Source organism: Alteromonas sp. KUL106, from assembly GCF_009811415.1.
Lineage (GTDB): Bacteria > Pseudomonadota > Gammaproteobacteria > Enterobacterales > Alteromonadaceae > Alteromonas.
In genome coordinates this window covers 1-57,671 of record NZ_BLIG01000001.1, presented here as the reverse complement: position 1 = coordinate 57,671, position 57,671 = coordinate 1, and the positions used below count along the sequence as shown (strand labels likewise).

Below are 57,671 nucleotides of genomic sequence, written 5' to 3'. Positions count from 1 at the left end.
AAGGGCCGTCGCTAAGTGCACTTTCTACGCCATTTTCAATGAGGGACACATTGGCGCCTTCTCGAGAAAAAAGTGGCTTCTTAATCCATTTTCCCGCTAGGTTTTTTGCCGCTATTTCATCTGAAAAATAAGCGGGAAGCAGGTTAGGGTGGCCTTTAAATTTCTTCCAAAGCAGAGGCAGTAAGGCTTTGTTGGAAATGACTGATTTCCATGCTGGCTCTATCCAATTGACCTGGGCGTCTTCTAATACGTCGCCAAACTCTTCGCGCAGCATAAATTCCCAAGGATAAAGCTTGAAGCAATCTGTAATGGGGGCATCGTCAAGATCGGTAAAAACCCCCGTGTCCGCCAATCCAATATCTTCAATAAAAACAAAGTCGGCCAAAAGCTCGGCTTCTTTGGCGCAGTCTTGAAGGTATTGCACCGTGCCGCGGTCCTCCACGGTATCTTTACAACACGCCATATGCAGTTGGTTAATATTGTAGTGCAACGCTATTTCGCGAAAGCGATGAACTAACTTCTCTTGCAAGCTATTGAACTGATCGGCGTGCAGGGGAAGCTTGCCGGCGTCTACGTTTTGCGAAAGCCAGAGCCATTGCCAAAATCCCGATTCGTATAAGCTGGTGGGCGTATCTGCATTGTTCTCCAATAACTTAGCAGGGCCTTTGCCGCTATACACAAGATCCAGTCGCGAGTATAAGCTGGGCGCTCGTTCAAGCCAGCTGTTCCTTACCATGTCCCAGTGACGCTCAGGAATACTGAAACGAGTAAGTAACGCCTCACTATTCACCACATCCTCGGTAACCGCCAAACACATCTGATGTAGCTCGGCGGTAGGATCTTCAATGTCGTTTTCAATTTGCGCTAGGGTAAACTGATAGTAGGCCGTTTCATCCCAATAGGGTTTACCGTACATGGTATGAAAATGAAAACCGAACTCATTGGCCAGCTGCTGCCATCCCTTGCGAGGCTGGCATGGCATTCTAAACATAGTTATCCGCCCCAGCCGCCTTTTCGGCTGCTGCTACCCCATGAAGATTTAGCGCGCACGCTGCTGCCGAAACCGCCACGTTTCATCGTGCGATTGACGGTGGGCCTTGGCTTGTAGATATCTTTATTGACGCGATACTGCCTTTTTCGAATATCGCCATCGAACACATAGCCATCTGCCGTTATCCAGCGAGAGCGGAACGGTGAATTGTAAGAATAAGACGTATATAAGGGTTGTGAATAGTAGCGGCTTGGTGAGAGCAGAGAACTTACCATGTAGCCTGCCATGAAAGGCATAAAAAAGCTGCCGCTGCTATTGTTCACATATTGGCATTGATTTGGACCAAATTCATGTTCACAGTCATACTCAGAGCTAAAGCGTGGGCTGGTGCGCATGGCTTCATCCACCGCTGTTTGATAGGCAGCTTCGCAGCGCTCTACCGCATCGGGGTAGTCTTGCTTACAATCTTCTAGTGATGTGTAAATAGTGGCGTCTTCTTTTTCTCCGCCACAACCGCTCAAGATAACGCTGGCAACGCCCAATGCGAGAGGCTTAACACTGAAACCCTTACGCATGCTACTAAGGTTAATATGCTTAGTACGTTTTAGCGTTGACTCTTCGCCTTGCATGCTTTCATGAACATCACGCTGTGTATTTCGTTTATCAGTCATCGCTGCCCCCTTAATAGGTCATGCAAGCGGCATTGAGTAAGCCAACGGCAATAGACATGCTGGCAAGCATAACACCTGCTGAGACTTCATTATTGTTGATGCGTTCAGCGATTTTTGGCATAAAGCTGAAACGCAAAATGGCAAACGCAAGAGATTGGGCTACAACCGCAACTAGCGCCCATATAGCAAAGTCTACGACAGCGACAGAGTTTGATGCTGCACTGCCAAGGGCAATAGCAAAACCAATAATAGCGCCACCAAAGCCAATAGCGGCAGCCACATTCTTCTCTTCTTTTACTAGCTTCCATTCATCGTGAGGTGTTACCAATGCGTACACCAACTTGAAGATAAACAAAAAGACAATCGACAAGCCGAAGTAGAGTGCAAAATTATCTAGGCCTGCAAGAGATTGCATGATCGTGTCCATAACTGTTCCTTTTTTATTAACCATTTATAGTGATATCGGCGGGTTCAACATCAAACCCAGTCGAAATAACCAAACATCTGTCTAAATTATTGCCTACTTGTTTTTCTTCACCCACAACAAGTAACGTCTCTACTCTGTTGTTACTAATTGGCCGTTCGTACAGCATCATAAACTGGTCAGTGGTACTTACATCACCATCTTCTTCATAGGTCGTTTCAGTGACGGCAACGGGCGGCGACTCGTCGCCTACCGCTCCCCATACTCGGGTAAACACTTTACCGTCAAGCTCATAAGAAGGTTGGCTGATAACGTTTTTCAAGCACTCATTCCACTGTGCCGTGTTGCCAATGGTTTTGGTTTCATAGAAATGCCACAGCTTCACATCCGTAATGTGGTTCTCTGACAGACCACCGTCGGTCACCACTTGTAAAAAACCATCATCGTCGGTGTAAAATCGCAGCAGGGTACCGCCAGTATCAAGGGGAGCTTGACCTACAGCTTGAATTAACTGGGAACGAGCCGCCCCTTCAATGGTCAACTCCGGTTCCAGTAATGAAAGCTTCAAGTTGTCTAACTCGAAAGAGCCACCCAAATACAGCCCCATTATTTCTGGCGACTTAGGTTTTTTCGGTTCCGATTTTTTAAATAGTTTACTAAACATGTTTACGCCTCTTAATCAGCGTCCAATGAAGACCAGTTGATCTCGTTAATGCGGCGCTCAGCAATATAAAACAAGGTGTCGCCGGGGTTTAATGTCGCGTCTAGCGGCGGGTTCACCACCATTTCTTTAACAAGGCCATTTGGCGCATAGCCAATGAAGATGGCGTCGTGTTTACGTTTTAAATTGATAAACAACTTGGCAACGGAAATGGTTGAACAGCTTGTTGGAATTTGTACAGAAAATTGGGCTTGTCCCTCATCAATACTCAACAAGTCGTGATGAAGCATGCTCGAGCCAGGGTCAAATGCAGCTTTAACAAGCATTTCAATGGCAACACTCGGTGTACACTCTACTTTCGGACAGTGATCTTGAAGTAGGCCGACCAAACTATCATCATGGAAATAGGCCACTTGATGTGCATCAGGATTGCGTTTAGAACAATATAGCGCAGTGGTCATGGTGACATCATCTTGCGGGTTGTCGATAAGAATGGTTCTAGCTGTAGACACGCAGGCGCGGTCCATATCTTCGTCTTTGTTAAAGGAATCTACCTTCACAAACTCAATCACGCCAGGCATTGGGTTGGTAATGTCGGCTTTTACACACAACACAATGTCTGGGCGCTCAGCCATGTCATTGCGTTCTTTTAGAATTAAATCGAGCAGCAGCATGGTCCGCTGCTCATTCCATCCAATTACTAAGATATGCTTATCTAGCATTAAGCTATTCATACCCAACAATCCTTTCTTCCACGTTAATGAAACCCAAGCTGCAATCCGGCCAATTACCATGGCGAAAATACTTAAACCAAGCGGTATGACGTATAGCGCTACAACCAGTTTTCCCGCTGGCGTGACGGGAGATAAATCACCATAGCCCACTGTAGAGGCGGTGACCGCCAACCAGTAAATAAAGTTGGCGTTGGTAATTAAATCATGCTCGTTTGCAGCATAAAGCAGCCAATAACTCGTCACAGCGTAAAATGCAGTCGCACCGACAATGGTGTACCAGCGTGATTCTGCAAAATATTGCAGCATGATCTTTCGCAGTTTTATCCATGGAGACATTAAAGAAACAGCCCTTGTTATGCGTGCCCTTACTCTGCCTTGAAGTGCCTGATTTGTCTAGGTTAGGTTACCACCATACGGCGCGTTTAACGGTATGATTTTGTAACAAGAATTGAAAATGGGAGCTAAAAAACTCCCATTAATTTACTTACTTGCCAAGAATTCTGGCTAGCTCGTCGTCAGCCGATGTTTTACTGCCTTTTATACCTGCTTCGGCAAGACGCTTTTCTAGATCGCTGCTCGATTCTTCACTGGCCAACTCTTCCGCCGCTTGTAGTTCAGCGTTGCGCATCTTTTGCTTTTCCTGAATACGAGACAAAGATTCTGTCGCCGTTTTCATTTTGCTATTTGCGCCCATGTGACGTGAAGATACAGCAACCTGCGCCTTTTGAACGCTTTCGGTCGCTTTTACCATATCCACTTGTTGTTCTAATCGGCGTAAGTTTGCTTTAGCTTGCTGAATATTATGCGCTAGCTGTTTTTCCGATTGCTTAAACTGATCGAGATAGGCTTGTTCCTGTTCGCGTTCTTCTTTCAGTTCAGATACTTTCTGAGCGCAGTCAAGCGCGAGTTGACGATCGGTATCAATAGCCTTGCGAGCATGTTCTTCGTATTCGGCAATTGACGAGTTAAAGCTATCGACTTTCTGCTGAGAAAGCTTACACTTCGCCAAAATTTGCGTGCGTGCATGGTCTGACTTGCGCAGTTCCTCTTTAGCTTCTCTGATTTCTTGCTCCAGAATTCGAATAGCCTGGCTGTCTGCAACAGACTGAGCAGCTTCGGTAGCACCACCTTTTACTGCAGTAATCAATTTTTTCCACACTGACATTCGCTTCTCCTTAAGAAGTAAATTTTAGTTAAGGTGTGTTTCGTAGGCATCTAGGAAAGATGCAACATTCTGAAACAGGGTTTCAACTTCAATAACAATACTTTCGGCTTTTGACTGGGCACTTAGTGCACCAAAAGCGGTGTAGTATTCCTCACCACCAATATTAGAAATGCCTACGGTGGTAAGAGGAAATACCATATGGGTAGACAGAATCTCATGGTCTAACGCAGATTTATCTTTCACATCAGATGCAGCAAACAAGAGGCTTTCCACTAAAATCTGTTCTCCGCTGATAGCAAGCCATGCATCAATGCCGTCTTGATTGGCGATAAGTAAACAGTTTTCCTCACGCGTTACTACAAAGTCATCGTGCTCTTTTAATAAGCTCTCGATGCTCTCCAGTTCCCAGCTCATACCTTTCTCCTTTGATTATTGAAGCGATAATATTGAAAACGAATGTCGTGTCGGTGGTGCTTGCCTTGCAACGCCCATTTATTAGGTTATGCAGAGCGATACGAGGTGACAACACCCGCTGTACTGTAACGACTATTTTCATTTTCGCCAATATCTTGACTTGCAGTGTAGACGTGTTGTGCCATAATCGTCAACATTAAATGTGTGCTTTAAGTGTAAAAAAGTGTGTTTTTGTAAAATATATATCACAAATGTGTGGTTTTGGAGGTCGTCTTGACGACGATAAAAGCTAAAAACGCTTGGCGACAAACGGTGGCTAGAGTCGTGAAGTCTGAAATGTCTGTACGCGGCGTAAAATATCAGGCTTTAAGCCAAAGGCTTGAGGAGATTGGGGTTGAGCAAAGCGCAGACAATCTCAGAAACAAGGTGAATAAAGGTATAATGGGTGCGGATTTGCTTTTACAAATTTTGTACGTGTTGAAAGCTCGTCCATTAGATGCTGCACTTTTAGAAGAAATCTTAACTGATCTTCAGCAATAAACATCGTAAAATATAATCGCTGAAGGTTGCCGCAAGTGTGAAGAGGCTTGTTCGCCTAAATAACTGCCAATATAACGGTCTATATAGAGCGGCCTGTATATAGGGGCCAATATAGCGAAAGAGTCGTGGGATAAATGCGCAGATAAAAAAATACCCAGCAAATGCCGGGTATAAATAATAAGGAATGTTATTGGGAGAACATCATCACTATCTGCGTTTATCTTAAGCGTTTAAGAAAAATAGTGCTATCAGAGAATGCTGTTCGCACGTATCTCTTTTGATGCTTAGTTATTTGAAATTATACGAAACGGTGTATCTATCTGAAAAGTATAAGTTTTGATTTTTGCTTTGGCTTTCTTTTTTGTAAGCTTTAGCCAATTCTTTAGCCTTTAGTCTTAACTTAAAAGATACTTAACATTGCACTTTGGTCTAACATTAACACCTCAATATTGTTGTATTTATGAAACTATCAGATTTTAGCTTTGAGCTACCCGAAAAACTTATAGCCAAATACCCAACGCAACAGCGTACTGCCAGTCGTTTATTACATCTAGATGGTAAGAGCGGCAATGTAGAACACACCATGTTCGCTGATATGCTCAAATTCGTAGAGCCAGGCGATTTGTTGGTTTTCAACAACACCCGGGTGATCCCTGCGCGCCTGTTAGGTAAAAAAGAAACGGGCGGCCAAGTAGAGGTGCTGATCGAGCGTATTACCTCAGACAACACCGCCCTTGCACATGTTCGCGCAAGTAAAGCGCCTAAACCGGGGTCAAAGCTTGTCCTAGAAGAAAAGGTCAATGTTACAGTTACCGGTAGAGACGATGCGTTGTTCATATTGCAGTTTGACCATGATGAAACCGTATTAACACTGCTGGAAGCCCATGGCCATATGCCGCTTCCACCTTACATTGACCGCCCCGATGAAAGCGCAGATAAAGAGCGGTATCAGACGGTCTACAGTGAAAAACCAGGTGCTGTGGCAGCCCCTACAGCAGGGCTTCATTTCGATGACGCTATATTAAGCGCGCTAAAAGAAAAAGGCGTAAACCTGGCATTTGTTACGTTGCATGTGGGAGCGGGGACGTTCCAGCCAGTTCGTGTTGACAACATTCAAGAGCACAAAATGCATGCAGAATTTGCAGAGGTGCCGCAAGACGTCGTTGATGCTGTTTTGCAAACGAAAGCGAATGGCAAACGTGTTATTGCAGTGGGCACTACGTCCGTTCGATCCCTCGAATCAGCGGCCAAAGCAAGCGCAGAACGTGGTGACAAAGAGGTTATCGCACCATTTAATGAAGATACCGAGATCTTCATATACCCGGGTTTTGAATTTAAAGTGGTTGATGCCATGTTCACCAACTTTCACCTTCCCGAATCAACGCTAATGATGCTAATTAGCGCGTTTGCGGGCAAGGATAACGTCATGAATGCCTACCAAGAAGCCATAAACGAAGAGTATCGATTCTTTAGCTATGGTGATTCTATGTTTATTGAACGCGCCTAAAAATAAGTGCGTTTACATGCCTCGTACTAGTTTAGTTACAGATAAACATAGATACGGGGCATGATCTCAGCCGAATTACTGGTATAATCGCCGCCAATTTATTTTTATACCCAGCGCAAACGCGCATCAAAGTGGGAATGTTTTTACATGCAATTTGAGTTGTTAAAAACCGAAGGCCGTGCCAGACGCGGTCGTTTGGTGTTTGAGCGCGGTGTTGTTGAAACCCCAGCGTTTATGCCTGTAGGTACCTACGGTACCGTGAAGGGAATGACCCCTGAAGAATTAAAAGACAGCGGTGCACACATCTGTCTTGGAAACACGTTTCACTTAATGCTACGTCCTGGAACTGGCATTATTCGTCAGCACGGTGATCTGCACGATTTTATGAATTGGGATAAACCCATTCTTACTGACTCAGGTGGTTTCCAAGTGTTTAGTCTTGGTGATTTACGTAAGATTACTGAGGAAGGGGTAACGTTCCGCTCTCCAATCAATGGAGAAAAGATCCTTCTTACGCCCGAGAAATCTATGGAAGTCCAGCGCGACCTTGGCTCAGACATCGTGATGATTTTTGACGAGTGCACGCCATATCCTGCTACCGAGCAGGAAGCACGGGTTTCAATGGAAATGTCGCTTCGTTGGGCAAAGCGCAGTAAAGACGCCCACGGCGATAACCCAGCAGCATTGTTTGGTATCATTCAAGGTGGCATGTACGAAGGGTTGCGTGATGTATCACTTGCAGGCCTTGAAGCCATCGGCTTTGATGGATATGCCATCGGTGGCCTTTCAGTGGGTGAGCCTAAAGAGGATATGATCCGCATCATAGACCACACAGCACCAAAAATTCCTGAAGATAAGCCGCGCTACTTAATGGGTGTGGGCAAGCCTGAAGATTTGGTTGAATCTGTGCGTCGTGGTATTGATATGTTCGACTGTGTAATGCCAACGCGGAATGCCCGAAACGGTCACTTGTTCGTGACCGAAGGGGTGGTGAAGATTCGTAATGCAAAGCACAGAAACGATACGTCACCGTTAGACGAGAATTGTGATTGTTACACTTGTAAAAATTATTCTCGTTCATATCTACATCACTTGGACAAGTGTAACGAAATCTTGGGCGCGCGCCTAAACACGATTCACAATCTTCGCTACTATCAGCGTGTTATGCAGGGTCTTCGCGATGCGATTGACGCGGGTACGCTTGACGAGTTTGTACAAGAATTTTATGAACAAAAAGGGTTGCCGGTTCCGGCACTATAACAACGATAATACTTGGGGAATTTTATGAGCCTATTTATCTCAAACGCTTACGCGCAATCAGCTGGCGGTGCTCAGCAAGGTGGTGGTATGGAAATGATCATCATGTTAGCTGTATTTGGTCTTATTTTTTACTTTTTACTATACCGCCCACAGGCTAAGCGTGTTAAAGAGCACAAAAACCTTGTGTCTTCACTAAGCAAAGGTGATGAAGTGCTTACGCAAGGCGGTTTGGTAGGAAAAATCACAAAAGTGTCAGAAGAAAAAGATTTCATCGAAGTGGCACTTAATGAGTCAAACAACATCGTTGTTCAGAAGTCTTCGGTAACTGCTGTGCTGCCAAAAGGCACAATGAAGTCGCTGTAAGTAACAACCGCCGGGGCCGGGTTGCTTCCCGGTTTTGGCACGAAAGGATTATCCAGTGCTAAACAAGAACTCCATATGGAAGGTATTGAGTGTACTCATTGTCGTTGCAATGTGTGCACTCTATGCGCTTCCTAATATTTACGGCGAAGACCACGCTGTACAAATCTCAGCAGGTCGAGACGCTGTGGTGACCGAGGCCACAGTAGAGCAAGTTAAAGCGGCCCTTGCCGAGAAGAACATCTCACCCAAACGCGTCGAATTTGAAAATGAGCAAATTTTGGTTCGTGTTTCTGATTCTGATACACAACTAGTGACTCGCGAAACACTTGAAAAAGTGCTCGGGGATGACTACTTCGTGGCAATGAATTTGGCGCCAGATACACCAGAGTGGCTTGAGGGTTTAGGCGGTACGCCGATGAAGCTTGGTCTTGATCTTCGCGGTGGCGTCCACTTCTTGATGGAGGTGGATATGTCAGAAGTGATCACTAAGTCTCTGGAAGACGCGGAAAGTGGTTTCCGCACTTCATTGCGAGAAGAAGGTATTCGCTACCGTGGTGTTAAACAAGTAGACGATCACATCGACATTACTTTCCGTGATGAAGAAACGCTCGACAAAGCCGAGTTTTTCCTACGCAATCAAAGCCGTGATCTTACCTTCAATCAAATTGATGATTTAACGCTTCGCGCAGTTTTCGCTGAAAGCAAACTTCAAGAAATCCGCGATAATGCGGTTAAGCAAAACATCACTATTATTCGTAACCGTGTCAACCAGCTTGGCGTGGCCGAACCACTTGTTCAGAAACAAGGCGCAGAGCGCATAGTTGTTCAGTTACCAGGTATTCAAGATACTGCGCGTGCAAAAGAAATTCTAAACGCAACGGCGACGCTAGAATTTCGTATGGTTGATCAGAAAAACGATATTCGAGACGCACTGAATGGCCGCGTACCTCCTGGCTCACAGGTGATTGAAGATCAGCAGGGCATTCCACAGCTACTTGAAAAACGCATTATGCTTACCGGTAGCCACATTATCGATGCGAACAGCGGGGTAGACGAATACGGTCTTCCAAACGTCAACATCTCACTAGACTCTGAAGGTGGCAATAAGATGTCTCGCTCAACACGAGGCAATATTGGCAAACCAATGGCAACGGTGTTCATTGAGTACAAGTCGACGGGTGAGCGCAACAAAGACGGCAAGCTTATTTTTGAAAAAGAAGAGCAAGTTATCTCGGTTGCCACTATTCGTGCGCAGCTTGGTAGTAAGTTCCAAATTACGGGTCTTGATTCTCCCAAAGAAGCCCGTGATTTAGCCTTATTACTTCGCGCGGGTGCGCTGATTGCGCCAATTCAAATCGTCGAAGAGCGTACCGTTGGTCCAAGCTTGGGTAAAGAAAATATCGAGCTAGGTATGCAGGCCATCGTCTATGGATTAGCAGCAGTGCTCTTGTTCATGTTGATTTACTACAAAGCATTTGGCGTTGTAGCTAACATAGCCCTTATTACCAACCTTGTTATGATTGTTGGCATTATGTCGATGATCCCTGGTGCAACGCTTACGTTACCGGGAATGGCAGGTATCGTACTGACCGTGGGTATGGCGGTTGACGCTAACGTACTTATTTTCGAACGTATCCGAGAAGAGCTTCGCGATGGGCGCAGTCCACAGCAAGCTATCCACCACGGCTACGACAGTGCATTCTCAACCATTTTGGATGCGAATATCACCACTTTCATCGCTGGTCTGATCTTGTTCGCAGTCGGCACCGGCCCAATTAAAGGCTTCTCTATTACGCTAATGATTGGTATCGCAACTTCGATGTTTACCGCTATTTTAGTTACTCGCGTTATTGTTAACGCAGTATGGGGCGGCAAACGCGTAGAGAAATTAGCGATTTAAGGAGCGTAAAATGCAATTATTAAAATTATCCGAAACCGTTAATTTCATGCGCCTTCGCTTTCCTGCGATGGTGTTATCGACAATTCTCATTATTGGCTCTTTTGTTTCTCTTGGGGTGAATAGCCTTAATTGGGGCTTAGACTTTACTGGCGGTACGTTAATCGAGGTGGGCTACGAAGATTCAGCCAATTTAGAGGCTATTCGCGTTCAGCTAAACGAGGCTAATTTTGAAGATGCCATTGTGCAAAACTTCGGAAGCAGCCAAGACGTACTTATTCGTATTTCACCGAGAGATGGTGTCAAGGCAGTGACTATTGGCGAGCAAGTGCTAGAGGCACTGCGTGCTGACGGTACGGCTGTCGATATGCGTCGTATCGAGTTCGTAGGTCCAAATGTTGGTGAAGAGCTAACTGAGCAGGGCGGTTTAGCCATGCTGGTGGCACTGCTATGTATTTTGGTTTATGTGGCTATGCGCTTCGAATGGCGCTTTGCTTTGGGGTCAGTATCGGCGCTAATGCACGACGTTATCCTGACATTAGGTCTGTTTTCAGTACTTCAAATTGAATTTGACCTAACAGTACTTGCGGCGGTGCTTGCGGTAATTGGTTATTCACTTAACGATACCATTGTTGTGTGTGACCGTATTCGTGAGAACTTCCGCAAAATTCGTAAAGGTGAACCTGTTGAGATTATCAACATCTCGCTAACGCAGACCCTAAACCGTACTATTATCACCTCATTAACGACAGTGTTAGTTTTGGTTGCGCTATTTTACAAAGGTGGGGCACTTATTCATGGGTTCGCCACTGCATTATTATTTGGTGTAGTGGTAGGTACTTACTCATCGGTGTACATAGCAAGTTCAGTGGCACTTGCATTAGGTATCAGTAAAGAAGACCTAATGCCACCGCAAGTGGATAAAGAAGGTGCAGATTTAGATCCAATGCCTTAGTGTTATCCGCTTTAAACTAACAAAAAACCGCATCATTATTGATTATTGATGCGGTTTTTTTATGCGTTGAGGTATCAGGCCAATACTGAAATAAGTGTCACCAAATTTAGACAAAAAAGGCGCTATATATCATAGCGCCTGTGTATTCTAACCGTGCTTGAGAGCGGTTTATTTTAGGTGCTTAACCAAACCTTGAACAACTTTCGCGCTGCCCGCAACGATTTCGCCTTTATGTAAAGGGTCATTGTTGCCTTTAAAGTCTGTGACTAGGCCGCCGGCTTCACGAACAATCAGTTCACCCGCTGCAATATCCCAAGATTTGATGCCGCGCTCCCAATATCCGTCGTGACGGCCGGCAGCAACGTAAGCGAGATCAAGTGCTGCACTGCCTGCACGGCGAATGTCACCCACCTCATGGAAAATCTTGTTTAGGCTTAATGCGTACTCACCAAATGCAGCTTTGTTCTTAAACGGAAGTCCGGTAGCGATAATGGTTTCGCTTAAATCACGAGGCTTTGACGCCCGAATACGGTAACCGTTGAGCTGTGCGCCTTGACCACGGCTAGCGGTAAATAGTTCGCTGCGGATAGGGTCAAACACAACTGCTTGGTCTAGACGTCCCTTGTGAAGGAGTGCAATTGAAACGGCAAAGTGAGGAATGCCTTTCACAAAATTGGTGGTTCCGTCCAGCGGATCAATAATCCACTGATAATCTGTTTCTTTGCCATGAACTTCACCAGACTCTTCACCTAGGAAACAGTGCTCTGGATATGACTGCTGAATTTTATAAATAATTGCTTGTTCTGCTTCTTTATCAACTTGTGTAACGAAGTCATTTAAGCCTTTTGACTCAGTTGCTACTTCGTTATGTTTTTCAAAACCGCGAACAATAACTGTTCCAGCCGCACGCGCAGCGCGCACAGCAATATTCAGCATAGGATGCATAGATAAACCACCAATTGTAAAAGACCAATGAAACAATCTAGCTGTACAAAAAATAGCTAGTTGTTTTCGAAAACGGGCGGAGTCTACCAGAAACAGTGAGCGATGCAAATGAAATCCCATAATAGAAAAGTCTAATTCGACGTAACAACGACATTTGTATAAAGGGCAAAAGAGGTCATGGGGTGAGGCAAGTTATAAATAGGTAAAACACACGCCTTTGCAAAAAGATGTTCATCTTTTAGAACGCTAGTCTGGGGGCACCTGTGAATAGCCATCTATACTGCCAATGTGTTAAACTCAGCGCCATTGAAGTTAGTTAGGTGATACGCAGCGAGTGAGTGTCATCTTAAGAAGAATGTACGTAGGTATCACAGGCATGCTCGAAAATATTCGCATCATTTTAGTTAACACCTCTCACACGGGAAATATCGGCTCGACAGCCCGCGCCATGAAAACCATGGGGTTAAGTAGTTTGTATCTCGTCGACCCAGTGAATGAGCCCGATGGCCAAGCAAGTGCCCTTGCCGCAGGGGCTGGTGATGTGCTGGCCAACGCTAAAATCGTTGATACGCTAGAAGAAGCCGTTAAAGATTGCGGTTTAGTCGTCGGGACATCGGCACGCTCGCGAACTCACTCTTGGCCTATGCTTGGTCCACGCGACTGTGGCGAAAAACTCATCCAAGAAGTAGAAAAATACCCCGTTGCCTTGGTTTTTGGCCGTGAAAATAGCGGCTTAACTAACGAAGAATTGCAGCAGTGTCACTTCCATATGTGCATTCCAGCAAACCCTGAATATAGTTCGCTCAATTTAGCCGCAGCGGTTCAAACACTTTGCTACGAAATTCGTATGGCGTATTTAAATCGAGAGACGTACCCAAGTGTAGAAGAGGAATACCCGCTCAATGATGACCTAGAGCGTTTCTATGCACACCTAGAGACAACGCTAGAAGGTACGTCATTCATTCGTAAAAGTCATCCTGGTGTTGTAATGACCAAGCTGCGTAGGTTGTTTAACCGCGCGCGACCGGAATCTCAAGAGCTCAATATTTTACGCGGTATTTTGGCTTCGATTGACAAGTCAGTAAAGCAGGCTGGCTCACAGGAAATCCACACTACTGAAACAAAAGAAGAGAAAGAGTAAGCAATCATGTTTACCCGTATCAAAGACGATATTCAGGGGGTTTTCCACCGCGACCCTGCCGCTAGAAATACGTTTGAAGTACTCACCAACTATCCCGGCCTTCATGCGGTGTGGCTTCACCGCATAAGTCATAGGCTCTGGAAGGCAGAATGGAAATGGTTAGCACGCACCTTATCTACCTTTAGTCGCTGGCTCACGGGTATTGAAATTCATCCGGGAGCTACCTTAGGGCGTCGCGTGTTTATCGACCATGGTATGGGAGTTGTAATAGGTGAAACTGCAGAAATTGGCGATGATGTCACGCTATATCACGGTGTTACGCTAGGCGGTACTAGCTGGAAAGCGGGTAAACGTCACCCAACGCTGAAAAAAGGCGCGGTAGTTGGCGCAGGCGCCAAAGTGTTGGGGCCTATCATTATTGGTGAAAACGCCAAAGTTGGGTCTAACTCTGTAGTGGTAAAAGACATTCCTGATGGTGCAACCGCAGTGGGGATCCCAGGGCGTATCATTATTTCCAAGCAAAAAGAGTCGAGTGCGACGGTAAACCCCCAGCGCGATAAAATTGCACAAAAGTATGGTTTTGATGCCTACGCTGTCGCGCCTGACAATCCTGACCCTGTCGCTAACGCGATGGGCATTATGCTTGAGCATATGCACCAAATGGATACCAAGGTTGAGGAGATGTGCAAGGTTATTCAGTCGCTGGGTGGTGAGGTCTGCACAGATAATCTGCATAACATCAGCGCAGAGGATTTTGCTGAAACGGGCATTGAGTTTACCGAGTCAAAGCAAAAAGACGGTGAACATGCTTCATTTGACCCGGCGATATAGCGCCTAAGCCTTCTGTTTACACATTATTCACAATCGAATTGACTACAGTGTGTCGAAATCTTACATTGCAATAACAGTTTGAATTACCTAGTTAGGCAAACATGCAGAACGCAGTGCCATTTGTAGATGTATTAATTGTTGGTGCGGGGATTTCCGGAATTGGCTGTGCTTACCACATTCAAAAAAAGTGTCCGGACTTCACTTACACAGTAATAGAGACACGAGCCGAATTAGGCGGAACGTGGGACTTATTTAAATACCCAGGCATTCGTTCTGACTCTGACTTGTTTACCTTCGGTTACGACTTCAAACCGTGGAAAGAGAAAAAGGCCATTGCTGATGGCCGTTCAATAAAAGCTTATATAGAAGAAACGGCCGTCGAAAACGGAATAAAAAAGCACATACGCTTTTTAACCCGTGTTGTGGATATAGATTGGCAAAGCGATAAGCAATATTGGCTGGTAACGCTCAAGTCCGAAGACGGTGGGCAAACGGAACACATTGCGGCGAGGTGGGTGTTCAATGCATCTGGCTATTATCGCTACGACAAGGGATATACACCGGAATTTAAGGGACAGTCTCGTTTCAAAGGTCAACTTGTTCACCCTCAGCATTGGCCGGAAGACTTGGCATATGAAGATAAGCGCATCGTCGTTATAGGCAGCGGAGCAACAGCTGTTACTTTAGTGCCAGCGCTGGCTAAAGCAGCTGCGCACGTGACTATGCTGCAAAGAACGCCGTCTTACGTGCTGCCTGTCCCCGTTCAAGACCCAGTCGCAAAGTATTTTCGCAAGTGGTTTAATGACGATATTGCCTTCAATGCTGCCAGACGATTCAATATTGCGAAACAGCGCTGGGTTTATGCGTTTTGTCAGCGTTTCCCGAAACAAGCTCGAAAAATTATTCGCAGTCTTAATGCTAAAATGCTGCCCGAGGGATACCCCGTCGATACGCACTTCAACCCTCCGTATAATCCCTGGGAGCAGCGACTTTGTGCCGTGCCAGGCGGAGACTTATTCGAATCAATTTCTGAAGGAAAGGCGTCTGTTGCTACCGATACGATTGATAGTTTTACCGAAATGGGCATCAAGCTCAGTTCCGGTCAACAAATAGATGCAGATATTATTGTCACGGCAACGGGGTTAAACCTTTTGCCGTTAGGTGGGCTTATCCCTAAAATAGACGGCAAGGCCGTCTCACTGCCGCAATGTATTACCTACAAAGGCATGCTGTTAAGTGATGTACCTAACTTCGCTATCGCTGTTGGGTACACATCCTCTTCATGGACGCTCAAGATAGGTCTTTTGTGCGAGCACTTTACACGCCTTTTGAACTATATGCAGTGCCAAGACTATGTTCAATGCACACCAATTGCCGATCCGAACATGAAAACACAGCCGCTACTTAATTTTGGCGCCGGCTATATTCAACGTTCACTGGACAAGCTGCCACGGCAAGGCATGCACTTTCCATGGTCTATGTCGTTCAATTATGCCGAAGATGTGAAGATTTTTCGAAAAGGTCGCGTGGATGATCCTGCGCTGAAATTTGAAAAAAGAACAGAACAAGACAGATAACCTTGTCGAGTAACTCAAGAGAACAAACATGAGCCTAGCGCAGCATAATGAACAGTATTTAACGCTTAAAAGTGGCGACAAATTTTGCTACGCAGAGCACGGGGCGGGCAATGCTGACACGCTTGTTTTAATTGCTGGGTTAGGTTTACAACTAGTATATTGGCCAAAAGCCCTGATTGATCGGTTAGTTGAAAGTGGTTTACGCGTAATTTGCTTTGACAATCGCGATGCAGGCCGTTCCGTTCGCAGTAACACTCCTCACCCTAATTTACTTCAGCAATTGCGCGGTAAAGCGCCCAAAGACGCCTATGGTATAGACAAAATGGCTGAGGATACCGTGCTGCTAATGTCGGCATTGAACGTTGGCAGTGCACATATTGTAGGCATGTCTATGGGCGGGATGATAGCCCAAACGATAGCCAGTGAATACCCTGAAAATGTTAAGTCTTTAACGTCGATTTTTTCTACCACAGGGAGTCGGAGAGTGGGGCAGCCCTCTTATTCAACGCTTTGGCGAATGGCTAGAGCAAAAGCACCGATGAATGAAAAAGAGGCAATTAAGAACTATCACGCCATGATGGCACATATTGGGGATGATGTGGCTGAAGGTGCTGTTAATCAGTGGCATCAATATGCGCGACTAGCATGGCAAAGAAATGGCGCAAAAAGTGATGCTAAAGCTATGTTTAGACAAATTGGGGCCATTATGAAGTCTGGTGACCGCACTGCATTGCTTAAGAAGATCACTGCCCCCACGTTAGTCATACACGGTGATGTGGATCGCATGGTTCACCCAAGTGGTGGTGCTGCGACAGCGAAAGCAATATCAGGGGCAAAACATCAGGTGCTGCGCGGGTTACGACATCAAATAGATACCGTTCAGTCGCACCGCATAGCTGACAGTATTCTTGCCCATATTCATCTGCATACTGAGTAAAGCAATACGTTTTATAAAAGTAAATCCAAGCTATGAAGGATAATTAGCGAGGTTTACTCTCATTTAAAAATACGACTGCATGCATCAATAATATGTCGTTTTCAGCCCAAAGCTAGAATTTTGAGTTTGGTAATAAATTAGGACAGTTTTGAGCGAGTTCCCACCCCGAAGCAGTAATCTCTGTTTCAGACAAGGAGCAGACCCTTAGGGACAAGGTTTTCAAACTTCCGAGTTGTGCCAAAAGCTGCCGTTGATGAGCAGGTATCACAATGGCACGTTTGTACGTGAAACAGACAATTTTCCTTTCCCATGGAAACGCAGAATATGGTTTTTTCATGGGAAATGGGTGTTACTATGAAGTCTCAGTAATAAGCTGTTAGGCATCTTTTAAAGTGAGCACATTTATTAAGGTATCAATTAAACCCAACGCTCTTCACCAAGTAAAAACAGAGCTTGGGCTTTATATAGTAAGAGCTAAAGAATTAATTGATAACTTCGAAGATATTCAAAATGACGGATTTAGCTTCCATGGTGGTCATAATTTTTATAGAAATGAAGGAGGCTTTGTTACGGGTGGCAACCTCAATATAAACCGTCATAGACTGAAAGGTCTATTTCTTGATTTTAGATTTTTTATAGCAAATGATGAGCCTACTAGTTTCCTTAAGTTTACTGGCATACTGGGAAAGTTATCAGAAGAACCATTGTTCAGACAATGCTTAAAATCTGAAAAGAAGATATGGAAAGATGAAGGAATTCTGAAGGGGTGGGTTAATGTGAATGCTTGTGACCTCATAGTTACATATTTTAATTCTAAAGCTTTTCATGGCCTGCTAGAAGGTGAAGAAAAATATAAAACACTTATAGAGCGGATGGATAGCGAAACCTTAAACTGGCTGCTCTGCTATTATATTGATGACAGAGTTAGGTGTGTTAGCCGCATATCTAGAATGATAGAAAGTTATGAACAAGGTTATTTTGAAGTGCCAAAAAATGCCTAACAAAACGCTGTTGACACTCCCTCCGGTCGCTGGGAGGCTAACACGTGGGCTAACTCGCTTCGTTCGGATTTTAGACCACGTGCTAGCGCCCCCAAAGCTTAGCGTTATGTTTGGTCTAGCAACACTGCAACCAAGGAAGAAGAGGTCAAGTTGTCAAAGCAAAGTAAAGTAAAACACACGCAGGATGAATTTCTTCTTAACCAGTTTAACGAAATGTCAGAGAATCCCGAATACTGGCATAACAAAGCTGCGGAACTATTTACATCTGCCGGAGTAATTTGGAAGGCCATGAACAGTGGAAAGGACTTTTATGCAAAGTGCGATGCCACATACAAAATGTTAATGGGGATGTCTTTTGAAGCTTTATTAAAGGGTCTTTGCATTGAAAGTAGAAAAGTTACTACAGCTGATTTAATAAGTCATGACCTTGTAAAGATTTCAAAAATTATCGAATTACCTTTAGATAAAGCAGAAAATAAATTATTGATGTTATTGTCTGATTACATCAAATGGGCTGGAAAGTATCCAATTCCGAAAAATTCGGGACAATTACAACAATACAGATCTATGGTCGATTCAACCGAATTTGATAAAGTTAATATCGGCGGCTTTAACGCAAGCATTTCAAATAATGCTTTAGATTATGAAGAATTGACTCCTATGTGGCGCAGGCTTTCAGATAAATTGCTAAAAACTCCTACTTAAACATAAGAAGTCAATTAAATGCGGGACTGCTAAAGCAGGGATCAGTTCCACCTCGCTACACCGTTTAGTTAAGCATTATGAGCCCCTTACTAAGGTGTCAAAGGTCCGCCCCTTGTCTTTTTGAAGCCCGCCAGTGCTTGCTGTAGGGCAGCTCTGTGCCAAAAGCAGCCGTTCAAGTATTTGTAATTAAACAGAAGAGGAATACGTAAAACGGGCGTTGTGAGAACCCTTACCTCTGATTGACATGTAGAAGAAACATGTCTTAACTACTCGCTAAGTTGGTAGAATCAATTGCTATTTCATGACAGCTATTGAAAAACACGAATTGCTACTTTATGTTGTCACTAATGTAGCAGCAAAAAATTAATTATATGGATGTAGTAACAAAAATTTACCGCGTAACGGCACGGGTCTTAAGCGTACAGCGTTATGGGTACGACATTAGTATAGAAATCGAATTATGCGATTGTCCTGGGACTTCTTCCTCGGGGGGGGGAATTAGCACATCCACTTACTGTAGACCTTTTTCCCAAAGTGTTTTCTATCAATAATATTTATGCAAGAAGCCACGGAGATGTTCATTATGGTTTACCGATTAAACTTACTTCTTTAGCATTTCAAGAATTCCCTCAAGATGAACAATTGCTAGTTGGCAAATACATTGCCATAGACATAACTGCTAAATTCGATTGTAGCGTTGACGAAGAAGGGTTCACAAAGTTTTTATTAACAGATTTTGACGTGACCAGATTCTGTTCTTTTGATCTTGAAGCAAGAATTTATATGGCATTTGACAATGCAACTCAAACTCACACCCCGGTTAATCTCAACCTTCCGGTTTTAGGGTTTCTTGCGCATAAAAATGATGAAAGTATTAAAGCTGATCGAGGTGTTGCAAAGTGGACGCACAACGATAAGATTTACGATCTTATCCTATTTGGAAGTTGTGAATCACCTCATCTCAGTTTTACAGAAGGACCAGCTAGTTCTGATTATTATGTCAACACACCGTATTGCCATACGCTTGTCTGGCGCAATGAAGGAAAATCGGATGCCTTAACGCCTTATAATGTACGCCACATTTTCAAACGATTTTATGCCCATGTAAGAGGATTTGGATTTAATGGCGAGTACAAGTATGGAGAAGCAATCTACTACAGTATCAACAAAAGTGGAGCTATTATTCATCACTTTAAAGAAGATAAAGTTTCGAATAGTGCTTATGGCACAGACCACTCTTCTAAAAAAAGTACAACCGTGATTCGATTAGGTGATGGTCTAACAAAAGAAATGAAGGAGTATATGGCAGAGCCTGTAAAAGGGCACTACAAGCCAAGAGTTTTATACTAACATAAGAGATCGAGTCTCACTAAAGTTAGAAAATCTCTCTTTTGTATTGGTAGTTGACTTGTCCGGAAGTTATATCAATCTTCCGCTATACGCTCATAGCTGCCTTTCAGGAAATAAGAAAATCAGGTTGTTAACGCCATATTTTCAGATATGGATTAAATGATAAAAATCTTCCAAAGCGACATCCCTACTGAAAACGGCGCGCGATGCTCAAATTTGCCCCCTAAAGAAGCCGCATGCTGAAAGTCCAAAGGTTCCAGCATCGTTAGAAACCGTTCCAGCTTTGGATTGGAAATTACAAATAATACTTGACTGTTTTACTAGGTTTTATACTTGACCATTTTAGTCGGGTATGTGAGAATTTCCGTCATTATAAAACGGCGGGAGAATTCAATGAAACTCACTTCTAAAGGGCGCTATGCGGTTACCGCAATGCTTGATGTCGCTTTGCACTCAAAGCGTGGTCCAGTGCCTCTTGCCGACATTTCAGAACGACAAGAAATTTCTTTATCTTATCTCGAACAGCTTTTTTCACGCCTTCGCAAAGAGAAATTAGTAGACAGTGTTCGTGGTCCCGGCGGTGGTTATTTACTGGGCCGAGAGGCGAGCAAGATAGCAATAGGTGAAGTCATTCGCGCCGTTGATGAGTCGATAGACGCCACACGCTGCCAAGGTCAAGCTGACTGTCAAGGAGGCGATCGCTGCCTAACCCATAGTTTATGGCAAGACTTGAGCGATCGTATCGCCACGTTTTTGAATTCAATCACGTTGGGTGAGTTAATGGCAAAGAGAGATGTACAAGAGGTGGCTGGTCGTCAAGACAGTAACGCATCGCTTCGTCATATGACTAACGACATTGAAGTAAGTATCCAACTTTAAGTAGGTTTTGACTAACGCATGGCTTTATCAACACCCATTTATCTAGATTACGCAGCGACTACGCCGGTAGATCCAGAGGTTGCTGAGGTAATGGCAAAGTGCCTTACTCTTGATGGAAACTTCGGCAATCCTGCTTCACGCAGTTATCGGTTCGGCTGGATGGCTGAAGAAGCGGTAGATGTTGCAAGAAACCAAATTAGCGACGCGCTCAACTGCGATCCAAGAGAAATCGTTTTTACCTCCGGTGCAACCGAGTCAAACAATCTTGCGATTAAAGGTGTTGCAGAGGGATATGCCGACAAAGGTAAGCATATTATAACCGTTAATACGGAGCACAAGGCAGTACTGGATACCTGTGAGTATCTAGAGAGTCAGGGGTATGAAGTCACCTATCTTAACGTGCAGCAAGATGGATTGGTTAATTTATCCGACTTAAAAAATGCCCTACGTGAAGATACGATTCTTGTCTCAGTGATGCACGTGAACAACGAACTCGGTGTTATTCAAGATGTTGAGTCCATCGGTGAGATTTGCCGTGAGCGTGGTGTACTGTTCCATGTGGATGGTGCACAAAGCGTGGGCAAAATCGCCATAGATTTAGCAGAACTTCCAATAGATTTACTGTCTATTTCGGCCCATAAGATGTACGGCCCTAAAGGTATGGGGGCGCTATACGTTCGCCGCCGTCCTAAAATTAAGTTAGTTTCACAAATCCATGGTGGCGGGCATGAACGGGGTATGCGCTCTGGCACGTTGGCCACCCACCAAATTGTAGGAATGGGTGAAGCACTTTCTCTCGCTGCGTCGAAAATGAATGAAGACAATGCTCGCATACTCGAGCTGAAAAATTCTCTTTGGCAGGGTTTGCAGCAACTCGATGGCATTTATTTAAATGGTCACGCCACACAGCGTATACCGGGAATTTTAAACGTCAGTTTCGCGGGTGTGGATGGTGAAAGCTTAATGATGGGCTTGAACGACATTGCAGTATCGTCAGGGTCGGCGTGTACGTCGGCAAGTTTAGAACCTTCTTACGTGTTAAAGGCCATTGGTCGAAGCAATGAGTTAGCGCACGCAGGTATTCGTTTTAGCGTTGGCCGTTTTACGACCCAAGAAGACATCGATTACGTAGTAAAAAAGGTAGTAGACGTAACCACCAGATTACGCGCCGCCATAACCGCCTAATTCACCATCAAATGTGAGCCTTGAGCGAAAACGATGAAGTAAAATTAATGACCATGGGGCCCAAATTGAGTCTCATGGACCGTCAATATGGTATTTGGCGCTATAAATTAGCGGCTGAATATTTGAGTGAAATAGTCGGGTATTATATACTACGGCACCAAAATTTTAGGCTGTCCTCAATGTAACTGGCAGTTTCGGCCACTCGGCGTAGCGTTTTTGCGCGTCTTAGTGTTTAGGTCGAAGAAAGTGAATTAGTAAATCACCAAGACCGTGGGGTGGTTTATTCGTCAGGAAGTAAAGTGGCAGTAAATGCAGGCAAACAAGTGAGATCCCAACATGAGTGAACAGATCGAACAGGCGTTAGAAAGAAAGTACGATGCGGGTTTCTATTCAGAAATCGAATCAGAAACGTTTGAAAGCGGCCTGGACGAGTCGGTTATCCGCCGCATATCAGCAATGAAAAACGAGCCTGAATGGATGCTTGAATGGCGCTTGAAGTCTTATCATGCATGGCTAGAGATGGAAGAGCCAGATTGGGCGCATGTCGATTATCCGAAAATCGATTACCAGGCTATTTCATACTATTCAGCACCAAAAAGTATGAAAGATAAGCCTAAATCACTAGATGAAGTTGATCCTGAGCTGTTGCGTACCTATGAAAAGCTGGGGATACCGCTACACGAGCAAGAAATGTTGGCTGGTGTTGCAGTTGACGCAGTATTCGACTCGGTTTCTGTTGTGACGACATTTAGAGATAAGCTTGAAGAAGCGGGTGTGATTTTCTGTCCTATTTCGGAAGCACTGCAAAGATTTCCTGACCTAGTTAAGAAATACATTGGTTCTGTGGTTCCACGTACAGACAATTATTTCGCAGCGCTCAACAGTGCGGTATTTACGGATGGTTCTTTCGTTTATATTCCTAAAGGCACGCGCTGCCCAATGGAGCTGTCTACTTATTTCCGTATCAATGAAATGAACACCGGTCAGTTCGAGCGTACCTTGATTGTTGCTGATGAAGGCAGCTATGTGAGCTACCTTGAAGGTTGTACCGCCCCACAGCGTGACGAAAACCAGCTGCACGCGGCAGTGGTTGAGCTAGTGGCGATGGACGATGCGCAAATTAAATACTCTACGGTACAAAACTGGTACCCAGGTGATGAAAACGGTAAGGGCGGTATCTATAACTTCGTTACCAAACGTGGCGTTGCTCACACAAACGCGAAAATCTCGTGGACACAAGTTGAAACGGGGTCTGCGGTAACGTGGAAATACCCAAGCTGCGTACTGAAAGGCGACAATAGTGTAGGTGAGTTTTACTCAGTCGCGCTTACGCGCGGTCGTCAGCAGGCGGATACGGGTACTAAGATGATTCACGTGGGTAAAAATACCAAGTCGACCATCATCTCAAAAGGTATTTCGGCAGGGCACAGTAATAACGCCTATCGCGGACTGGTTCAAATGGGCCCTCGCGCAGACGGTGCACGTAACTTTACCGAGTGTGACTCGCTACTTATCGGTGACAAATGTGGCGCGCACACGTTCCCGTATATCGAAAGCCGTAACCCTTCAGCGATTGTTGAGCACGAAGCAACAACATCGAAGGTGAGCGACGAACAATTATTCCTGTGTCAGCAGCGTGGCTTAGACACAGAAAAGGCCGTTTCTATGATTGTTAACGGTTTCTGTAAAGAAGTATTCAAAGAGCTGCCAATGGAATTTGCTGTAGAAGCCGGCAAGCTGCTCGAAATTAGTCTTGAAGGTTCAGTGGGGTAATCAATGCTTAGTATCAAGAATTTACATGCCAGCGTGGAAGAGAAAAACATCATTAAAGGTCTTAACCTTGACGTTAAACCTGGTGAAGTACACGCTATCATGGGCCCCAACGGTGCCGGTAAAAGTACACTAGGTTACGTGCTATCTGGTCGTGACGGTTACGAAGTTAGCGAAGGCGAAGCAACGTTTAACGGCAAAGATTTGCTAGAACTCGAAGTAGAAGAACGTGCTCGCGAAGGCCTTTTCCTTGCATTCCAATACCCAGTTGAAATTCCTGGCGTTAGCAATATGGAATTCATGAAAGAGTCTGTGAACGCTATGCGCGAGCAGCGCGGCGAAGAGCCTTTGACTGCCGCTGAGTTTTTAAAGAAAGCAAAAGAAGCGTGTAAGCAAGTACAGCTTCCATTGGATTTCTTGAAGCGCGGTGTAAACGAAGGTTTCTCTGGTGGTGAGAAGAAGCGTAACGAAATCATGCAAATGATTTTGCTAGAGCCAAAGCTGTGTATTCTTGACGAATCAGACTCTGGCCTTGACGTTGACGCACTTCAGGTTGTTGCCGATGGCGTTAACAGCCAGCGCGACGGTGAGCGTAGTTTCATCGTGGTTACCCACTACCAGCGTCTACTAGACTATATCAAACCTGACTTTGTTCATATTCTTGCCGACGGCAAAATTGTGAAAAGCGGTGATGCGTCATTAGCGCTAGAAGTAGAGAAGAGCGGATACGCATTCCTAGGTAAAGCGTACGAGGAGGCGGAAGCATGAGTCAATGGCTAGAACAGGTCATTGATGCGGCGCAAATCTCCGATTACTTAGCGCCCGTGCGTCAGCAGGCCTTAGAAAAGTTAAAAGCCGATGGTTGGCCAGCCCGTAGAAACGAAAGCTGGCGTTTTACGCCGTTAACGCCCGTTGAAAAACGTGAAGCGAAGCAAGCGGTTCAAGCAGACAGCCTACCGGTACCTGCCATTGATAACCTAAATGCTATCGACCTTGTATTTGTAGACGGTGTATTGGTCACGCAGGTTAATACGCTCGATGTGCCAGCGGGTATGAGTATCACATCGCTTAACAATGATGACGCGGCTACCCAGCAAGCCATTAGCAGCGTATACGGACAGGTTAAGCCTACACGTCATATGTTTGGCCTAGTGAACGATGCATTATGTCAACACGGTATATTCATCAATGTAGAAGCTGGCGCGAAAGTCGACACGCCAGTGCGCATCGTGAACATGTCTTCACAAAACGTTGATGCCCACACTCGTGTGGTGGTGAAGGTGGCAGAAGGCGCCAGCGCGACGGTTATCGAACAAGGGTTTGGTGATACCGAAAGCCTAACTACCGCATTTGCTGAATATGACTTAGCTGATGATGCCCATCTGGAACACTATCGTTTTGCGATGTTTACGGGTAAAGCAAAACAGTTAGGTGGTAGCCACTTTAAACTGCATAACCGCACTACGCTTAACAGCACTATGGTTGGCTATGGAAGCGAGCTTTCGCGCTTAGATGTAGACATTCATCACGCCGGCGAATTTGCTGATGCGAAAATGAACGCGATTTATCTTCTGGCGGAAGGCGAGTTATTTGACCTTCATTCAACCATTGAACACGCTATGCCAAATGGCACAACAGAAGAAAACGCTCGCGGTATCGTGGGTGACAAAGCGCGTGCTGTGTTTAATGGACGTATTCATATTCATCGCGACGCACAAAAGACATTGGCTGAGCTTAACAACCGTAACTTGTTGCTGTCTCGCCGTGGCGTAATTAATACGAAGCCTGAGCTTGAGATTTATGCCGACGACGTGAAATGCGCGCATGGCGCAACGGTGGCTGAAATTGAAGAAGAATCGTTGTACTACATGCTTACACGGGGTATCTCCCGTAGTAAAGCATTAGTAATGCTTAATTTTGGTTTCATTCAAGAGCTTATAAATGATGTGCCCAACACGGCGGTACGTGAGTGGCTGGCGCCAATTTTAAGTGAGCGTTTCGCCCAAATGGAGGTGAAATGAGCTTAGACGTTGCAGCACTTCGTGCCCAGTTTCCCATTTTATCTAAAACGGTAGACGGCAAGCCGCTGGTATACCTTGATAACGCGGCGACGACGCAAAAACCTCAGGCAGTTATTGACGCGCTTGTCGACTTTTATACAGGGACGAATGCGAACGTGCATCGTGGCGCGCATCATTTATCAGATGAAGCTACACGACGTTACGAAAATGCACGTAGCAGCGTAGCGAAGTTCATTAACGCGAACGCCCGCGAAGAAGTGATTTGGACATCAGGTACCACTGAAGCCATTAATATTGTAGCCAACGGCCTTGGTCAGTTGTTACGTGAAGGTGATGAGGTCATGGTGACTGAGCTTGAGCACCACGCTAACTTGGTGACCTGGCAGCAAGCCTGCCGTCGCTCCGGGGCCACGCTCAATGTGGTGCCTATTTTCGATAGCGGTGAGTTGGACGTAGACGCCTTCGACAGGTTGCTATCTGAAAACACCAAGCTAGTGGCGTTCCCTCACGTATCGAATGCGCTAGGCACGGTTAACCCAATTAAACTGCTTACGGAAAAAGCGAAAGCGGTGGGTGCATGGGTGCTAGTTGATGGCGCACAAGGCATTGCTCATGGTGGCGTCGACGTACAAGATATCGGCTGTGACTTTTACGCATTTTCAGGGCATAAGCTTTTTGGTCCAACAGGCATTGGGTGTTTGTGGGGCAAAAAAGACGTGTTGGAAACCTGGCCAGTATGGCAGGTTGGCGGCGAAATGATCAAAGACGTCACGTATCACGAAGCGACGTGGGGCGCGCTGCCAAATCGTCTTGAAGCCGGTACACCTAATATTGCCGGAGCTATCGGCATGGGGGCGGCAATAGATTGGTTTAGTGCTCTTGATGTCAATGCGTTGCATGAGCACGAGCAAAAGCTACTTGCCTACGCTACGGAGCAGGCAGAAGCACTCGATGGTATGCGAATTATTGGAACGGCGCCCAATAAAGTGGGTGTATTGAGTTTTTCTCTTGATGGAGCGCACCCCGCTGACATTGGTTTTATTTTGGACAGACAAGGTGTGGCGATCCGAACGGGTGATAACTGTGCGCAGCCACTGATGAAACGTCTTGGTGTGCCAGGTACTGCCCGTGCATCGTTCTCAATTTACAATACGCTTGAAGAAGTGGACAGCTTATTTGCTGCGCTTAAGAAAGCAAAAATGATGTTGGCCTAAGGAGGCATTATGAGTGTTGAAACTTTCGTACCCAGTACAAAACTCATTTCGCTAACTGACAGTGCCGTTAAGCATTTCGAAAGTAAGCTTAAAGACAAGCCTGGTCAGTTAATTCGTTTATCAACAAAAGTAAGCGGCTGTACGGGGTATGCTTACGTGCTTGATTTCGCAGATAGCGCACAAGCCGACGATGAAATTGTAGAGATTTCACCAGTACTTAATGTCGCAGTTGCTGCAGACGCCACCGACCTACTGCGTAATACTGAAATTGATTACGTTACTGAGGGCGTTAACGGTGTAATTAAATACAATAACCCTAATGTGGTCGATGAATGCGGATGTGGTGAAAGCTTTAACGTAGGCTAAGTGCCGCGATAAAGACCATTAGTGGCAAAACAGAGAGTACTCAGTAGTTTATGAAGCAAAAAATGGTGACCACCGAGCGCGACTGCAAAGCGCGCTTGGTTCCAGCTGGTAACCCAACCGTGATACCTGAAGGCGAGTTCGTGAACATCACGCAAGAACTCGGTGGAAACTACACGGTAACATGGCGCGGTAATATGTACCGTATAGATGGTACGGATGCAGGCGCGATAGGTCGCAAAGCTATGACTTTAAGCTTTGATGCACCGAAGGATGGCAAGATCAGCGAACAACAAGTGTGGGACGCGTTGGAAACCATTTTCGACCCTGAAATACCGATTAACTTGGTGTCATTGGGGCTTATCTACAAGGTGGATATAGACCAAGACACGGGCAGCGTTAACATCGATATGACCTTAACCGCACCAGGTTGTGGTATGGGCCCAGTATTGGTTGGCGACGTAGAATACCGCGTTGCCATGGTGCCCCATGTTGAAAAGGTTAACGTTGAGCTTGTTTTCGACCCTGCCTGGTCGAGAGAGATGATGAGCGAAGAGGCTCAGCTTGAAGCCGGTTTGTTTTTTTAATTTATCCGCTCCGACTTTTCTTTTTATAACTAACGGAAATAGCTATGCAACTACCTAGCAGTGACGAAATTATTGATGATTTAGCGTTCTTCGACGATTGGGAACAGCGTTATCAGTACATCATTGATTTGGGGAAATCTATTCCGGGCTTGCCGGAAGACGCGAAAACGCCAGAGCGTTTGGTGAAAGGTTGTCAAAGCAGCGTATGGCTGGTGGAGTCATATGATGGCAGCAAAATCAACTTTGACGTTGATAGCGATGCGGTTATTGTCCAAGGCTTATTGGCGTTAGTGTTAGCTGCGTACAACAATAAATCACCTAATGATATTCTAGCGTTCGATATTGACGGCTATTTTGAAGCGTTAGATCTTGAGCGTCACATTACTCCGACCCGAGGAAACGGGTTGCGCGCAATTGTCGGTAAGATTCAAGAGCTCGCTAGAGCAAACGTTTAAGCAACTTTGCAAAAAGCGAAGCAGATAGGGTGGTTCAACGTATCTGCCTTTGTAAAATAACGTCTACACTGTCATCACATTGTCATATTATTTGCGTTAATCTAGCGCAGGATTACAAGTAAAAACAATGCGTTACGCCTGATTTAAAAAGGCGCTGGTCAAGCCGTTATTAATTGCCTATAATTCGCGGCCAAAATTTTAAAGATACATACACTATTTGTTTGGAGAGAGAACATGGCTCTTGAGCGTACTTTTTCGATTATCAAGCCTGATGCGGTAGCTAAAAACGTAATCGGTGCAATTTACAACCGTTTCGAATCTGCAGGTCTTCGCATCGTGGCATCAAAGATGATCCACATGAGCAAAGAGCAAGCGGAAGGTTTCTATGCAGAACACAAAGAGCGTCCATTCTTCGGCGCACTTGTAGACTTCATGACGTCTGGTCCGGTTATGGTTCAAGTTCTAGAAGGCGAAAATGCAGTGCTAGCTAACCGTGAGATTATGGGTGCAACTAACCCAGCTGATGCGGCTGCCGGTACACTTCGCTCTGACTACGCAGCGTCTATCGACGAAAACGCAGTTCACGGTTCTGATGCACCTGAGTCAGCAGCTCGCGAAATCGCGTACTTCTTCTCTGAAGAAGAAATCTGCCCACGTACTCGCTAAGAATACGAAGTTTGTAAAGAAAACGGGGCTTTATGCCTCGTTTTTTTTTAACGTTTCTTAGTGTCTGAGTATGCTTTGCTCGGCACGCTTTCAGCACAGCGAAACGTAACCGTACTCAGCGTTAAATCGGCTTTTTCTCGAATCTCATCTGTGGTAAAATCCGCGCAAATTTTAATCAGTTGCTATTCTGCGCTCAAACGGTGCTCGAATCGCCTGATTGTATACATTATTTTCAGCAGTAAGAGGGGCATCCCTCGAAGGTACAAGGGTCATCGTATTCATGGCAAAAACTAACTTATTAAATCTCAATCGCGAAGGCTTGCGCAATTTCTTTAAGGAAATGGGCGAGAAACCGTTTCGTGCCGATCAGGTAATGAAATGGATTTACCAGCACGGTGTAAGCGATTTTGAGGAAATGAGTAACCTCAACAAGAACCTTCGTGCCATGCTTATCGAGAACTGTGAAATCAAAGCCCCTGAAATTGCATACTTTCAGGAAGCTAGCGACGGCACGATTAAGTTTGCGCTTGCTTTAGAAGGTGGCCAAGAGGTTGAGTCTGTCTGGATCCCTGAAACCGATCGCGCAACATTATGTGTATCGTCGCAAGTAGGTTGTGCTCTTGAGTGTACCTTCTGCTCTACGGCACAGCAGGGCTTTAACCGCAATTTGAGTGTGAGTGAAATCATTGGCCAGGTTTGGCGCGTTGCTACTTTTCTTGGGCTTTCTAAAGATACAAGTAAGCGCCCCATTACCAACGTTGTTATGATGGGTATGGGCGAACCCCTCCTAAACCTTAAAAACGTAGTGCCTGCGATGGACATCATGCTAGATGATTTTGGCTTCGGTCTATCTAAGCGTCGCGTAACGCTAAGTACGTCGGGTGTAGTACCAGCACTTGATATGCTGGGCGATCAAATTGACGTGGCGTTGGCTATTTCGCTTCATGCACCAACTGATGAGTTGCGCAATGAGATTGTGCCTATCAACAAGAAATACAATATCGAAACGTTTTTGGCTGGTGTACGTCGCTATTTGGCCAAGTCTAAAGCGAACCAAGGCCGCGTTACGGTAGAGTATGTGATGCTTTCAAATATCAACGATAGTACTGAGCAAGCACACCAATTAGCGAAAGTATTAAAAGATACGCCAAGTAAAATAAACTTAATTCCATTCAATCCTTATCCGGGTTCGCCTTACACTTGTTCTAGCAACTCGCGCATAGACAGGTTTGCTAAAGTGCTTATGGAATATGGGTTTACCACTGTTGTGCGTAAAACACGGGGCGATGATATTGACGCCGCATGTGGGCAATTAGTGGGTGATGTCGTAGACAGAACAAAAAGAATGTTAAAAAAACAGGTGAAGGGCGAAGCAATTTCGGTAAAAATGGCCCAATAATCATCAAGATATTAGGGTAAGACTATGGTTGCAGGATTGCGTACTTCATTTCGCGTTGGTCTAATAAGTGCGGTTCTATTAGCGACTGGCTGTGTCAGTAACAGCCAGTCCGGCTTATACGGTGGTAATTTCGATCACGAGGACGCAGCAAGAACACGCACATCGTTGGGGCTTACCTACCTTCAAAACAATAACTACACGCAAGCCAAAAAGAACTTGGACAAAGCGTTAGAGTTCAACCCCCGCTCTGCAGACGTACAATTCGCTATGGCTTATTATTACCAGTTAGTGGGTGATAACCGTCGTGCTGAAGAGTTTTATCAAACTTCCATTGATCTCGCCCCTGATAATGGCGATATTGCCAATAGCTATGGCGCGTTTAAATGCCAAAACGGTCAATACGATGAAGCTAGGCAATATTTCTTTAAAGCCATCAACAATCGCCTCTACGCGAATGCGGCTCAAACCTATGAAAATTTAGCGTTGTGCGCACAAAGTCAAGGTGAGTTAGACGACGCCATTGGTTATCTTCAAGAGGCGCTAAATCATCAGCCGGCACGTGGCAAAACGCTGTTTTTGCTAAGTGAGCTTTACACGGCTAGTGAGCAGTGGGACCTCGCTGAATCTTCATTGCGTAAATATGAGCGGGTTGCAAGAGTGTCGCCAGACTACTTGTGGCTTGCACATGAAGTTGCAAAGGGCAAAGGTGACGTGCTTGCTGCTAGGGAGTACGGCGACATGATGGTGTCTGTCTATCCTGAAAGCGAGTTAACACAACGCTATCTCAAGGAACGAGAAACCCACCAGAACAAAGTCGTGAGAACGGTGAAATCGGTAGAGGCAGCGCCAACAGAAGGCCAGGTCGTGAGCGCTGAAGCTGACGATACGGTAGCGGAAGAAAAAAATGCAGCCCAAACTGCAAAGACCGAGTTGGCGAAGAGTGATAACGATTCAACGCAACAAAATTCGGCGCCTCGCGATGCTGAGGCAAACGAAACAATCACTGATGCACAAGGGAATGATACAAAGCAAAAGATTGAATTATCTGCCCAAAGTAATAAATTCCATGTAGTAAAAGAAGGAGAAAACTTATATCGTATTTCTTTACTGCACAATATCAGAATGGCGACACTGCAAAAGTGGAACAATCTAGAGAATACTGGCGCTATTATTGCTGGTCAGAGGCTTTGGTTAGTACCACCTAATATGCAGGAGGAATGAGGTTTAATGGTGTCAGAAGAAAACGCGAACCAAGAAGTAATTTCGCAACAAGAAGAAAATACGCCAAGCCCTGGGGCAATGCTAAAAGCGCGCCGCGAGACGTTGGGTTTATCTCAACAGGAAATTGCTGATAAACTTTTCTTAAAATCGAAACAAATCAACGATTTAGAGAATGATGTAATAGACGAAAAGTCATCTGTGACCTTCACTAAAGGCTACGTTAGAAATTACGCTAAACAGTTAGGCATGAATTCTTACGAAGTCATTGAGGCATTCGAACGGTTCCACAACCAAACATCGGTGCCGTCTTCTGAAAAACTTCAGAGTTTTTCAAAGCGTGTCGCAAAACAGACACATGATGACAGATGGATGATGGTTACCTATGTCATTTTGCTGTTAATCGTTGCGGGCGTGGTAATGTGGTGGTACCAACAGCCAAGTGATGAGTCTGTCTCAAACGTTCCTCTAGCCGAAGCTGTTAAGCGAGAGGCTGCCAATACACCTATTCCTTCTGGTAATGGTTCATCTAATCGAACTCAGGCGGCTAACAGTGAGTTCTCGAGTGAGCCAGCACAATCAGTATCCAACGATAATGATTCATCCACCGAACAGAACGTTTATTCGCAAGACGATGAATTTGCCCAAGACGGCAGTTTAAAACAAGGCGCTATCTCAGCGCCCGACACTGCAATCGATGATACTAACAATTTAACCGCACTCGTTGATAGCACGGGCGGTGAAGAACCCAATCTTGACGTGGACTCTTTCGCGAGCGCTGCGCCTATTTCTATGGTGTTTACATTCATCGATGATTGTTGGGTGAATATAAAAGATGCGTCTGGCGAAGCGATAGCTTACGGGGTTAAGCAGAAAGGGCGGGTTATGGAAATTCAGGGCGTTCCTCCTGTTGAAGTTACGCTCGGCGCACCGGATAATGTGCGCATATCAGTTAATGGCGAGTCTGTTGATATTTCTTCATACCAAAACGGTAAAACAGCTCGGTTCGCACTTCCTCTATAGGTAATTAGATGTTTGCAGAAAGCCCTATTAAACGCAGAAAGTCTACGCGTATAAATGTAGGTAACGTTCCCATTGGCGATGGTGCTCCCATTGCTGTTCAGTCTATGACCAACACGCGCACCACTGATGTGGCGGCGACTGTCGATCAAATAAACCGTATTGTTGCTGTGGGTGGCGAGATTGTTCGTGTATCTGTACCTACCATGGAAGCCGCTGAAGCGTTCAAAGAGATAAAAAGACAGGTGAGTGTGCCGTTAGTGGCAGATATTCACTTTGACTACCGTATTGCGCTCAAAGTCGCCGAGTACGGCGTAGATTGTTTGCGTATAAACCCTGGCAATATCGGTAACATGGAGCGCGTGCGCTCGGTTGTTGATTGTGCGAAAGATAAGAACATTCCCATACGAATTGGGGTGAACGGCGGCTCGCTAGAAAAAGATTTACAAGAAAAGTATGGAGAACCGACGCCAGAAGCCCTTGTTGAATCTGCCATGCGTCATGTCGACATTCTCGACAAACTCAATTTTGATCAATTTAAGGTGAGTGTGAAAGCGTCAGATGTGTTTCTTGCGGTTGGTGCGTATCGCCTTCTGGCGCAAAAGATAGACCAGCCTTTGCATTTGGGGATCACCGAAGCGGGTGGCCAGCGTGCAGGCGCAGTTAAAAGCGCCGTTGGTCTTGGCATGTTGTTGGCCGAGGGGATAGGCGATACCATTCGCGTGTCACTTGCGGCTGACCCGGTAGAAGAAATCAAAGTTGGCTTTGATATTCTGAAGTCACTGCGTATTCGCTCTCGCGGCATCAACTTTATTGCTTGCCCAAGCTGTTCAAGACAGGAGTTTGATGTTATCGGCACCGTGAATGCCCTTGAGCAACGATTAGAAGATATTCTTACGCCAATGGATGTGTCTATTATTGGTTGTGTGGTTAATGGTCCTGGCGAAGCTGAAGTCTCTGATTTAGGCCTTACTGGCGCTCGAAATATGAGTGGCCTGTACGAAGACGGTAAACGGGTAAAAGAGCGTCTTCCTAATGACGATCTGGTTGACAGGCTTGAAGCGAAAATACGCGCGAAAGCATCACGCATAAGCGAACAAAATAAAATACAGGTCTCGGTAAAAGACTAAGAGACTTTTTGTTCATTGTTGTTTATTCCTAAAGCCCCTATAATGCGGGGCTTTTCACTATTTAGCAGTATGAGAATTTCACGTGGCTAAGACTATTCAGGCAATTAGAGGCATGAATGATTGCCTACCGGAGATTTCCGGTACATGGCAAAAGGTAGAATCTGTACTACGTCAGGTCGTGGCGAGTTACGGTTACCAAGAAATACGTACTCCCATCGTTGAAAGCACCGACTTATTTAAGCGCTCTATCGGTGAAGTAACCGATATCGTTGAAAAAGAGATGTATACCTTCGAAGATAGAAACGGGGACAGTCTGACGCTGCGCCCAGAAGGTACGGCAAGTTGTGTGCGTGCAGGTAACGAGCACGGTTTATTGTACAACCAGCAGCAACGCTTGTGGTACATGGGGCCAATGTTCCGTCACGAACGTCCACAAAAAGGCCGTTACCGTCAATTCCACCAGTTTGGTGTAGAAACCTACGGTATGGATGGCCCTGATATCGACTTAGAAGTGATTCTTTTAAGCGCTCGTTTTTGGAAGACATTTGGTATCCAGCAACATGTGAAACTGCAGATAAATACTTTGGGCTCAAACGATGCTCGCGCAGCATACCGCGATACGCTGGTTGAATTCCTAAAAGAACGCGCTGACCAACTCGATGAAGATTCACTGCGTCGACTTGAGACAAATCCGCTCCGCGTTCTTGACTCTAAAAACCCAGACGTTCAGGCCGCCATTGCCGATGCGCCTGCGCTTATCGATCACTTAGACGATGAATCAAAACTACACTTTGAAACGTTATGTGCCCGGTTAACGCAAGCGGGTATCGCGTTTGAAATAAACCCTCGCTTGGTTCGCGGTCTTGATTACTACAACCGTACTGTGTTTGAGTGGGTAACGGATAGCTTGGGCGCCCAAGGTACGGTTTGTGCTGGTGGCCGGTACGATGGCTTAGTAGAGCAGTTAGGTGGTAAGGCTACCCCTGCGGTTGGCTTTGCTATGGGCATTGAACGTTTGGTACTGTTGCTCACCACGCTTACAGAAGAAGGTCAAGATGCCAGCTTTGCTGACGTTTACGTAACCGCGATGGGCGATGAAGCACAGCAATACGCTATTGAGGTAGCGGAACACCTTCGAAATACGCTTCCTGACACACGCATTCTGATGCACTGTGGCGGCGGCAACTTTAAGAAACAATTAAAACGTGCAGATAAAACAGGTGCACGTCTGGCGCTGCTTTTGGGTAATGACGAAATGCAGTCTCGCAAAGTCGGGGTAAAACCACTGCGCGATGGTCAAGAACAAGTTACAGTTAGCTTTGATGCCTTATCCGATAAGGTTGCAGAGATGCTGAGCGCAAAATAAAAAGAGGACATCATGGAACAGTTCGCAACAGAAGAACAACAAGTAGAAGCGATTAAACGTTTTTGGAAAGAGCACGGTACGGCTATCATCGTAGGTGCAGCGCTAGGTTTAGGCGGCCTTTGGGGCTGGAGAGCGTACTCTGAAGCGCAAATTGAAAATAAAGAAGCGGCATCTGCGGCCTATCAAAATGCGGTTGAAACGTTTGGTACTGAAGGCAGCGATGCGAAGGTTAATGCCTTCATTGAAGAAAACAAAGACAGTGGGTATGCGAGCATTGCAGGTCTTCTTGCAGCTAAGCAGGCCGTCGACGCGGGTGATTTAGACGCTGCAGCCTCACACCTCAATAGCGTTGTTACCTTCGCTGAGAGTGATGAACTTAAAGTGCTTGCGTCACTTCGTTTGTCTCGCGTGCAAATTGAAATGAACCAGCTGGACGCGGCGTTGTCTACGCTTAGCAATGTAACAAATGACGCATTTTCAGCAGAAGTTTCTGAATTAAAAGGCGATGTGTATCAAAAACAAGGCAAGTTTGACGATGCTCGTTTAGCTTATTCAAATGCGTTAGAAAAAAATGCCAATAATCCGCTTTTACAAATGAAGCTAGATAACTTGTCAGTTTCTGCTGCACAGTAAGCGATGGCCCAGTGGGCTGGTGTCAATAATAAAGAGGTACGCAATTTGTTTCACAACACGTGTGGCCGTAAAGGTCGATTTGCTCGCACGATAGGTATGGCGCTCGCAGTGTCTGTCACTATGTCTGGCTGCTCAACGATTTCAGACTGGTTTACTGATGACGAAGAACTCGAAATTCGTCGTTTAAAGCCGATTGAGGCCAAATTTACGCCTGAATTAGTATGGGACCGTGATATTGGTGATGGCGTTGACCACTACTTCTCTCGTCTTCGCCCTGTGTATGCATATGACAAACTTTATGCGGCAGACCGTCACGGTGTGGTCGTTGCGATGGAGCCGAAAACAGGAAAAGTATTGTGGGAAAAAGATTTCGCGCAATTTCGTTCTGAAGGCATGATGAGTGCAGTTACTAAGCTATGGCGTAGTGGTGAAACTGCGCGCATTGGCGGCATTTCGGTTGCAGACCGACATGTATTCATTGGAACTGAAAATGGCTATATAGCGGCTATGGACGCTGAAACTGGCGAGCTTGTCTGGGAGGCATCTGTACCCGGGGAAATTCTTGCTGCTCCGGCTGCTGATGAGGGCATCCTTGTGGTTAACACGGGTGCAGGCAGTTTGTTTGGTTTCAATACGCGTACTGGTGAGCAGATGTGGCGTCACGAGGGTGATACTCCTCCGCTAACGCTTCGTGGTATCTCTGGACCTATTGCTTCCAACGGCGGTGCAATTGTTGGAACCCCTACAGGTAAGATTCAGGTGAACCTTATCGAAACAGGTGTCCTTGCTTGGGAAACCGTTATTGCGACGCCTTCTGGTGCAACGGAACTCGAACGTATTGTTGATATTGATACAACCCCAGTACTTTATGCCGGTACTATTTATACCGTTTCTTACAACGGGACGTTGGCCGCTGTTGAGTTGCGCTCTGGCCGTGTTATTTGGAAGCGCGAATATGCATCATTTCGCAATTTGAATATCGACGGAAACAAAATCTTTGTTGTAGACAATAACTCGAACGTTTATGCCCTCGATAGACGAAACGGCGTAGAACTCTGGTCTCAAGGCTTGCTTAAACAGCGGTCATTAACGGCAGCGACCCCAGTGGGTGAGCATATTGTTGTGGGTGACAATTGGGGCTTCTTGCATTGGATTGATCAGGAAACCGGTGAAATCGTCGCGCGTTTAGACGTGGGTGGCGATGATGAAGATGATGCTATCTTTGCCGCTCCCCTTAACGTGGATAACAATGTTGTCGCAGTAACGCGAAATGGTGTTGTTGCATCGGTGCGGATACCGAATTAGTCGTATCAAACCAAAAAATAAATTAGACAAAGGCGTTTCGAGTAACATTCGACACGCCTTTTTTTATGTGGGTTGGTAGTGTTGTTTTAATTGATAGGTGGTGACAGAAGACCTCCTCGAACTACGTTGGTATTAGGTAGTGAACAAGGTATAATGCGCCAACTCTCGTAAGCCTCTTTTAAAACACCACTTGTTAGAGCATTGTTCTCTTGAAATGAATTTGTGATATTTGGTGTGCATGGCTCGTGCTTTTTTAGCTTTCATGACCCTTAGGATCTGATAAATGTTACCCGTTGTTGCTTTGGTTGGCCGCCCGAATGTTGGCAAGTCAACTTTGTTTAATCGCCTTACCAATACCCGTGATGCGCTTGTCGCTGATTATCCGGGCTTAACTCGCGACCGTAAATACGGCCAAGCGAAATTTGAAAAGCGCCAGTTTATCGTAGTGGATACCGGCGGTATTACAGGTGATGAAGAGGGCATTGATGCTGAAATGGCCCAGCAGTCGCTCTTAGCCATAGAAGAGGCTGACGTTGTACTGTTTTTAGTTGATGCTCGAGCAGGCTTGCTGCCAGCAGACCAAGGCATTGCTGACCACCTTCGCCGTATTAATAAAAAAGTGTTTGTTGTGGCTAATAAAGTCGATGGCATTGATGGCGATAGCGAAAGCGCAGAGTTTTATTCACTGGGTTTAGGCGTTATAAAACAAATCGCTGCGGCTCATGGGCGCGGCATAAGTCAGCTACTACAAGATGCCTTAAAGCCGCTCGAAGACGATTTCCCAGACATGGAAATTGTTGAACAGGAGCCTGAGGAAGAAGAAGATGCTGAAACGCAGCGTCAGCGCCTGCAAGAACTTCCAATTAAATTGGCAATAGTGGGCAAGCCAAACGTTGGAAAGTCTACACTTACAAATCGCATTCTCGGTGAAGAGCGTGTTGTTGTATACGATATGCCGGGTACTACCCGAGATAGCGTTTATATCCCTATGGAGCGTGACGAGCGAGAATATATCCTGATTGATACTGCAGGTGTGAGAAAGCGCAAAAAAATCAGCGAAGCCATAGAAAAATTTTCAATCGTAAAAACCCTTCAGGCCATCGAAGAGGCCAATGTGGTGCTATTGGTCATTGACGCGCGAGAAGGCATTACCGATCAAGACTTGAGTTTGTTAGGTTTCGTTTTAAATTCTGGTCGCTCACTCGTCGTTGCGGTGAATAAATGGGATGGGTTAAGCACAGATATCAAAGATGATATAAAGCGCGAGATGGATCGTCGTTTAGGTTTCATCGACTTTGCTCGTATTCACTTTATTTCTGCACTGCACGGCTCGGGTGTAGGGAATTTGTTCGAATCAGTACAAGAAGCATATTTGAGCGCCACCAAGCGTATTAACACCGCATTACTTACGCAAATTATGGAAATGGCGCAAGACGACCATCAACCGCCACTGGTGCGCGGTCGTCGAGTGAAAATGAAGTATGCGCACGCCGGTGGGTACAATCCACCTGTGATTGTTATTCACGGAAACCAAGTTGATGATTTACCTAGCTCATATAAGCGTTTCTTAATGAACTATTTCAGAAAAGCGTTAGAAATAATGGGCACACCTATCAAGATAGAGTTTAGAGAGGGTAACAACCCGTTTGAGGGTAAAAAGGCCAATTTGACGTTGGCTCAACAGCGTAAGCGTCGTCGTATGATGTCTTTTTACAAAGACAAAAAATAACAAGCTAAAACCAGGGCGCTACTTCTCTCTCAGTTGATGTAGCGCCTTACTCACCAGTCTGCATATGTGCCTTTACATACGCAAGTTTACTTAGAGAATAATCGGCTTATCTACCTATACAACACCGCTAAATAAGGTGTTGCTAATATTGTTTAACACGCTGTTTTTATTGCTTAAATCCACTGAGTCATAATTACACTTCGATTGTATTCTTTTCTTTTTTTGACGTTCGCCATTTCTATGCGGATTGGTATTAGGTGTCGCTGTAGCCCTTTGAGAATCAAGCGTGACTTCATTGCTAAAATGTGGAGTTATTTTTGCAAACAAACTCGGTTTAGCGAACCACTAACAATGCTTGGGAGTTACAGTGTCAGTAGAAAAATTGTTTAACGTCGCGATACCGCTTCAAAAAAATCAAATGTACAATTGGTTCGATAGATACAAACCAAAAGAACAGCAAAAAGTTTATATTCTTAGTAGCGATATAGAACAAAAGTCATCATTGAAAAAAACGTTGCTCAAGCGGCGTACTTAGCGCTGGGTTTCTAACAGCATCGAGCGCACCTTCTTCATCATTTCAGATTCTTGCGGTACTTCAACGTTAACGATTAATTGATTGACGATAGTGTCTGAAAAGTCAGGCGGAAAAGTGGTAGACACTTTCACGATTTTATCCTGCTGTCTAAACACATATGTCGTTGCGTAAATGGTTGGCGAGGTGTCTGAGGTCGCACTTAGGCCTAATCTCCAGCCCACTACGTTATCATTAACGCTGTAGCGTGCAGCTGGGCTCACTTGAGACAAGGTTAAATGTTGTAACTCGGCTGTTGCACTGGCTTTTTGTAAATCACTTTCTAACTGCTTCGGCAGCAACTCGCTTTCTTCTGAAGAAAGCTGCGCTAAAAATGGATAAACTGTTACATCGACCAATGCATCCTCAAAATCGGGATGGGTGTAGCGAGTGATTGCTCCGCTAAAAGGGTCTGAAAAAAGCTGTGTGTCTAATTTTATGAATTCGCCGACGGAGTCTGGCACCTGAAGCGACGCGGAATAGTTGCTTGCCTGTAGCGCATGGAATAAAAACTGACTGGTGAACAACCCCGACTGCTTGACGTGTTCAAGCCAACGAGTAATCAATAACTGCGCTTCTTTTTCGTTAGTAAGGCTTTGTTCGTTACTGTTATCTGTTATCTCTTCGCCAGCATCAAATTGCGAAGAATCAATTTCAATGCCTCGCCATTGTAGCGTAAATTCAGCGAACTGCTTTGCATGTCGCGGGTGTTCACCCGGCGCAGCGCCAACATTGGCAATGAGCAGCTCGTAATCGTTGCCTTCGCCATAGGGGCGAAGATTGCTAAATTCACCAGACTCGCTCAGTACCTTTATAAATCTATCTGGAGATATGGCATCTTCAGAACACAGTTCAAGGGTGTCGTTATAACTTGGACCGACATTGATAAGTTGCCTTTGCGAATGGCACGAATTTAATAGCGCATCGCTCGGGTAGGTAGAGAAAACCGAAACGCCTTGGTTTACCGCAGATGAATAAGCAGCACCGGTAAACACTAATAAGGAACAAAGGCTGAGTGACGATACTGATATTGGCTTTACCAAGTATTTTAAAGTACCACCAAAACATGCACTAACCCGCCGATACAAACGGGAAAATGAATTGGCTTTTGCATGAAAAGGCATAATACGAAAGGCTACCTATTGCCGTGAATGTGTGTCACTGTACTGGTAATTTCACCGTCAGTCACTCGTGATTTTATCTCATCACCAATATTCACTTTGTCTACGCTGTTGATACTTGCTTCGTCCATGAATGTAATACTGTAACCACGGGCCAATGTTGAAAGAGGGCTTACGGATTGTAAGAGACCGACTTTACCGCCAAGTTCATTTTTTTTGCTTTTAAGGAGCGCATTCATACTTGATGTAAGTTTAGCGCTAGCATAACTGAGATTGTCTTTAGCACGCGCCACCCTAGATGAGGGTGACTGTTGGTTTAACCTGTACTCAATAGTATGCAGACGCTTTTCAGCTCTAGCGAGGTCGCTTTCCATTTTATGTACCAAACGAAGCTGAAGTCTATCTAAGGTTTGCCACTGAGATTGAATACGGCTTTGCGGGTGCAACGCATTCAAGCGCTGTTTCTTTAGCACAAGCTGCTGTCGACTGGCTTGTAAATACTGGTTTATTGCCCTTGCCATGCGTTGTTTTTGTTGATTTAACGTTTGATAAAGGGCAGTGGAGTCTTGACTTAAAAGCTCTGCCGCAGCAGATGGGGTAGGGGCACGTAAGTCAGCGACAAAGTCACTTATAGTGAAATCCACTTCATGACCAACTGCGCTCACTATAGGTAAGTGACTCGATACGATTTCTCTGGCCAAGCTTTCATCGTTAAAGCACCACAAATCTTCTAACGAGCCTCCACCACGGGTAAGTAGTAGCACATCGACTTCAGCGCGCCTGGTTGCAGTGCGCAGTGCATTAATTAACTGTAGCAGTGCCGTTTCGCCTTGTACCATTGAAGGGTATACAATCACTTCAGTCTGTGGGCTTCTGCGCTTTAAAACGCTTAATACATCGTGAAGCGCAGCGCCACTCGATGACGTTATTACGCCTATGCGATTAATACGCTGTGGTAACGGGCGCTTTCTAGCTGAATCAAATAAACCTTCATTATTGAGTTTAAACTTCAGAGCTTCAAATGCTTGCTTAAGCGCACCTTCGCCATCACTCTCCATGTGTTCAACAACCAGCTGATAATCGCCGCGTGCTTCGTAAAGGCCCACCGAAGCGCGCACTAAAATTTTATCGCCTTCTTTAGGGCGAACCCGGACATTGCGGTTTGCGCCTTTAAACATGGCCGCCCGCACTTGAGCTTTGTTGTCTTTCAACGTGAAATACCAATGTCCTGATGCCGCAGCAACAAAATTCGATATTTCCGCCGATAGCCAAATAAGGCCGATTTCGCCTTCAAGCACGGTTCTGGCTAAGCGATTTAGCTTGGTAACTGTTAAAATTTGTCGTGAGGTAGATGGCGAATTTGTAAACATAAAAAAAATCACAAGGTTTAATACATTTAGAGTTTACCTGAAAAACAAAAAACACTACAATTGCGCCGCAATTAACCCTCAACTGAATAGGTGTTGTTGCATGCTACGTATCATCCAAGAAGCCCTGACGTTCGACGATGTGTTGCTGGTTCCCGGCCACTCGACCGTCCTCCCTCACACTGCAAACTTACAAACGCGTCTTACGCGCGGTGTAACGCTGAATATTCCAATGGTGTCTGCTGCCATGGACACGGTTTCTGAAGCCCGTCTAGCTATTGCGTTAGCCCAAGAGGGTGGTATAGGTTTCATTCATAAAAACATGAAGCCTGAAGAGCAAGCGAAGCACGTACGTGAAGTTAAAAAATACGAAAGCGGCGTGGTATCTGACCCAGTAACGGTAGAAGAAAACGCAACCATTGGTGAAGTGATTGCGCTGTCTAAGCGCCTTGGTTACTCCGGTTTTCCTGTCACTGATAAAGACAATAATCTGATTGGTATTGTGACTGGTCGTGACCTTCGCTTTGAAAAGCGTTTAAGCCTGCCTATTAGTAACGTTATGACCGGTAAGGATGATCTGGTCACCGTTAAAGAAGGTGCAAGTTCTGACGTTGTGTTAGACCTTATGCACGAACACCGTATTGAAAAAATCCTCGTGGTTGACGACGCGTTCAAGCTGACAGGCCTGATCACGGTAAAAGATTTCCAGAAAGCTGAAAACAAACCTAACGCGTGTAAAGATTCGCTAGGTCGTCTACGCGTAGGCGCAGCCGTCAGTGTAGGGCCGGGTACTGATGAGCGCATTGCGCTTTTAGTTGAAGCCGGCGCAGATGTTTTGCTTATTGACACATCGCACGGACATTCACAAGGCGTTATTGATCGCGTGAAGAAGGTGCGTGCAGACTACCCTGACATTCAAATCATTGCAGGTAACGTTGCTACGGGTGATGGCGCGAAGGCGCTCGCTGATGCAGGCGTCGATGCAGTGAAAGTGGGTATTGGACCTGGTTCTATTTGTACCACACGGATTGTAACAGGCTGCGGTGTTCCACAAATCACAGCGGTGGCGGATGCGGTTGAAGCACTTAAAGGCACAGATATCCCCGTTATTGCTGACGGCGGTATTCGTTTCTCGGGTGATATTGCCAAAGCACTCGCCGCTGGGGCGAGCTGCGTAATGGTTGGCAGCATGCTAGCGGGTACGGAAGAAGCACCGGGTGAAGTAGAACTTTTCCAAGGTCGTTATTACAAGTCGTATCGTGGTATGGGGTCACTCGGCGCTATGGACCAAAGCCATGGTTCGTCAGATCGCTATTTCCAAGAGTCGGATAACGCCGAAAAATTGGTACCTGAAGGTATTGAAGGTCGTGTCGCGTATAAAGGCCCAATTGCCAATATTATTCACCAGCAAATGGGCGGCTTGCGTTCAGCCATGGGGTTAACCGGCTGTGCAACCATTGAAGAACTCAATACTAAAGCACAATTTGTGCGCGTGACCTCTGCCGGTATGGGCGAAAGCCACGTTCACGATGTGAGCATCACTAAAGAAGCGCCAAACTACCGTTTAGGTTAAGGCGAGTTACCGCTCAGCGTGGTCAAAGTGTTTAACACAACCACGCTGTAAACCCATCCATGGGAGCTTGGCCTCGGCATCTATGCCTCGGACAGGTTGTTTACAAACACTTTGCCCACGCTATATCGCGACACGTTGCTTAGTGGTTGGAAAGAGAAAAAGGCTTTTTATGAGTTTAAACATACACGCTCAACGCATACTTATTTTGGATTTTGGCTCGCAATACACACAGTTGATAGCACGTCGTGTTCGCGAAATTGGCGTTTACTGTGAGCTTTGGGCTTGGGATGTGACCGAAGAGCAGATCCGCGAATTTAATCCGCAGGGAATTATCTTGTCAGGCGGCCCCGAGTCGGTAACCGAAGAAGGCTCACCGCGCGCACCTGATTACGTATTTGAAGCCGGCGTGCCTGTACTTGGGGTGTGCTATGGCATGCAAACCATGGCTCAACAGCTAGGTGGCGGTGTGCTAGGTTCAGACAAGCGAGAATTTGGTTATGCACAAGTAGAAGTGATTAAGCCAAGTCCGCTGCTCGATAAAATTGAAGATGCTATTGGCGATAATGGAGCCGCGCTTTTAGATGTGTGGATGAGCCATGGCGATAAAGTGGCTGCAATTCCAGAGGGCTTTGAAACCATTGCGCAAACCGCTTCATGTCCGCATGCAGCAATGTATAACGCAGAAAAACAATTCTACGGCGTACAGTTTCACCCAGAAGTCACTCACACCCGCCAGGGAATGCGTTTACTTACTCAGTTTGTCATGGACATCTGTAAGTGTGAGAAGCTTTGGACTGCTGGCGCTATCATCGATGATGCTATTGAGCGCATTAAGCAGAAAGTAGGTGATGAAAAAGTCATTCTTGGGCTTTCAGGTGGCGTTGATTCGTCAGTGACCGCTATGTTGCTTCACCGTGCAATCGGAAAAAACCTTACCTGCGTATTTGTAGATAACGGTCTTTTGCGTTTAAACGAAGCTGACCAAGTGATGGAGATGTTTGGCGACCACTTCGGTTTAAACATTATCCGTATTGACGCCGAAACTCGTTTCTTAGACCGTCTTAAAGGCATTGAAGACCCAGAGCTTAAGCGTAAAGCCATCGGTAATGAATTCGTTCGCGTATTCGATGAAGAGGCTAGCAAACTTGAAAATGCGAAGTGGCTAGCTCAGGGTACTATCTATCCAGACGTGATCGAGTCAGCGGGCTCAGCAACGGGTAAAGCCCACGTCATCAAATCTCACCATAACGTAGGTGGTCTTCCAGAGGATATGGAGCTTGGTCTTGTTGAGCCACTGCGCGAACTATTTAAAGACGAAGTGCGCAAAATTGGTCTAGAGCTAGGCTTGCCTTACGACATGCTCTACCGTCACCCATTCCCAGGTCCAGGCCTAGGTGTGCGCGTACTCGGCGAAATTAAGAAAGAGTACTGCGATTTACTTCGTCGTGCTGATGCTATTTTTATTGAAGAGCTATACGCCGCAGACCTTTACCAGAAAGTAAGCCAAGCGTTTACCGTATTTCTTCCCGTGCGCTCCGTTGGCGTAATGGGTGATGCCCGTAAATACGACTGGGTTGTAAGCCTTCGTGCAGTAGAGACCATCGACTTTATGACGGCTCATTGGGCACATTTGCCATACGACTTCCTAGGTAAAGTGTCGAACCGCATTATCAATGAAATCGACGGCATCAGCCGTGTCGTTTACGATATTTCTGGTAAGCCGCCTGCTACGATTGAGTGGGAATAGGTCGTTAGAAGACTCTGTCTATCAAATGATAATTTTAAAAGAGCCTGCGGGCTCTTTTTTTATGCCGACACAGACGTTGAAATCATCTATGCGGACTGGTATCACCTATGGTATGACAATAAATATAAACGTATTTTTATTTATACCTTCATTGTCACTTAAGCGTCATAAAAATATCATTTAATGGCACCGTCCTTCTTCAAAATTATACTAAAGGTTAAGCCGTGTTCAATTACACAAGCATCAGCCGCCTGGTCATGACGCCGGTCCTCGCCAGCTTTTTTATTCTCGTGTTACTCAACGGAGCGTCTATCCTCAAGTCGTTTTCCCTACTTAATTCTTTCGACGAACTAGAAAACACCCTTGTTCAGTCAGAGCGAGACGTAAATACCACATTAAGTACATTTAAAACTCAGGTGCAAGAGTGGAAAAATGTATTGCTTCGCGGCTACAAAAAAGATGACAGAGAAAAATACTGGGAGCGATTCAAACAGCGAGAAGCCGATATTACCCGTCAGTTTGATTTAATGTTATCGAGTGATGTGATAAGCGATAGCGTTAAGTCGGACATTCGAGAGTTTCAAAAGGCCCACGGGGTCATGGCTGAAAAATACCGCGAGGGGTACAACATATTCGTTAACTCAGGGTTTGATCCGAAAGTTGGAGATAGCGTTGTACGAGGTATTGATAGAGAACCGGCAAAGCTTCTTTCAGGTATTGCGTCACAAATAGCGGCGGATTCAGCCAGTGCGATAGCCGAGCTGAAAGCAAACACCCGAACGATGCTTTGGATCATATTATTGGCGGCCATTACGCTGTCTGTGTTCTCTGTTGTGTATGTTATTGCTCGTCTGCGTTCTCAAGTTATTAAACCCACTAAACAGGTCGCAGCGTGTATATCAAATCTAGCTAACAGCCGTTATGACTATGATCTAACCTATTCCAGCAATCATGAATTAGGCATGTTGGCAGAATCTGCAAGGGCATTGCAATACAAATTGAAAGACTCGGTTGCGCAACTTCAACAAGCCGAACGAGAAATGGATAAAGCATTCGGTACTCTAGGCAACGTAAGCCAGTCGATCATGGACGGGGCAAACGGACAACGAGATGCGTCACGCTCTCTTGATAGCAGCACAGGTAAGCTTCGAGAAATCGTGCAAAACTTAGTGGCCATTACCGATCAAGTGGCGGTGGCAACCAATAATTCTGAGAAGAACGTTGCAACGTGTTATGCAACCTTTGAAAGCGCAAACGCAGGTTTTAAGCAGCTTGCCAAAACGGTTACAGCGTCGAGTAACATCGTGCTAGAGCTGCAAGCGCGCAGCACGAATATTTTAAAAGTAGTGAATGTGATCAACGAAATTGCCGATCAAACAAACCTGCTTGCGCTCAACGCAGCAATCGAAGCGGCAAGGGCAGGGGAGCACGGGCGAGGGTTTGCTGTGGTAGCTGATGAAGTTCGTGCCCTTGCAGCGAAAACGCAGCAGTCGACGAAAGAAATAAACGATATATTGGGCAGCTTTGAGGCGGAAGCAAAAGGTGCTGTTACCGCGATGGCTTCAGGCAAACAGTTGTCTGATAATAACGCGGCAGAGGCGGCAGCTGCCCTTCAGACACTGAATGACGTTGTGAAAGATATTCAAGAAACTGCCAGCGTTGTTGTTGCTTTAAACGATGCGGCTGACGAGCAAGAAATGGTGCTTCATCATGTTGAGTCGATTATCAGCAAAGTGGTTGCGTCATCAGAAAAATACCATCAGCTGGCGCAGCGCGACGATATGTCTCGTTCTATGAAAAGTATGTCAGATAACGTGGAAAAAGTGGTGAATAGTTTGACCCGCTAATCGTGCTTTGTCAGTATTAACATTAACTTTGGAACAATGTTATTGAGGGATAAGAGGCAAAAGGAGCGTGATGAACGGTGCCTCTTTTCTTTTGTTCCATGATAAATGTATTGAATAAGTAGTACTGATAATAATGACCACGCCCCTTGTTTTTCACCCAATATACAGTCAGCTAGACCTTCCCGAGCGTCACCGCTTTCCCATTGAAAAATATGTGGGTATTCGCGATGAATTGGTAAAACGCGGTGTGGATAAGCGACGTTTTGTTACCCCATCACCTGTTGATGTATCCTTTCTCAATGCCTATTATGACCCGGAATATGTCGAAGCGCTGACTACCGGGGCGCTAGATAAGAAAGCCATGCGCCGAATTGGTTTTCCTTGGTCTCAGCAGCTGATTGAACGCACACGCACAGCTGTCTCTGGTACCTGTCTAACTGCATCACTTGCATTAGAGAATGGCAAAGCCCTAAACCTCACCGGCGGTTACCATCATGCTTTTGCAGACTTTGGTTCCGGTTTTTGTTTATTCAATGACTTATACCTTGCCGCCAAAACCATGCAGAAAAATGCCTCTATCGATAATGTACTTATCGTCGACTTAGATGTCCATCAAGGCGACGGTACGGCGAAGCTTGCTGAAAATGACGCAGATATCTTCACCTTATCGATTCACGGAGAAAAAAACTTTCCACATAGAAAACAGCATTCGAACATCGACATTGGTCTTGCCAAAGGTACAGAAGACGATGAGTACTTACAAACCCTTGAAGAGGCCCTGACGCTGGCACTGCGACAATTTCAGCCCGATGCCATCATCTATGATGCAGGCGTTGATGTGCACGTGAACGACGATTTAGGGCATCTGCATATTTCTACCCAGGGGGTGTATGAAAGAGATAAGCAGGTCTTCGCGCTAGCCGAGCGTCTAGGCGTCCCTATTGCTGCCGTTATCGGGGGAGGGTATCAGCGTGACATTGCCGCGCTGGTGGATGTGCATATTCAACTGTATCGCGCGGCGGGCGTGATTAATTAAGCAAACGGTTATATAAATTCGAGACAACGCTTTTGTCACTCAGAAGTTTGTATATCATCTTTAGAAAAATAGTTGAACACAACAAATAAAAAATACCGATGGTGTCGAACTTCATTCCATTTAAAATTATAAAAATTAATCAAGAAAGGTTGGCGCGTTTAAGTAGACAACTTTTTATAGTGTATAGTTTAATCATTTAGAAGTCACAAAACCTTTAACAGAGGCCTGTTAAAACAGGCCCTCTTTATTTAATCGACCTCTATCCTACACTTTACACTTTTGAGGATATTCTTCTGCGAAGATATAATGAAATCGACGTAATCAGCATGAAAACAAATGATGGCGGCTCTGGAACAGTTTGTGTTTCAGTACGTAGTTTTTCGATAATACCAGTTTGAAAAGCATTAAAGTCAGAAGCTTCTATTAAAAATGCACCATTACCACCAATTACATTATTACTAAAATAGTTAGCAATATTGGTACCGCCTATCGCAATTCCATTTATAGTCATGCCGTTATTCACTGCATTATCACGAGCGGCTTGATCTAAACTAGCAGAACTTAAACCGTCACCTGATACGTCAATAATTGTGCCTTTGGTAGCGTCTAACCCATTGTTAAGAAGAAGATCAACCGCGCGATTAACGCCTCTGTAGATGCTGGTACCCCCACTACCTGGACGTACGAAGTTGCTTAGTAGATTGGCAAAAGCTAAGGCATCTGCTTCACTTTTCAATACACTAAAAGCATCCAACGATGTAGTATAGAAGTTAGAAGCAAAAAATATAGCATTTACCGCAATCCCATGAGTCGAGTTTTCGATATTTGAAATTACGCTACTATTCCTAAATGCATTTGCGTAACCATCCATTTGTAAATTATATTCAGTGGTGTCGACGCTCCCAGAAACATCAATTACTAAAGAAAGTTCTATATCAATTAATGCGGCTTGCGTTGGTGCGATCAAAGATACTGCTATGGCTAACGTTGCGAAAGCCTTTGAAATGATTGATGTCATAATAAGTCCCTCTGTTCCTTGTATTAAATACTACTTATGAAAATTACTGATGTATTTGTTAGTTGTGAGCATATAAGGAATATTTACTCGAACGCGACAATGCAAAACAAGAGCCAAAAATATTCGTTTTATTTTTCAGTCTCTTAGGAGATAGCTGGAAGTGGTTGTAAAAATAATAGACAGCTATTTCTATTAGCTCAAAAGGGTTTAAGTGATGGCACAAACTGACATTACAGCCTGTAACGGATGTTGAGTTTGACTTCAAAGCTTTGTGACTAATTTCAGTAGCTAAACAGTCACTAGTAGGCGCATAATTGATGATAGAGATGCAAAATAGATCTATATAAGACACAATTCTGATACAAAGTTAATAGTCAACCATTCGATAGAATTCTAACTAGCAATACAGTCTCGTTTGCGGCTTGCTCCGCTTATATTGCGCTTAAGTCTCAGTTGAAGAAATCTGAGGTGGTTCAATTGAATTGACCTGTCCAGGTATGGATATTATAACCCCTTAGCTGGAGAGAATAGATGCTCGCAAGAAAAAAGTACACGAAAGAATTCAAGTTAGATGCTGTGAGCCTTATTGACGATTACCCAAAGGTCATGGGTTTATTGGTAGTATTAGTTGCGAAGGTGATTGCTGGGATAAAGCCGTTGTAGAAAGCTTCTTTGGCAGCTTGAAACAAGAGCGTGTGCAGTGGCGGCATTATCAGACTCACCAAAATATATTAGATTACATCACGGTCTTTTATAACCCGGTGCACCTGCATTCGTACTTGGGGTATAAAAGCCCAAATCAATATGAATTAGATGCAAGAAATGAGAGAAAAGTAGCTTAACTGGGTTGGTCGATTTGGCTTGACCACGTCACTCCCGAAAAGTTTAAGCAATGTTTATAGTTCAAATCAACGCGGATATCTTCACGGTTGACAATCATATGAGTGCGCTAATAACTGTATCGAATGCGGGACCGGGGGAGTCTTTTAACACTTCGTCTAAGCACTTCTTGAGGCTGTTTGGTAACTAATCGACTAGTCCTTCATTCATTTACCTGGTAGAGGCGTAATAAATGGCGAGCCGTTCAGTGGCGCTGTCACACGCTCATCAGTCTATCGTATTGAAAGTCTGAAAAATAAACTCTATATAATGTCAGATCAGTGACACTGCGTTTAAGTTTTTGTTTACCTCAACGAGAAGCTTTAACTCAAGACGCCCGTCAGACTCGGGTATACAATACTTGTTTTTCAGGCGTAAAGTGTTTCCCTTAAAATCGCCATTGGTCTAATATCGCGGCAATACTGTGACCTGTTTAATGCAGAACTCATATTGTTTACTTAAAAGTGTTTTAACGATCATGATAACTCCTTCCAACGTCCTTTTTCATACCCTACTTTAATCAAGTTTTGACTTTTTTGGGGAATGGCCATAAGAAATCGGTTATTTAATTCGATCTTGTTGAGAATAAGCTTTGTTATTCGCGGAAAAAGTCTGAAGTTTTGGAAGCTGGTTGCAATTTTCACATCACAGCTGTCTAACACCCAAAAAACTTTCCGCATGAAAGGCTAAACTAAGGTAACGACATATGGGTGACCATTGTTTTACGACAGTTTACTTATTCAGATTCTTAACGACAAACCATGCCTTACAAAAAGAGTAATTGAAATCCGATACCGATACGCTCCTGCGAGCGATTGTAATCGATGAGCGAGTCGCCATAACCGTTAAAGTACTGTAAAAGCACTTCGTATCGGTCAGAGATTGGATACGTTAAATCTAGCTGAATACTGCCGCGGTTTTCATCAAAATCGAGGTTATTCCTCAATAGCGCGAGCATTTTGAAAGCGCCGATTTTTCGTCCATACCCAAACTCCATACGACCGTAATAATCCTCAATATCTGGGTTGTCGTCACCGGTGGGATCTAACGGATCTTCTTTTTCGTCTTCAGGAATGCGATACCAGGTTTTAAGATAATAAATATCGTCGTTGTCACTAAAGACAATAGAGGCGAAAAGACGATTCCAGCTCCTAGATTTTAGGCCGCTTTGTCCGTTGGACATATGATTGAAACCCACCTGAAAAGTATTAAATTTGTACCCTAGTACAGAATAATCCGCGGTTTCCTGCCAAAAAATTTCTGGCTCATAGTTCGTTTCGCGAAAAGGTTTAGACGCTTCGCTGTTATAGAGTTGCCAAAACGACGTCAGCGTAAAGCCAAAATAGACGCCATCGAACCCCGTATCTTCCAAGTAAAGAGGGAGCTTAGCACTGACCTGAAACTTTGCTTCTCTGTTATCGACGTTTTCATCCGTTAAGTCATCGTTTCCGGTAGTATTAGGATTAGAAACGTAAGTAATAGGCAGTAGGTAATTTTGTCGATGTTGCGTAATGGCAAACACGTTATCGAGCGCTTCCTTATCACCTTCAAGCCGATCATCTAATGCACTCTCAGTAATGGTATCACGCTTAATAATGTCGATGACTTCGATGCTATTTTCGTCCTGGGACGCTTCTTCGGCTCCGCTTTGAGCAGCTGACTCTTGTTCATTGCTTTCCATGCTTTGGGGTTGAGCACTATCTCTATCTGATGATGTTGCTTGTCCAAACACACTCGCACTCGCAGCAAATGCAGCCATAAATACAAAAGGCTTTAACACTGACACCTTAAATTCTCCGTAACGTGGGGTTATTGTTGTGCTTAACTGAAGTCCAGTGTTTGGCCTTCGGAAGATGCAAATACGTGTAAAGTAGACTCTGCCACTGTGACATACTCATTACAATGTTTTACAACATCATCTATATCGTCATCTGTGCGTTCTGGATCATGACTATATAGCGCTAATTTTTTTGCATTGGATGCCAAAGCGAGTTTGACCGCTTCTTCAGCCACTGAGTGACCCCAACCGTTTTTCGCGGGCATGTCAGACAACATATACTGCGCATCGTGAATGAGCAAATCTGCATGGTCGGCAAATTTTGCGAATTCGATAAAGTCAGTTTCCTTTTTGTAGGGGGGATAGAGTTCGTTATCTGTTATGTACGCAATCTTCACTCCATCTGCTTCTACGCAATATGCGCTGCCGCTTCCCGGGTGATTCATTGCCAGTCTTGAAATTTTCGCGCTGCCGATGACAAAGGCATTTTCTGTTTTCGGAATATCAATAAGTGAGATGTTCGCTCTAAGCGCACTTCTTGGTACGGGAAATAGTGATCCTTCCATTTGTCTCAAAATCTGGTCAGGTTCCTCAAAGATAGTTTGACCAGGATAGATATTTATTTCACGCGCTGCTTGATAGATAGGGGGGAAAAACGGGAAACCCTGTATGTGGTCCCAATGATTATGGCTCAGCAAAAGGTGAATAGGGGAGGTCTTTTTAGCTAAGTGTTCGCCAAGAAGGCGAATACCTGTGCCTGAATCGAGGACGATATCCGTACCGTCCTCAAGTTCGATATGAACGCATGCCGTATTTCCGCCATAGCGAACGAAAGCTGCTCCCGGAGTGGGTATAGACCCTCTTACGCCATAGAATGTTAACCGCATACGCCCTCTTTGATTTTACTTTTGGGGCAAGTTCAATTGTTAGAGTGCGGCCACAAAGTCCTTTGCTGCGCTGAGGTCTAATAACTGCTTCTCGCCAGTACGTCTATTTTTATACTCAACCTGTTGATTATCTAGGTTTCTTTCACCAATAACAATACTATGAGGTATGCCAATTAATTCCATGTCATTGAACATAACACCTGGGCGCTCCTTTCTATCATCAAACAACACCTCTATCCCTAGCGCAACCAGCTCTGCATAAAGGGCCTCTGCCGCTTCTTTAATTCGGTGAGACTTATGCATATTCATCGGTATTACTGCAATTTTAAACGGTGCAATAGGATCTGGCCACTTTATGCCAAATTTATCGTGATTTTGTTCGATAGCTGCGGCCACGATGCGCGATACGCCGATACCGTAACAGCCCATAGTAAGCGTCTGATGTTTACCAGATTCGCTCAAAACACCGCAGTTCATGGCTTCGGAGTATTTTCTGCCCAACTGGAAAATATGGCCTACTTCAATACCTCGTTTAATATCAAGGGTACCTTTGCCATCCGGAGACGCATCTCCCGCAACTACGTTGCGAATATCGACACCGGTTATATCTTCAGGCCAGTTTGAATTTGTGTTCACCTTACCACCCACGCCTGCACCCGTTGCGAAATCTGCAAGCGCTGCCGCACTGGCATCAACATACACTGGGATGGGTAGGTTGGTGGCATCAGCAAACAGAGGGGAAACGCCGAGTATGTCTTTTGCTTGTTCAAACGATGCTTCAACAAGTGGTGCAGCAACTCCGTCTAACTTTTCTGCTTTTACGTCATTTAACTCATGATCCGCACGCAGCACGAGCGCTACCCACTTATCAGATACTATCTCTTCACCCTTGTCGTTAAGTTCGTTAGCGGCTTTAACCACGATAACTTTAACCGCATTTGATGGTTCAGCTTCGACGCTTTTTAAAATCCCGTTGAAATCTTTGCCTTTGGCATCTTTGGTTTCAACGGCGGCGCCAGAGGGGGTCGCTTTTTCGGGCGCAACGGCTGCGGCCATCTCGACGTTTGCAGCGTAATCACTGTCAGTTGAGAAAGCAATGTCGTCCTCGCCTGATGCAGCCAGTACGTGGAACTCGTGAGAATGGTTACCACCAATGGCACCTGAGTCCGCGATCACTGCTCTAAAGTCCAAGCCCATACGGGAAAAAATAGCGCAGTAAGCGTCATACATCTTCTGATACGTTTCTTCTAGACAGCTATCTTCTAGGTGGAAGCTGTATGCATCTTTCATGGTAAACTCGCGACCACGCATGATGCCAAACCGTGGACGAACTTCGTCACGGAATTTCGTTTGCACTTGGTATAGGTTTAACGGAAGTTGCTTGTAGCTGCTGATTTCATTACGGACAAGTGCCGTTATCACTTCTTCGTGAGTTGGGCCTAAAACAAAATCACGCTGGTGACGGTCTTTGATGCGAAGTAGCTCAGGACCATACTCTTTCCAGCGTCCAGATTCTTCCCATAGATCGGCAGGTTGAACAACAGGCATAAGCACTTCGATTGCGCCTGCTTTGTCCATTTCCTCACGAACGATATTCGCTACTTTATTAAGGACACGAAGACCTGATGGCAGCCAAGTATACAGACCTGAAGCGAGCTTTCTGATCATGCCAGCTCTTAACATAAGCTGGTGGCTAATAACCTCTGCGTCTGCAGGTGTTTCTTTCTGCGTGGCAAGCAAATATTGACTAGTGCGCATGTAAAGCAGGTATCCTGTTATAAATGTATTGATGACCATGGAAGTGACGGGCTCTCGCAAACCGCAATTTAAAAAGCGGCGAACTGCGTTTCTAAGCGCCAAGGCGTCACACGATTGGACGTATTCTAATTAACTGTGAATCATTTCGCCACAGACGGTTGACAGTATTCGTGTAATTATCCTAAGTGAACAAGTTCGGTAACCATCACGACAGCATTTTTTACCTCAAAACCTACGTCAATATCGTAAAGCGTAACGCGATAGGTTTTTGCATCATTATCGAGTTGCTGTTTGTAGGCGGGACGAGGGTCTTGGGCTAGTACTGCAATAACCAGTGCTGAAAAATCGCGATGTCTTTGTTCAATTTCCGCTCGCTTTTTTGATAGGCTTGGGGCGAAAAAAACGTCTCGATGAGGGATTGGGTTAATCTCATCAAGTGTGTCGCTTGCACCAGAAATACTATCGGCATACGAAATGTAGGGCTTAATATCAATTAAGGGGGTGCCGTCGACCAAGTCTACACCCGCGACATTAAGCTTAATTCTGTCACCTTCTATGGTTACACCTTCATTTGCCACGACGGACATGCCTATGCCATTAGGTCTATGAGTACTTCGACTCGCAAAAACGCCTATTTTTGCATTACCACCTAATCTGGGCGCTTTTACGGTGCTTTTCCATCCACGCTCAATATTTTTATGAAATACGAATAGAAGCCACAAGTGACTATAGTTTTCGATACCTTTTAACATATTGGCGTCGTTGAAACCTTCTTCGAAGGTAATAACCCCCTTTGCGTTGGCCAAATTCGGCTGTCGAGGAATCGCAAACTTTTGCTTAAAAGGTGTTTCGATCGTACCAATGCACGATATTTCAAACGAATTAGCGAGGTTCACGCGTAATACCTACTGATGTTGGAATGTATCGGTTTGTCATATATCTCTCACTATTGGTATGCATATCGATGCTCATCATTATCGCTTGGACAATTCATGTTCCCTATGCTCGAAATGAAGAAGCCATAGCCTATGTTCCCTTCGCGTAATTTGACGCTTGTGGCTGAACAAAGCGGGGGTTTCGTTTTGTATTCGAAAAAAGTGGCTCGCATAGTTCGTATTACCGCATGGGCAATCAACTTAGGTAGTTTATGATGTGGGTGTATCTTTCTTTAGTTCTTTTAACACATTTTCGAAATAAGGACAGCCAAGTGCCTGTGCTTTCGCTACATTGTGACTAAAGATCTTCTCTGCATCCTCTTCTTTTTTCATCAAGCGTGTTATGTCAGCCTCGCGAATCAAATGTAAAAGGGGATAGGGAGAGCGATTAGTATAGTTTTCGGCGTCATTTGCGTCTGCTCCTTCAAACAGGTAGTTCGGATGAAAGCTCGCAAGTTGATAAATGCCACTGTATCCCCAGTCATGCAGCATGTTATCGGCAATGGCTAATACATCAAGATATTCTTCAAAGTCAGCAATCGTGGGATGAGTGAGTGCAATAAGTGTGGTAGCGGTTGTTTCAAATTCATCTAAATGATGTAGTTCATCGTAAAGCGACTGGATGATATCACCGGTATCACCTGACACAACCGTACACCTAATTCCATTTGGCGTTCTTACATAGCGGGCGAAAGGACAAAAGTTGTGTTTTATCACAATGTCATCAACCCATTTAAGCGTTGCGTCAACAACGTGAGTGTTAATGAGCGATGTGTTGGATTCGGCCATAGTGAATTCTAAATTTAGGTGAGTATCGAAAGCGAAAGAGGACGGAAGTAATAAGGCAGAACCGATAATTTCTGCCTTATATCATAGCGAGACTCTATATCTATTATGAGTGATACTTCACATAGGCTTCTAGAGTATTTTCAATAAGGCTAGCTACTGTCATTGGCCCTACACCACCAGGAACTGGCGTTATCCAACCTGCTCTTTCTTTGGCTTTTTCAAAGTCTACATCGCCCACAAGGGAGCCGTCGTTTAATCTATTGATACCCACATCTATAACAATAGCCCCGGGTTTCACCCATTCGCCTGGTATGAAGTTCGGCTTGCCGACAGCAACAACTAATAGATCAGCCCGTTGTACATGGCTCTTCAGGTCTTGCGTAAATTTATGGCAGGTGGTAACCGTGCAGCCTGCCAGAAGTAGCTCTAAACTCATCGGACGGCCCACAATGTTTGACGCACCAACAATGACAGCGTCTAAACCTTTCACTGGGCGCTTAGTGGACTCTATCATTGTCATGATGCCTTTGGGCGTGCAAGGGCGTAATGCAGGAATACGCTGTGCTAAGCGTCCGATATTGTAGGGGTGAAAACCATCTACATCTTTATGCGGATGGATGCGCTCAAGCACTTTTTCGGCATTCAATCCCGCAGGAAGCGGTAACTGCACTAATATACCATCTATCTCTTTATCTTCATTCAGTTGGTCGACCAAATTCAGTAATGTCTCTTCAGTCGTGTCTGATGGCAAGTCAAAGGAACGCGAGACAAAACCAACTTCGTCACATGCTTTTCGCTTATTTGACACATAAACTTGTGAAGCTGCATCGCTGCCGACGAGGACAACGGCGAGTCCAGGCTGTCTTTTACCCGCCTGGGTCAGTGATTCAACGTAGGAAGTAACATGTTGGCGAACTTGTTTGGCAATAAGTTTGCCGTCAATAAGATGAGCGGTCATAGTCGTGTACGATTCTTATATGGTTGGATGGTCAACAAGTGCCCTATATTGTTTCACAAAATGGGGTTAATACTCTAGTAAATATTAGCGCATAGCGATTGCAACCACGTTGACAGCGCTCACTAAATAAAATTACTTCTTCAGTCAGCTATTAGAAAGTTACGCTATACCTCACTTAGCATTGCGTTTTCTTTTCGCTAAACACCCTTTAAATAGGGTAAATCCGCGTCGAGAAGAACATCACAGACTCGTTAAATTGCTCAAAAAAACATGAGAATGGATGCTTTGTGAGCGGTTGAAGATTTTATTTTAAAAAGTGTTTGACGAGGTGGGGGGATGTCAGTAATATTCGCACCCCGTAACGGCACAGAGGCTTATGTCTCGGGGTCGATGCGACAG

General features: G+C 45.1%; 53 protein-coding genes and 1 pseudogene (1 of these 54 running past the window's edge). 37 read left to right on the top strand and 17 right to left on the bottom strand.

Features of this window, described 5'->3' with window-relative positions:
• From GVO63_RS00265 to GVO63_RS00235, 7 genes are all read right to left on the bottom strand, one after another.
• Positions 1–991, bottom strand: the 5' portion of a protein-coding gene (locus GVO63_RS00265; RefSeq protein WP_159577665.1) for a glutathionylspermidine synthase family protein. Its footprint begins 176 nt before the window's first position; the window shows 991 of its 1,167 coding nt (coding positions 1–991); its start codon is at positions 989–991; its stop codon lies beyond the left edge, outside the window.
• 2 nt (positions 992–993) lie between these two features.
• A complete protein-coding gene (locus GVO63_RS00260; protein ID WP_159577664.1) occupies positions 994–1,662 on the bottom strand; it encodes a DUF1190 family protein in 669 nt (222 codons plus the stop codon).
• A 10-nt stretch (positions 1,663–1,672) separates the two neighbouring features.
• Positions 1,673–2,089 carry a DUF350 domain-containing protein gene (locus GVO63_RS00255; protein WP_159494478.1) on the bottom strand — a complete coding sequence of 139 codons (417 nt, stop codon included), beginning with the start codon at positions 2,087–2,089 and terminating at the stop codon, positions 1,673–1,675.
• Between the two features lie 16 nt (positions 2,090–2,105).
• The gene (locus GVO63_RS00250; RefSeq protein WP_159494477.1) at positions 2,106–2,750 is read right to left on the bottom strand and encodes a YjfK family protein; all 645 of its coding nucleotides are present in this window, start codon (positions 2,748–2,750) and stop codon (positions 2,106–2,108) included.
• An 11-nt stretch (positions 2,751–2,761) separates the two neighbouring features.
• Positions 2,762–3,817: a potassium channel family protein gene (locus GVO63_RS00245; protein WP_201281854.1), complete on the bottom strand. Its 1,056-nt coding sequence runs from the start codon at positions 3,815–3,817 to the stop codon at positions 2,762–2,764.
• A gap of 148 nt (positions 3,818–3,965) precedes the next feature.
• Positions 3,966–4,646 (bottom strand): PspA/IM30 family protein, encoded by a 681-nt coding sequence (locus GVO63_RS00240; RefSeq protein WP_159494475.1) that lies wholly within the window; start codon positions 4,644–4,646, stop codon positions 3,966–3,968.
• Positions 4,647–4,670: 24 nt separating this feature from the next.
• Positions 4,671–5,060, bottom strand: a complete 390-nt coding sequence (locus GVO63_RS00235) for a DUF2170 family protein (protein WP_159494474.1) — start codon at positions 5,058–5,060, stop codon at positions 4,671–4,673.
• Between the two features lie 336 nt (positions 5,061–5,396).
• Between GVO63_RS00235 and GVO63_RS00230 the strand changes: the two genes are divergently transcribed.
• From GVO63_RS00230 to secF, 6 genes are all read left to right on the top strand, one after another.
• On the top strand, positions 5,397–5,600 hold the full coding sequence (locus GVO63_RS00230) for a DUF6471 domain-containing protein (protein WP_236552031.1): 204 nt from the start codon (positions 5,397–5,399) through the stop codon (positions 5,598–5,600).
• Between the two features lie 460 nt (positions 5,601–6,060).
• A complete protein-coding gene (gene queA / locus GVO63_RS00225; protein WP_159577663.1) occupies positions 6,061–7,107 on the top strand; it encodes a tRNA preQ1(34) S-adenosylmethionine ribosyltransferase-isomerase QueA in 1,047 nt (348 codons plus the stop codon).
• Positions 7,108–7,254: 147 nt separating this feature from the next.
• Positions 7,255–8,367 carry a tRNA guanosine(34) transglycosylase Tgt gene (gene tgt / locus GVO63_RS00220; RefSeq protein WP_159577662.1) on the top strand — a complete coding sequence of 371 codons (1,113 nt, stop codon included), beginning with the start codon at positions 7,255–7,257 and terminating at the stop codon, positions 8,365–8,367.
• 24 nt (positions 8,368–8,391) lie between these two features.
• Positions 8,392–8,730, top strand: a complete 339-nt coding sequence (yajC, locus tag GVO63_RS00215) for a preprotein translocase subunit YajC (RefSeq protein WP_159494471.1) — start codon at positions 8,392–8,394, stop codon at positions 8,728–8,730.
• Between the two features lie 55 nt (positions 8,731–8,785).
• Entirely contained in the window at positions 8,786–10,630 is a 1,845-nt protein-coding gene (gene secD, locus GVO63_RS00210; protein WP_159494470.1) for a protein translocase subunit SecD, read from the top strand.
• 10 nt (positions 10,631–10,640) lie between these two features.
• The gene (gene secF, locus GVO63_RS00205) at positions 10,641–11,582 is read left to right on the top strand and encodes a protein translocase subunit SecF (RefSeq protein ID WP_159494469.1); all 942 of its coding nucleotides are present in this window, start codon (positions 10,641–10,643) and stop codon (positions 11,580–11,582) included.
• Positions 11,583–11,750: 168 nt separating this feature from the next.
• On the opposite strand, the gene suhB is transcribed toward secF, so the two are convergent.
• Positions 11,751–12,527 carry an inositol-1-monophosphatase gene (suhB, locus tag GVO63_RS00200; protein ID WP_159494509.1) on the bottom strand — a complete coding sequence of 259 codons (777 nt, stop codon included), beginning with the start codon at positions 12,525–12,527 and terminating at the stop codon, positions 11,751–11,753.
• Between the two features lie 376 nt (positions 12,528–12,903).
• Between suhB and trmJ the strand changes: the two genes are divergently transcribed.
• The 25 genes from trmJ (at position 12,904) to der (ending at position 39,009) form a co-directional block, all read left to right on the top strand.
• On the top strand, positions 12,904–13,668 hold the full coding sequence (trmJ, locus tag GVO63_RS00195) for a tRNA (cytosine(32)/uridine(32)-2'-O)-methyltransferase TrmJ (RefSeq protein ID WP_159494508.1): 765 nt from the start codon (positions 12,904–12,906) through the stop codon (positions 13,666–13,668).
• A 6-nt stretch (positions 13,669–13,674) separates the two neighbouring features.
• Positions 13,675–14,499, top strand: a complete 825-nt coding sequence (gene cysE / locus GVO63_RS00190) for a serine O-acetyltransferase (RefSeq protein WP_159494468.1) — start codon at positions 13,675–13,677, stop codon at positions 14,497–14,499.
• A 101-nt stretch (positions 14,500–14,600) separates the two neighbouring features.
• The gene (locus GVO63_RS00185; RefSeq protein ID WP_159577661.1) at positions 14,601–16,076 is read left to right on the top strand and encodes an NAD(P)/FAD-dependent oxidoreductase; all 1,476 of its coding nucleotides are present in this window, start codon (positions 14,601–14,603) and stop codon (positions 16,074–16,076) included.
• Positions 16,077–16,104: 28 nt separating this feature from the next.
• Positions 16,105–17,013 carry an alpha/beta fold hydrolase gene (locus tag GVO63_RS00180; protein ID WP_159577660.1) on the top strand — a complete coding sequence of 303 codons (909 nt, stop codon included), beginning with the start codon at positions 16,105–16,107 and terminating at the stop codon, positions 17,011–17,013.
• A 392-nt stretch (positions 17,014–17,405) separates the two neighbouring features.
• Positions 17,406–18,014: a hypothetical protein gene (locus GVO63_RS00175; protein ID WP_159577659.1), complete on the top strand. Its 609-nt coding sequence runs from the start codon at positions 17,406–17,408 to the stop codon at positions 18,012–18,014.
• Between the two features lie 150 nt (positions 18,015–18,164).
• Positions 18,165–18,719 (top strand): hypothetical protein, encoded by a 555-nt coding sequence (locus GVO63_RS00170; protein WP_075176592.1) that lies wholly within the window; start codon positions 18,165–18,167, stop codon positions 18,717–18,719.
• A 534-nt stretch (positions 18,720–19,253) separates the two neighbouring features.
• Positions 19,254–20,069: a hypothetical protein gene (locus GVO63_RS00165; protein ID WP_159577658.1), complete on the top strand. Its 816-nt coding sequence runs from the start codon at positions 19,254–19,256 to the stop codon at positions 20,067–20,069.
• A 393-nt stretch (positions 20,070–20,462) separates the two neighbouring features.
• Positions 20,463–20,948 (top strand): Fe-S cluster assembly transcriptional regulator IscR, encoded by a 486-nt coding sequence (gene iscR, locus GVO63_RS00160; protein ID WP_159494463.1) that lies wholly within the window; start codon positions 20,463–20,465, stop codon positions 20,946–20,948.
• Between the two features lie 18 nt (positions 20,949–20,966).
• Positions 20,967–22,133, top strand: coding sequence for an IscS subfamily cysteine desulfurase (locus GVO63_RS00155; RefSeq protein ID WP_159577657.1), 1,167 nt, complete (start codon positions 20,967–20,969; stop codon positions 22,131–22,133).
• 336 nt (positions 22,134–22,469) lie between these two features.
• Positions 22,470–23,906: a Fe-S cluster assembly protein SufB gene (gene sufB, locus GVO63_RS00150; RefSeq protein WP_159494461.1), complete on the top strand. Its 1,437-nt coding sequence runs from the start codon at positions 22,470–22,472 to the stop codon at positions 23,904–23,906.
• A 3-nt stretch (positions 23,907–23,909) separates the two neighbouring features.
• Positions 23,910–24,671: a Fe-S cluster assembly ATPase SufC gene (sufC, locus tag GVO63_RS00145; RefSeq protein ID WP_159494460.1), complete on the top strand. Its 762-nt coding sequence runs from the start codon at positions 23,910–23,912 to the stop codon at positions 24,669–24,671.
• Entirely contained in the window at positions 24,668–25,924 is a 1,257-nt protein-coding gene (gene sufD / locus GVO63_RS00140) for a Fe-S cluster assembly protein SufD (protein WP_159577656.1), read from the top strand. The genes sufC and sufD overlap by 4 nt, the downstream gene beginning before the upstream one ends.
• Positions 25,921–27,138, top strand: coding sequence for an aminotransferase class V-fold PLP-dependent enzyme (locus GVO63_RS00135; protein ID WP_159577655.1), 1,218 nt, complete (start codon positions 25,921–25,923; stop codon positions 27,136–27,138). Before sufD ends, GVO63_RS00135 begins: the two co-directional genes overlap by 4 nt.
• A gap of 9 nt (positions 27,139–27,147) precedes the next feature.
• Positions 27,148–27,504, top strand: coding sequence for an iron-sulfur cluster assembly accessory protein (locus tag GVO63_RS00130; RefSeq protein ID WP_014979828.1), 357 nt, complete (start codon positions 27,148–27,150; stop codon positions 27,502–27,504).
• A gap of 50 nt (positions 27,505–27,554) precedes the next feature.
• Complete coding sequence (gene sufT, locus GVO63_RS00125; protein WP_159494457.1) at positions 27,555–28,088, top strand: putative Fe-S cluster assembly protein SufT; 534 nt, start codon at positions 27,555–27,557, stop codon at positions 28,086–28,088.
• 44 nt (positions 28,089–28,132) lie between these two features.
• Entirely contained in the window at positions 28,133–28,543 is a 411-nt protein-coding gene (locus tag GVO63_RS00120) for a SufE family protein (RefSeq protein WP_159494456.1), read from the top strand.
• A 234-nt stretch (positions 28,544–28,777) separates the two neighbouring features.
• Positions 28,778–29,209 carry a nucleoside-diphosphate kinase gene (gene ndk / locus GVO63_RS00115; protein WP_012519000.1) on the top strand — a complete coding sequence of 144 codons (432 nt, stop codon included), beginning with the start codon at positions 28,778–28,780 and terminating at the stop codon, positions 29,207–29,209.
• Between the two features lie 280 nt (positions 29,210–29,489).
• Entirely contained in the window at positions 29,490–30,608 is a 1,119-nt protein-coding gene (locus GVO63_RS00110; RefSeq protein WP_159494454.1) for a bifunctional tRNA (adenosine(37)-C2)-methyltransferase TrmG/ribosomal RNA large subunit methyltransferase RlmN, read from the top strand.
• A gap of 24 nt (positions 30,609–30,632) precedes the next feature.
• Positions 30,633–31,829, top strand: coding sequence for a type IV pilus biogenesis/stability protein PilW (pilW, locus tag GVO63_RS00105; RefSeq protein WP_159577654.1), 1,197 nt, complete (start codon positions 30,633–30,635; stop codon positions 31,827–31,829).
• A 6-nt stretch (positions 31,830–31,835) separates the two neighbouring features.
• Positions 31,836–32,849, top strand: a complete 1,014-nt coding sequence (locus GVO63_RS00100; RefSeq protein ID WP_159577653.1) for a RodZ domain-containing protein — start codon at positions 31,836–31,838, stop codon at positions 32,847–32,849.
• A gap of 8 nt (positions 32,850–32,857) precedes the next feature.
• Positions 32,858–33,976 carry a flavodoxin-dependent (E)-4-hydroxy-3-methylbut-2-enyl-diphosphate synthase gene (gene ispG, locus GVO63_RS00095; RefSeq protein ID WP_159494451.1) on the top strand — a complete coding sequence of 373 codons (1,119 nt, stop codon included), beginning with the start codon at positions 32,858–32,860 and terminating at the stop codon, positions 33,974–33,976.
• Positions 33,977–34,058: 82 nt separating this feature from the next.
• Complete coding sequence (gene hisS / locus GVO63_RS00090; protein WP_159577652.1) at positions 34,059–35,342, top strand: histidine--tRNA ligase; 1,284 nt, start codon at positions 34,059–34,061, stop codon at positions 35,340–35,342.
• Positions 35,343–35,354: 12 nt separating this feature from the next.
• Complete coding sequence (locus GVO63_RS00085; RefSeq protein WP_159577651.1) at positions 35,355–35,975, top strand: tetratricopeptide repeat protein; 621 nt, start codon at positions 35,355–35,357, stop codon at positions 35,973–35,975.
• A gap of 45 nt (positions 35,976–36,020) precedes the next feature.
• The gene (gene bamB / locus GVO63_RS00080) at positions 36,021–37,280 is read left to right on the top strand and encodes an outer membrane protein assembly factor BamB (RefSeq protein ID WP_159577650.1); all 1,260 of its coding nucleotides are present in this window, start codon (positions 36,021–36,023) and stop codon (positions 37,278–37,280) included.
• A gap of 283 nt (positions 37,281–37,563) precedes the next feature.
• A complete protein-coding gene (gene der / locus GVO63_RS00075) occupies positions 37,564–39,009 on the top strand; it encodes a ribosome biogenesis GTPase Der (protein ID WP_159577649.1) in 1,446 nt (481 codons plus the stop codon).
• Positions 39,010–39,540: 531 nt separating this feature from the next.
• Here der and GVO63_RS00070 read toward each other — a convergent pair.
• Both GVO63_RS00070 and xseA read right to left on the bottom strand, forming a co-directional pair.
• The gene (locus tag GVO63_RS00070; RefSeq protein WP_159577648.1) at positions 39,541–40,704 is read right to left on the bottom strand and encodes a hypothetical protein; all 1,164 of its coding nucleotides are present in this window, start codon (positions 40,702–40,704) and stop codon (positions 39,541–39,543) included.
• Positions 40,705–40,715: 11 nt separating this feature from the next.
• Positions 40,716–42,071, bottom strand: a complete 1,356-nt coding sequence (gene xseA, locus GVO63_RS00065) for an exodeoxyribonuclease VII large subunit (protein WP_159577647.1) — start codon at positions 42,069–42,071, stop codon at positions 40,716–40,718.
• Positions 42,072–42,171: 100 nt separating this feature from the next.
• On the opposite strand from xseA, the gene guaB reads away from it, so the two are divergent.
• The 4 genes from guaB to GVO63_RS00045 all read left to right on the top strand — a co-directional run bounded on the left by guaB (position 42,172) and on the right by GVO63_RS00045 (position 48,271).
• Entirely contained in the window at positions 42,172–43,641 is a 1,470-nt protein-coding gene (gene guaB / locus GVO63_RS00060; RefSeq protein ID WP_159495421.1) for an IMP dehydrogenase, read from the top strand.
• Positions 43,642–43,810: 169 nt separating this feature from the next.
• A complete protein-coding gene (gene guaA, locus GVO63_RS00055) occupies positions 43,811–45,388 on the top strand; it encodes a glutamine-hydrolyzing GMP synthase (RefSeq protein ID WP_159495422.1) in 1,578 nt (525 codons plus the stop codon).
• Between the two features lie 224 nt (positions 45,389–45,612).
• Positions 45,613–47,235, top strand: coding sequence for a methyl-accepting chemotaxis protein (locus tag GVO63_RS00050; protein ID WP_159577646.1), 1,623 nt, complete (start codon positions 45,613–45,615; stop codon positions 47,233–47,235).
• Between the two features lie 133 nt (positions 47,236–47,368).
• Positions 47,369–48,271: a histone deacetylase gene (locus tag GVO63_RS00045; RefSeq protein WP_159577645.1), complete on the top strand. Its 903-nt coding sequence runs from the start codon at positions 47,369–47,371 to the stop codon at positions 48,269–48,271.
• A 271-nt stretch (positions 48,272–48,542) separates the two neighbouring features.
• Here GVO63_RS00045 and GVO63_RS00040 read toward each other — a convergent pair whose 3' ends face one another.
• A complete protein-coding gene (locus GVO63_RS00040) occupies positions 48,543–49,289 on the bottom strand; it encodes a DUF1194 domain-containing protein (protein WP_159577644.1) in 747 nt (248 codons plus the stop codon).
• Positions 49,290–49,820: 531 nt separating this feature from the next.
• Between GVO63_RS00040 and GVO63_RS19730 the strand changes: the two genes are divergently transcribed.
• Positions 49,821–49,952 carry a hypothetical protein gene (locus GVO63_RS19730; protein ID WP_268891590.1) on the top strand — a complete coding sequence of 44 codons (132 nt, stop codon included), beginning with the start codon at positions 49,821–49,823 and terminating at the stop codon, positions 49,950–49,952.
• A pseudogene (locus GVO63_RS00035) lies at positions 49,895–50,131 on the top strand (IS3 family transposase); the annotation flags it as partial. The gene GVO63_RS19730 and the pseudogene GVO63_RS00035, both read left to right, overlap by 58 nt.
• Positions 50,132–50,934: 803 nt before the next feature.
• On the opposite strand, the gene GVO63_RS00030 reads toward GVO63_RS00035, so the two are convergent.
• From GVO63_RS00030 to folD, 6 genes are all read right to left on the bottom strand, one after another.
• On the bottom strand, positions 50,935–51,954 hold the full coding sequence (locus GVO63_RS00030) for a phospholipase A (RefSeq protein ID WP_159577643.1): 1,020 nt from the start codon (positions 51,952–51,954) through the stop codon (positions 50,935–50,937).
• 35 nt (positions 51,955–51,989) lie between these two features.
• Positions 51,990–52,832, bottom strand: coding sequence for an MBL fold metallo-hydrolase (locus GVO63_RS00025; protein WP_159577642.1), 843 nt, complete (start codon positions 52,830–52,832; stop codon positions 51,990–51,992).
• Positions 52,833–52,871: 39 nt separating this feature from the next.
• Entirely contained in the window at positions 52,872–54,590 is a 1,719-nt protein-coding gene (locus tag GVO63_RS00020) for a proline--tRNA ligase (protein ID WP_159577641.1), read from the bottom strand.
• 176 nt (positions 54,591–54,766) lie between these two features.
• Complete coding sequence (gene tsaA / locus GVO63_RS00015) at positions 54,767–55,486, bottom strand: tRNA (N6-threonylcarbamoyladenosine(37)-N6)-methyltransferase TrmO (protein ID WP_159577640.1); 720 nt, start codon at positions 55,484–55,486, stop codon at positions 54,767–54,769.
• A 249-nt stretch (positions 55,487–55,735) separates the two neighbouring features.
• Positions 55,736–56,314 carry a DUF1415 domain-containing protein gene (locus tag GVO63_RS00010; protein WP_159495428.1) on the bottom strand — a complete coding sequence of 193 codons (579 nt, stop codon included), beginning with the start codon at positions 56,312–56,314 and terminating at the stop codon, positions 55,736–55,738.
• 103 nt (positions 56,315–56,417) lie between these two features.
• Positions 56,418–57,272, bottom strand: coding sequence for a bifunctional methylenetetrahydrofolate dehydrogenase/methenyltetrahydrofolate cyclohydrolase FolD (gene folD / locus GVO63_RS00005; RefSeq protein ID WP_159577639.1), 855 nt, complete (start codon positions 57,270–57,272; stop codon positions 56,418–56,420).
• Positions 57,273–57,671 lie beyond the last annotated feature (399 nt).

Bases quoted from the DNA above. Each gene is read 5' to 3' on its own strand.
- ndk (WP_012519000.1), top strand. From the start codon at position 28,778: ATGGCTCTTGAGCGTACTTTTTCGATTATCAAGCCTGATGCGGTAGCT.
- GVO63_RS00025 (WP_159577642.1), bottom strand. From the start codon at position 52,832: ATGCGGTTAACATTCTATGGCGTAAGAGGGTCTATACCCACTCCGGGA.
- GVO63_RS00185 (WP_159577661.1), top strand. From the start codon at position 14,601: ATGCAGAACGCAGTGCCATTTGTAGATGTATTAATTGTTGGTGCGGGG.
- sufT (WP_159494457.1), top strand. From the start codon at position 27,555: ATGAAGCAAAAAATGGTGACCACCGAGCGCGACTGCAAAGCGCGCTTG.
- GVO63_RS19730 (WP_268891590.1), top strand. From the start codon at position 49,821: ATGCTCGCAAGAAAAAAGTACACGAAAGAATTCAAGTTAGATGCTGTG.
- guaA (WP_159495422.1), top strand. From the start codon at position 43,811: ATGAGTTTAAACATACACGCTCAACGCATACTTATTTTGGATTTTGGC.
- GVO63_RS00245 (WP_201281854.1), bottom strand. From the start codon at position 3,817: ATGTCTCCATGGATAAAACTGCGAAAGATCATGCTGCAATATTTTGCA.
- GVO63_RS00235 (WP_159494474.1), bottom strand. From the start codon at position 5,060: ATGAGCTGGGAACTGGAGAGCATCGAGAGCTTATTAAAAGAGCACGAT.
- GVO63_RS00100 (WP_159577653.1), top strand. From the start codon at position 31,836: ATGGTGTCAGAAGAAAACGCGAACCAAGAAGTAATTTCGCAACAAGAA.
- GVO63_RS00230 (WP_236552031.1), top strand. From the start codon at position 5,397: ATGTCTGTACGCGGCGTAAAATATCAGGCTTTAAGCCAAAGGCTTGAG.
- tgt (WP_159577662.1), top strand. From the start codon at position 7,255: ATGCAATTTGAGTTGTTAAAAACCGAAGGCCGTGCCAGACGCGGTCGT.
- GVO63_RS00130 (WP_014979828.1), top strand. From the start codon at position 27,148: ATGAGTGTTGAAACTTTCGTACCCAGTACAAAACTCATTTCGCTAACT.
- suhB (WP_159494509.1), bottom strand. From the start codon at position 12,527: ATGCATCCTATGCTGAATATTGCTGTGCGCGCTGCGCGTGCGGCTGGA.
- GVO63_RS00110 (WP_159494454.1), top strand. From the start codon at position 29,490: ATGGCAAAAACTAACTTATTAAATCTCAATCGCGAAGGCTTGCGCAAT.
- GVO63_RS00085 (WP_159577651.1), top strand. From the start codon at position 35,355: ATGGAACAGTTCGCAACAGAAGAACAACAAGTAGAAGCGATTAAACGT.
- cysE (WP_159494468.1), top strand. From the start codon at position 13,675: ATGTTTACCCGTATCAAAGACGATATTCAGGGGGTTTTCCACCGCGAC.
- GVO63_RS00250 (WP_159494477.1), bottom strand. From the start codon at position 2,750: ATGTTTAGTAAACTATTTAAAAAATCGGAACCGAAAAAACCTAAGTCG.
- GVO63_RS00135 (WP_159577655.1), top strand. From the start codon at position 25,921: ATGAGCTTAGACGTTGCAGCACTTCGTGCCCAGTTTCCCATTTTATCT.
- GVO63_RS00010 (WP_159495428.1), bottom strand. From the start codon at position 56,314: ATGGCCGAATCCAACACATCGCTCATTAACACTCACGTTGTTGACGCA.
- GVO63_RS00155 (WP_159577657.1), top strand. From the start codon at position 20,967: ATGGCTTTATCAACACCCATTTATCTAGATTACGCAGCGACTACGCCG.
- guaB (WP_159495421.1), top strand. From the start codon at position 42,172: ATGCTACGTATCATCCAAGAAGCCCTGACGTTCGACGATGTGTTGCTG.
- sufC (WP_159494460.1), top strand. From the start codon at position 23,910: ATGCTTAGTATCAAGAATTTACATGCCAGCGTGGAAGAGAAAAACATC.
- GVO63_RS00045 (WP_159577645.1), top strand. From the start codon at position 47,369: ATGACCACGCCCCTTGTTTTTCACCCAATATACAGTCAGCTAGACCTT.
- sufD (WP_159577656.1), top strand. From the start codon at position 24,668: ATGAGTCAATGGCTAGAACAGGTCATTGATGCGGCGCAAATCTCCGAT.
- iscR (WP_159494463.1), top strand. From the start codon at position 20,463: ATGAAACTCACTTCTAAAGGGCGCTATGCGGTTACCGCAATGCTTGAT.
- GVO63_RS00260 (WP_159577664.1), bottom strand. From the start codon at position 1,662: ATGACTGATAAACGAAATACACAGCGTGATGTTCATGAAAGCATGCAA.
- GVO63_RS00020 (WP_159577641.1), bottom strand. From the start codon at position 54,590: ATGCGCACTAGTCAATATTTGCTTGCCACGCAGAAAGAAACACCTGCA.
- pilW (WP_159577654.1), top strand. From the start codon at position 30,633: ATGGTTGCAGGATTGCGTACTTCATTTCGCGTTGGTCTAATAAGTGCG.
- ispG (WP_159494451.1), top strand. From the start codon at position 32,858: ATGTTTGCAGAAAGCCCTATTAAACGCAGAAAGTCTACGCGTATAAAT.
- trmJ (WP_159494508.1), top strand. From the start codon at position 12,904: ATGCTCGAAAATATTCGCATCATTTTAGTTAACACCTCTCACACGGGA.
- der (WP_159577649.1), top strand. From the start codon at position 37,564: ATGTTACCCGTTGTTGCTTTGGTTGGCCGCCCGAATGTTGGCAAGTCA.
- GVO63_RS00120 (WP_159494456.1), top strand. From the start codon at position 28,133: ATGCAACTACCTAGCAGTGACGAAATTATTGATGATTTAGCGTTCTTC.
- GVO63_RS00240 (WP_159494475.1), bottom strand. From the start codon at position 4,646: ATGTCAGTGTGGAAAAAATTGATTACTGCAGTAAAAGGTGGTGCTACC.
- yajC (WP_159494471.1), top strand. From the start codon at position 8,392: ATGAGCCTATTTATCTCAAACGCTTACGCGCAATCAGCTGGCGGTGCT.
- GVO63_RS00255 (WP_159494478.1), bottom strand. From the start codon at position 2,089: ATGGACACGATCATGCAATCTCTTGCAGGCCTAGATAATTTTGCACTC.
- sufB (WP_159494461.1), top strand. From the start codon at position 22,470: ATGAGTGAACAGATCGAACAGGCGTTAGAAAGAAAGTACGATGCGGGT.
- queA (WP_159577663.1), top strand. From the start codon at position 6,061: ATGAAACTATCAGATTTTAGCTTTGAGCTACCCGAAAAACTTATAGCC.
- GVO63_RS00040 (WP_159577644.1), bottom strand. From the start codon at position 49,289: ATGACATCAATCATTTCAAAGGCTTTCGCAACGTTAGCCATAGCAGTA.
- folD (WP_159577639.1), bottom strand. From the start codon at position 57,272: ATGACCGCTCATCTTATTGACGGCAAACTTATTGCCAAACAAGTTCGC.
- xseA (WP_159577647.1), bottom strand. From the start codon at position 42,071: ATGTTTACAAATTCGCCATCTACCTCACGACAAATTTTAACAGTTACC.
- secF (WP_159494469.1), top strand. From the start codon at position 10,641: ATGCAATTATTAAAATTATCCGAAACCGTTAATTTCATGCGCCTTCGC.
- GVO63_RS00180 (WP_159577660.1), top strand. From the start codon at position 16,105: ATGAGCCTAGCGCAGCATAATGAACAGTATTTAACGCTTAAAAGTGGC.
- GVO63_RS00070 (WP_159577648.1), bottom strand. From the start codon at position 40,704: ATGCCTTTTCATGCAAAAGCCAATTCATTTTCCCGTTTGTATCGGCGG.